We start from the raw sequence: 56,550 nt of genomic DNA on the forward strand, positions 1-56,550 counted from the left end.
GCTCATGACGCCGTACATGACATTTTCGAGTTCCAGGTGCACGCGGCCGAGGGCGGTCAACTTCTTGAACGGCAGCAGGATCAGGTCGCAGTCGGACAAGGCCACGGCTTCGGACGCGTAGTGGCGGGTGTGGATGCCGTCGACGCCCAGCATGTCGCCCTTCATTGGAAAGCTGAGCACCTGCTCGTTGCCGAATTCGTCGATGAGGACGGTTTTGAGGAAGCCGGAGTTGACGATGTACAGCGTGTCAAAGGCCTGGCCGATGGTGTGTACGCGCTGGCCGGTCTTGAATTGCACGTGCTGGAACAGCAACTCTTCGGTGTTGACGGTGCTGGCCGCCTGGATGTGCAACAGGTCGCACACTTCCTTCAGATTGGACCAGAGACGTCCCTGGCGTTGGCGGCCCGCTTCCATGGGTGAGGAATGCAGGGTATTGGTGGCGCGTGGGTCTGACGGTGGCTGGGACTGCATGCTCATTCTCCAGGTGAAAATGAAGGGTGTCGGTGCCCGAAGGGTTTCCCACAAGGGACAAGGAATTCAGGACTGGCTCAAACCGCAAGAGGGCAAGCTCACGTAGCGTGAATGTGAACCGCAAGCAAGTCGAAACGGTGAATTCAGTATGCCAACACGAGTCCGGCACGGATATCAGCAACGGCTGAATCTCCGCGTAGGACATAGGAGCGATCGTTAGGAATTGTCTTACCCGCAAGCTGCGGCTACAGAGGGGGGACGGCGACGCCGCAACAGCAAAACGCAAACTTGGGGTGCATGAAATCGCAGGCATCCTGATAACCTCTGGCGCACATTCGGCTGCTTGCGCTGTCTAAAAATTTGGTGCGCCGGCGGTGCGTCACGGTTCAAGCCTTCAGCGGCACCAGCAAACGATGCGCCACGGCATACTGAACCATTTCCGACAAAGAATTCATGCCCATCTTTTGCATGATGCGGGTTTTGTGGGTGCTGACCGTTTTCACCGACAAATGCAGGTTGTTGGCAATTTCCGTGATCGACTTGCCACCCACCAACAGCGAAAACACTTCAAATTCGCGGTCTGAGAGTTGCTTGTGCAGCAGTTGCTCATTCGGCGCCATGATGTTCAGCGCCAATTGCTCGGCCACTTCGGTGCTGATGTAGGGCCGGCCAGATGCCACCTTGCGGATTGCCCCCACCAACTGGGTACCCGCGCTTTCCTTGGTGAGATAGCCTTGCGCGCCGGCGCGGATCGCCCGCACTGCATATTGTTCTTCTTCATGCATGGTGAGAATCAGGATGGCCAGCTTGGCCGACTCGCTGCGCACCTGCCTGATCAGGTCGACGCCGCTGCGTCCGGGCATCGATAAATCGAGCAACAGCAGGTCAAAGCCGCCCTGGCGCACCAGGGCCAGCACTTCGAAACCATTGGTGGCTTCGCCAACGATCTCGATATCGAGCGCGCCGTCGAGGATGCGCTTGAGGCCTTCGCGCATGATGGTGTGGTCGTCTGCAATGGCTATTCGGATCATGATTGGCAATCGTGCCGCACCGCCCAGGTGCACGATTCAAGGTTAGCATACTGAATGGACAAATGGTGGCATATCGATGCGCCGTAATGGCCCCACGGCACGGCAGTTGCACCAATATGCAGCCAGCTTGATCTGGCTCAATAGTCCTTTATGCTGAGCGCTTATTGCGCCGGCTCATTGATCAATCGATGCACCAGCACCGGCTTTTGCGTCTGCGCCAGAACCTTGTTTGTGACGCTGCCAAGCAATAACTGCCCCCAGCCGCTGCGGCCATGCGAGCCCATGAAAATCAGGTCGCAGTGCTCATGTTCGGCGACCTCGGTGATGGTGTGGGCGGTGGAGTCGGAGAACACGGTCATGCAACTGTGCTGCAAGCCGGCGGCCTCGGCCGAGCGCATGATGCGCCCCATATAGTCCTCGCCGGTGCGGCGCATCTGCGCTTCGTATTCCTCACCGCTGGGATAGGTGGGTGGGATGATTTCGACATAAACAGGATATTGGTAAGCGGGCGCGACGAACAGCGCCAGCACCTCCGCACCCATCTGCTGGGCGAATTTGACGCCTGCGCACGCGGTGTGCTGGGACACCAGTGAGCCATCGGTCGTGATCATGATTTTGCTGAACATGGTATTTCTCCTCAGAAGACGTATCCCATCTTGATTGTAATGCGCGACGGCCCAATTGCCAGAAACATCATTGCTTGACCGGTCTCAAAACTCGTCGATGCAGCTTCAAGGCAGGGACTTGCTGGCCGTCATCGAAGCACGCAGCTAACAAAATACAACACTGTTGTTATCAAGAACTTCATAAACCAGGCATTTTGATTGTCGTGGATGAAAGTTTCTGTAGATAAACGCTCTTGGCCCGATCTAGGACATTTACCTACGGCAATGTCGCTGCTACACTCGTGTGAACATCTGGTCTGCATGCGAACACGCATCACAGATCGACAGCAAGCACACTTTCAAGATTGATATTATGGAGAAGCAGGTACTATGACCAACGCCGCTGACGATTTCGACGCCTTATTCGAGGAAGTAGCCGCGCAGCGCGACGGCGCGCCTGCTGCTCCTGTGGCGCATGCCCCGGCGCCCGCCGCCAATGCTGCCGTCGATGAAGATGACTTCGACGCCCTGTTCGACCAGATGTCCGGGGGCACCCCGGTCCCGGCTGCCGCCGCACCCGTTGCCGCGCCTGCCGTAGTGGCGCCAGCGCCAGTTGCTGCGCCAGCAACGGCCGCAGCCGCAGGCGAGGTCGAAGACAAGCCGATGTTCGAGCGCCTCGGCGGCATCGTGCGCCTGCTGCACGATTCGCTGCGCGAACTCGGTTACGACAAGGCGCTCAACGAGGCCTCGTCGCAGATTGTCGACGCCCAGGACCGCCTCGAATACGTCGCTACCCTGACCGAACAGGCCGCTAATAAGGTACTGAATACCCTCGACGACGGCATGCCGGCGCAGGACGTGCTGCAAAAGCAGGCGCGGGTGATGGAAACGCGCTGGAACGATCTGTTTGCCGGCAAGCTCGGCATCGAAGAATTTAAGGTCCTGGCTGGCGACTCGAAGTCGTTTGCCAGCGCCGTCTCGGAAGCGACCGAAGCGGAAAAAGCGCGCCTGCTCGACATCATGATGGCCCAGGATTTCCAGGACATCACCGGGCAGCTGATCAAGAAAGTCGTGGCCATCACCAAGACGGTCGAAAAAGAACTGGCCGACCTGCTGCGCGACAATGCGCCGCCGCCGCTGCGCGAAAAGCTGCTGGCCAAGGAGCCGCTGATGGTGGGTCCGTCTGTGCCGTCCGTGGCACTGGACCAGGACAATGTTGATGATCTCTTAGCCGATCTGGGATTCTGATGGACGACATGCTCAAGGATTTCGTCGTTGAAGCGATGGACCTGGCCGTCAACGTCGAGGAGCACCTGCTGCGGCTGGAGCGCGATCCTGACAACAAGGAAACGCTCAACGCGGTGTTCCGCTCATTTCACACGATCAAGGGCGGCGCCGGCTTCATGGGTTTGCCCGCGCTGGTTGCCGCCTGCCACCTGACTGAAAATCTGTTCGATGCACTGCGCACCGGCGCCGCCCCCGTCACGCCGATTGCGATCGAAGCGGCGCTACAGGCCTCCGGTTTCGTGGCCGACCAGTTGACCGATTTGAGCAACGGCGCGGCGCCTGAACAACTGGCTTCGATGCCGCAATCGCTCGAACGCATCCTGACCGATGCGATTGAGGGCAAAGTGAAATCGGCGCCGGCGCCCGCACCAGTCGTTGCTGCCGCACCCGCACCCGCACCAGCCGCAGCGGTGGCCGTGGCGGTCGCCACCGCCCCAGGCGCCGACGGTATTGACTGGGAAGGCATGTACATGGCGGTCACCCCGCCGGGCACCTACACGCCTGCGGCCCAGTCAGCGGCGCCGGTTTCCGCCGCCGCACCGGTGGCAGCAGCTGTGGCCACCGTCGTGCCGGCAACCGGCGTGGGCAGTCCGGGCTGGGACGGCGTCGACCGGCGCGAAGAAAAGGTCGAGGCATTCCGCGCGGCCTCGGCACCGGTCAAGGAAGACAGCATCCGGGTCGATGCGGTCAAGCTCGACGCGCTGCTGGAAGTGGCTGGCGAATCGGTACAGGCCGCCAATCAGGCCGCCGTGCTGCTCGAACGCCTGGCGCAGTTCAAGTTTGAAGGCCAGGCTGCCACCTTGATGGCGACGCTGACCGAAACGCTGGAACGTGCCTCGCGCTATTCGGCCGAACTGCAACGCGCCACGCTGGCCACCCGCATGCAGCCGGTGGGCCGCCTGTTCCAGAAGTTCCCGCGCCTGGTGCGCGAGCTGGCCAAGGACCTGGGCAAGGACGTCGAACTGAACATCGAAGGCGCCGAGACGGAAGTCGACCGCGTCGTGGTCGACTCCCTGTACGATCCGCTGGTGCACATGCTGCGCAATTCGCTCGACCACGGCGTCGAGTCGCCGGAAGACCGCCTCGCTGCCGGCAAGCCTGCCAAGGCCTTCATTTCGCTCAAAGCATGGCAGGAAGCGAACAGCGTCATGATCGTGCTGCAGGACGACGGCAAGGGAATGGATCCGATCGTGCTGCGCCGCAAAGCGATCCAGAAGGGATTGATCAGCGAGAGCGGCGCCCAGAGCGACGAAGAAGCGTACCAGCTGGTGTTCCTGCCGGGCTTCTCGACCAAGGAAGTGGCTTCCTCGGTATCGGGCCGCGGCGTCGGCATGGACGTGGTGAAAACTGCGGTGGAAAAAAACCGCGGGGCGATCCACATCGAGTCACGTCTGGGTCATGGCACCAAGTTCGCCATCCGCCTGCCGATCGAACTGTCGATCGTGCCGACCATGCTGGTGTCGACCTCGGGCGCATCGCTGGCCCTGCCGATGGCGGTGGTCCAGCGTGTCGTGGAACTGCCTGACACCTTCATGGAAGTCGGTGGCGCGCCGGTGCTGAAAGACCAGGGCCGTCCGCTGCCGGTCAAATCGCTGGCCCGCTCGCTGGGCTACGACGACTGCGTGGAAAAGGTCGGCATCGTCATCAATGCACCGCAACCGTACATCCTCGCGGTGTCGGCGGTTGATGGCACTGCCGACCTGGTGATCAAGCCGATGACGGCCATTTCCGTCGAAGGCATCACCGGCACGGCGCGCTCCGCCGAGGGCGAGCTGGTGCTGGTGGTCGGCCTGTCGTTCCTGATGGATGGCTGCCGTGGGGTTGCCAGGCTGGCCGCGTAAAAAAACGTTGTCTTGACGAAGGTCGCAATAAGCCTGTGCCTGAAACGCACAGGCTTTTTTTATTGGAAATTTGGATCTCGCCGCCGCACATAATTCACACAAAGTGCCTTTCCTGGCAATAAGTGTGCAAATAACGCGGTTAGTGATGCAGTGCACAACTATGGCATAATCGAAATCCCTTTCTCCAGGCACACGCCAAATTTGGGATCGAACATGTTAAAGACACTCTACGACAAACTCTGGGAGTCGCACGTCGTTCGTGCCGACGCCGATGGCACCACGGTCCTCTACATCGACCGCCACCTGGTCCATGAAGTGACCAGCCCGCAGGCCTTCGAAGGCTTGCGCGTGGCCGGGCGCCCGCTATGGCGCACGGCCGCCAACCTGGCCGTCGCCGACCACAACGTGCCGACCACTGATCGCCGCGAAGGCATCCTCGATCCCACCTCGCGCCTGCAGGTTGAAACGCTCGACGCCAACGCGAAAAGCTACGGCCTCACGTACTTCAACATGAACGACAAGCGCCAGGGCATCGTCCACGTGATCGGGCCGGAGCAGGGCGCGACCCTGCCGGGCATGACGGTGGTCTGCGGCGACTCGCACACCTCCACCCACGGCGCCTTCGGCTGCCTGGCGCATGGCATCGGCACGTCCGAAGTGGAACACGTGCTGGCCACCCAAACGCTGCTGGCCAAAAAATCGAAATCGATGCTGGTGCAGGTCGACGGCGCCATGCCGGCCGGTGTGACCGCGAAAGACATCGTGCTGGCCGTGATCGGCAAGATCGGCACCGCCGGCGGCAACGGCTACGCCATCGAATTCGGCGGTTCCACCATCCGCGCGCTGTCGATGGAAGGCCGCATGACGGTGTGTAATATGGCCATCGAAGCGGGCGCGCGTGCCGGCATGATCGGCGTCGACGACACCACCATCAACTACGTCAAGGGCCGGCCTTATTCGCCGGTTGGTCCGCACTGGGACCAGGCCGTGCATTACTGGCGCACGCTGCATTCCGACGCCGGTGCCCGGTTCGACCTGGTGGTGACCTTGAACGCGGCCGAGGTCAAGCCGCAGGTCACCTGGGGCACCTCGCCCGAGATGGTCGTGGCCATCGATGGCCGCGTGCCCGATCCCGATCTCGAGAAAGACGCCGTGCGCCGCGACGCCATGGAAAAGGCGCTGATCTACATGAACCTGAAGCCGAATACCCCGATGAGCGACATCCGCATCGACAAGGTCTTCATTGGCTCCTGTACCAATTCGCGCATCGAAGACTTGCGCGCCGCTGCCGCCGTGGTGCGCGGGCGCTATCGCGCGTCGAATGTGCGCCTGGCGATGGTGGTGCCAGGTTCGGGCCTGGTGAAAGAGCAGGCCGAGCGCGAAGGCCTCGACCAGATCTTCCGCGATGCCGGCTTCGAATGGCGCGAGCCGGGTTGTTCGATGTGCCTGGCAATGAACGCCGACCGCCTGGAACCGGGCGAGCGCTGTGCCTCCACCTCGAACCGCAATTTCGAGGGCCGCCAAGGGCAGGGCGGCCGCACCCACCTGGTCTCGCCGGCAATGGCCGCTGCGGCCGGCGTGGCCGGCCATTTCGTCGACGTTCGTGCACTTTGATCAGCTGAGACACTCATGGAAAAATTCACCATTTATGAAGGCCTGGTCGCGCCGCTCGACCGCGCCAACGTCGACACCGACGCCATCATCCCGAAGCAGTTTTTAAAGTCGATCCGGCGCACCGGCTTCGGCCCGAACCTGTTCGACGAGTGGCGCTATCTCGACCACGGCGAGCCGGGCCAGGACAATTCGGGCCGCCCGCTGAACCCCGATTTCGTACTGAACCAGCCGCGCTACCAGGGCGCCTCGATCCTGCTCGCGCGTAAAAACTTCGGCTGCGGCTCTTCGCGCGAACATGCGCCGTGGGCGTTGGAACAGTATGGTTTTCGCGCCATCGTCGCGCCCAGCTTTGCCGACATCTTTTTCAATAACTGCTACAAGAGCGGCCTGTTGCCGATCGTGCTCGCGGAGGCGAGCATCGATCGCCTGTTCGATGAGGTGAAAGCCTTCCCGGGTTTCAAGCTGGTGGTCGACCTCGAGCAGCAGCTGATCGCAACGAGCAGCGGCAGCCTGTCGTTCAAATTCGACATCGACCCGTTCCGCAAATTCTGCCTCATGAATGGCCTCGACGACATCGGTCTGACCTTGCGCCACGCCGACGAGATCCGCGCTTTTGAAGAGCGCCACCTGGCCACACAGCCATGGCTGGCCAACACCATTTAAGAGAACAAGTATGAAGATTGCAATCCTGCCGGGCGACGGCATCGGCCCTGAAATTACCGCGCAGGCGGTCAAGGTACTTAATGCGCTGGGCGAATCGTTCGAGATGGAGACCGCCGACGTCGGTGGCGCCGGTTACGCCGCCCACGGGCACCCGCTGCCGCCTGCCACGCTGGCGCTGGCGAAAGCCGCCGACGCCGTGCTGTTCGGCGCGGTCGGCGATTACCAGTACGACTCGCTCGAGCGTTCGCTGCGTCCGGAACAGGCCATCCTTGGTTTGCGCAAGGAGCTCGGGCTGTTCGCCAACCTGCGGCCCGCGATCCTGTATCCCGAGCTGGCCGGCGCCTCGACGCTGAAACCCGAAGTGGTGTCGGGCCTGGATATCCTGATCATCCGCGAACTGACTGGCGACATTTATTTTGGCAAGCCGCGCGGCGTGCGCGAGTGCCCGGACGGCCCCTTCAAAGGCCAGCGCGAAGGCTTCGACACGATGCGCTACGCGGAAGGCGAAATTCGCCGCATCGCGCACGTGGCATTCCAGGCGGCGCAAAAACGCTCCAAGCGCGTCACCAGTGTCGACAAGGCCAATGTGCTGGAAACGTTCCAGTTCTGGCGCGACATCGTCACCGATGTGCACAAGGAATACCCGGACATCGCACTCGAGCACATGTACGTCGATAACGCCGCCATGCAACTGGTACGCGCGCCGAAAAAATTCGACGTGCTCGTGACCGGCAATATGTTCGGCGATATCCTGTCCGATTGCGCGGCGATGCTGACCGGTTCAATCGGCATGCTGCCATCGGCCTCGTTAGACGCCAACAACAAGGGCCTGTACGAGCCATCGCATGGTTCGGCGCCGGACATCGCCGGCAAAGGTATCGCGAACCCGCTGGCGACAATTTTGTCAGCCGCGATGATGCTGCGCTTTTCATTGAAACGCAGCGAGCAGGCCGACCGCATCGAGAACGCGGTCAAGTCGGTGCTGGCGCAGGGCCTGCGCACGGTCGATATTTACGAGGCTGGCACGACCAAAGTCAGCACGGAACAGATGGGCGACGCGGTTCGCGCGGCGCTTCAATAAAACTTAAAAGAGGGATGAAGATGAAATTAGTTGGGCTGGTAGGCTGGCGTGGCATGGTGGGTTCGGTTCTGATGCAGCGCATGCAGGACGAGGGCGATTTCGCCGACATCGAACCGGTGTTTTTCACGACCTCGAACCCGGGCGGTGCGGCGCCATCGATGGCGAAGAACGAAACCACCCTGAAGAGCGCAAGCGACCTCGCCGAGCTGTCGAAGTGCGAGATCATCATCTCGTGCCAGGGCGGCGACTACACCAGCGAGGTGTATCCGAAACTGCGTGCAGCCGGCTGGAATGGTTACTGGATCGACGCTGCGTCGACCCTGCGCATGGAGGACGACGCCGTCATCGTGCTCGACCCGGTCAACCTGAACGTCATCAAGGACGCCATGCACCGCGGCGTGAAGAATTACGTCGGCGGCAACTGCACCGTATCGTGCATGCTGATGGGTCTCGGTGGGCTGTTCGAACAGGGCCTGGTCGAGTGGATGACGTCGATGACGTATCAAGCCGCATCGGGCGGCGGCGCGCAGCACATGCGCGAGCTGCTGACCCAGTTCGGCACCATCAACGCGGCCGTCAAGCCACTGCTCGACAATCCGGCCTCGGCGATCCTCGAGATCGACCGCACCGTGCTGGCCACGCAGCATGGCTATTCACCTGATGAGATCAAGCAGTTCGGCGCGCCACTGGCCGGCAACCTGATTCCGTGGATCGACAAGGACCTGGGCAACGGCCAGTCGAAGGAAGAGTGGAAAGCCGGCGCCGAGACCAACAAGATCCTCGGCCTGGGTGAAGCATTTGGTTCGAAAGCCATTCCTGTGGACGGCCTCTGCGTCCGCATCGGCGCCATGCGCTGCCACTCGCAGGCGCTGACCATCAAGCTGACGAAAGACGTGCCGCTCGATGAAATCAACGACATCATCGCCTCCCACAACGAGTGGGTCAAAGTGGTGCCGAACACGCGCGAAGCGTCGGTGCGCGACCTGTCGCCTGCCGCCGTCACGGGCAGCCTGACGATTCCGGTTGGCCGCATGCGCAAGCTGGCCATGGGCGGCGACTATCTGTCGGCGTTTACGGTCGGTGACCAGCTGCTGTGGGGCGCTGCCGAACCGTTGCGCCGCATGCTGCGCATCGTGCTGGAGAAGTAAGTCATTCCCCGCGCAGGCGGGGACCCATGGCACGCATGTATCGTGGCGAAATTGGCATCACCAATGCAGCAAAAGTGTTACGGGCCCCGCCTTCGCGCGGGACGTAGCACTCCATCAACTACGATAGCTGCATGTTAACTGTGATAACTTAGTGTTAGCAAAAGTACGCATAAACACGACGGTCCTGGCGCATATCCCCTTTGCGGTGCATCACGGCGGCGCTTGAGCTTGCATGCCTTGGAGCATGATGATATGTTGAGACGTCCGGGATATCCACTTTCCCCCCCAGCTAACTCACACGCCCCAACTATGCAATTGAATCAACGCCCCATGATCCTGTCGTACGCGCTGAAAACCCTTGTGGCGGCTGTTGCAAGCGCCGTGCTTTTCGCCTCCGCGGCGCATGCCGCCGGGCTCGGCAGGCTTACCGTTTTGTCCGCGCTGGGCCAGCCTTTGCGCGCTGAAATCGAGCTGACCGCCGTCTCGACCGAAGAAGCCAACGGCCTGGTGGCGAAGCTGGCCAACCCGGACGCGTTCCGCGCGGCGAATATCGACTTCAACCCGGCGCTGCTGTCGCTGCGCTTTGCCGTCGAGCAGCGCAGCGGGCGCCAGATCGTGCGCATCTCGTCCACCCAGCCGATCAACGAGCCTTTCGTCGACATGCTGCTGGAACTGAGCTGGAACAGCGGCCGCCTGGTACGCGAATACACCTTCCTGCTCGATCCGGCCGAACTGCGCACTACCCAGTCGGCTCAGGTGGCCGCGGGTGCCGCAGCGAATGCTGCGCGCCAGCGCGCCCAGCAGGCCGCACCACAACAGGGCGCGTCGCCAGCGCCAACGCCAGCGCCAGCCGCGGCCGCGCGTGCTGAACGTCCGGCCCGCCCGGCCGACGCCGGCGCGCCGGACGCAAAAACCCTGACCGAATACCGCGTCAAGCGCGGCGACACGCTGGGCCGTATCGCCGCCCAGGTCAAGCCGGTCGACGTTTCGCTCGACATGATGCTGGTGGCGCTGTATCGCGCCAATCCGGACGCCTTCCTCGGCAACAACATGAACCGCCTGAAGTCGGGCCAGATCCTGTCGGTGCCCGATTCCGACGCACTGCGCGGCGCCAGCAAAGGCGACGCGCACGGCGTCGTCGTGGCCCACGCGGCCGACTTCAATGCCTACCGCAACAAGCTCGCCGGCCAGGTCGCCAGCTCGGCCCCGGCCAAAGAGCCGGAAGCGACGCAGAGCGGCGCCGGCAAGGTCACCGCCAAGGTGCAGGAGAGTGCCACCGCCGCCAATGAAGCGGCCGACAAGCTGCGCCTGTCGAAAGCGGCGCCTGGTGCTACCGCCGGCAAGGCTGGCGGCGGCGCCGAAGACAAGATCGCCCGCGAGAAGGAAGTGGCCGAAGCCACGGCGCGCGTCAAGGAACTTGAACGCAACGTCAGTGAGCTGGAAAAGCTCACCGCCGTGAAGAACAAGGCGGCGGCAGACGCTGCCGCCGCAGCAGCAGCCACGCCAGCGCCCGTTACGCCAGCGGTCCCAGTCGCTGTAACGCCACTCGATGCACCAGCAGTTGCTCCAGCCCCGGTAGCGCTGCCAAAAGCGCCGATCGTCAAAAAGCCGGTGGCGCCAGTGGTGCCCGAGGCCGGCCTGGTCGAGACGATCATGGACAACATCCTGGCCATTGGTGCTGGCCTGCTGGTGCTCCTGCTGGCCGCGTTTGCGGTCATCCAGCGCAAGAAGAAAAACGCGGCGGCCGAACCGGGTCCATCGTCGCTGCTGGGCGCGGCGTCGCAGCCGGCCCACTCGATGTACGACGAAGCCGGTGGTCAGAGTGTCGACACCAACAACAGCGTGTTCAACTCGAGCTTCTCGCCATCGGCCAGCCAGCTCGATACCAATGAAGTCGATCCGGTCGCCGAAGCCGACGTGTATATCGCCTACGGCCGCGACGCCCAGGCCGAAGAAATCCTCCGGGAAGCGCTGCGCACCAATCCAGAGCGCTACCCGGTGCGCCTGAAACTGCTCGAAATTTACGCTGCCCGCAAGGACCTGCGTTCGTTCGAAACCCAGGCCGGCGAGTTGTACAGCATGACGCGCGGGCAGGGCGAGGAGTGGCAGCAGGCAGCCGCCATGGGCCTGCTGATCGATCCGGCCAACCCGCTGTACGGCGCCGGCGAACAGCCGCTGAACCTCGGCCTGGCCGCAGGTGCCGCCGTGGCCGGCGCTGCCGCGTCGCAAAGCGATCTGGCGCAGCAACTGGCGGCATCGTTCGCGTCCAGCGGCGCCCAGCCGGAGAGCGCCCATTTTGACCTGCACGCCCTTGAGTCGAGCGAGTTGACCGCGCTGCCGCAAGCTGCGCCACTGACCGACGACAACGCACTCGACTTCGACCTGGGCGGGCTCGATTTCGAGCCGGTCAGCGCGGCACCGGCGCCTGCCGAGGTAACGTATGCCACGCCAGCGACGGCTGCCGCGTTCGAAGCGACTGCGGTGCCGGACATGGCATTCCACAGTGCCGCCGACGACGTCCCGGCGCCAGAGCAGGCCGCAGTCGAAGCCGATCCGTTCGACATCGATTTCGATATGAACTTTGATGCACCTGCACCTGCACCTGCACCTGCAGCCGCGCCGTTAGCCGACTTCGACCTGCAAAGCCTGCCGGGTCAGCCGGCGGCCGCACCAGCGTTCGACCTCGGCGCGATGAACTTCGACCTGCCGGAAACGCCAGCCGCGGCGCCGGTCGCGCTGACCAAGCCGGCCGCACTCGATACCTCGTTCTTGCAGGACGATTTGCCGACGCTGGCGCCAGCCCCTGAGCGCAGCGCCGCCGCGCCGGCGTTCGACATGTCCAACATCGACCTCGATTTGCCAGCCAGCGCAGCGCCAACGGCTGGCCGCGACGACACCTTTGGCGTCGGCTTCCCGTTCGACGAGCCGGCCACCACTGCAGCGGAACCGGACAACAGCGGTAACAGCGTCATGTCGTCCGCGCTGATGGAAATGGAAACCAAACTGGACCTGGCCATTGCGTACCAGGAAATCGGCGACAAAGAGGGCGCGCGCGAGCTGCTCGACGAAGTCATCAAGGGCGGCAACAGCGAACAGGTCACGAAGGCCAACGCAATGCGCGCACAACTGGCGTGACGGTTGAAGTAAGCGGGCCTTTGACCCGGCGCATTGCCCTGGGTGTGCAGTACGACGGCACACCTTGGAACGGATACCAGAAGCAGCCCGACCGCAAGACCGTGCAGGACCAGCTGGAAATCGCCCTCGAGACGTTTGCCCGCACGCGCCTGGCCACCACCTGTGCCGGACGCACCGACACCGGCGTGCATGCGCTCGAGCAGGTGGTGCATTTCGATACCGAGCTCGATCGTCCGATGCAGTCGTGGGTACGCGGCGTGAATACCTTTCTGCCCGACTCGATCGCGGTGCGCTGGGCCCACGCGATTCCCGTCGATCCCGAGCGTGACCCGTTGCTCGACTTCCACGCGCGCTTCTCGGCGCGCGCGCGTACCTACCACTATGTTCTCTACAACACGCCGGTGCGCTCGCCGCTGCTGGCCGGGCGCGCGGGCTGGATGTTTCGTCCACTCGACGTCACCCTGATGCAGGAAGCGGCGCGCGTGCTGATCGGCACCCATGATTTCTCGGCGTTCCGCGCCGCCGGCTGCCAGGCCAAGTCGCCCGTCAAGCACATGCATTCGCTCGACATCGTGCGGCGCGGCGACCTGATCGTGTTCACCGTTTGCGCCAGCGCCTTTCTGCACCACATGGTGCGCAATCTGGTCGGCTCGCTCATCTACGTTGGCCTGGAACGCACCACGCCGGCATGGCTGGGCGAGGTGCTGGCAAGCCGCAACCGCGACCTTGCCGCGCCCACTTTCATGCCGGATGGCCTTTACCTGGCCAAAATCGATTACGATCCCAAGTGGGGGCTGCCGCAGGAGTCGGCGCCGCCACTCCCGTGGTTCTAAAAGGTTTTTGCATGCAGCGTACCCGTATCAAAATTTGCGGCATCACCCGCGCGGACGACCTGCGCGCCGCAGTCGACCTTGGCGCCGATGCGCTTGGCTTCGTGTTCTATCCACCCAGCCCGCGTTACGTGACCGTCGCGCAGGCCGCGCCGCTCGCGCTGGCGGTGCCCGCGTTCGTGTCGAATGTGGCGCTGTTCGTCAACCCGTCGCCAGACGAGGTGCGGGCGGTGGTCGAGGCCATGCCGATCGCGCAGTTGCAGTTTCATGGCGACGAGACGGCCGGGCAGTGCGCGGCCATCGCCGCAGCGGTTCAACGCCCGTTCATGCGCGCATACCGGGTCAGGCCCGACACGACGCGCGCCGATTTGCTAGAATGCGAAGAGCGATACCGCGCTGCCAGTCCCTGGTTCTCGAGCCTCCTGCTCGATACTTACGTGGATGCCTACGGCGGCGCAGGAAAGGTTTTCGATTGGTCTCTCATCCCAAAAGAGCTCGCGCCTCGGGTCGTTTTAAGTGGTGGCTTGAGCGTACAAAACGCGACTGACGCGGTGGTACGTGTTCGTCCCTGGGCGGTTGACATCAGCAGTGGTGTTGAAGCCGCCAAGGGGATCAAGGACGCCAGCAAGATCGCCGCGTTTATCGCGGCCGTTGCCAGCGCAGATACCATTATCCGAAGCGAGAACTCCCATGAGCCACTATTTCAAGGAAGCGCCTGAGCGCGCCCCCGCAGCCCCCCTGTTCAAAAGCCCGAACTACAATTTTCCCGACGCGCGCGGCCACTTCGGCCAGTACGGCGGCAGCTTCGCCGCCGAGACGCTGTCGCACGCGCTGACCGAACTGACCGAAGCGTATGCCCACTACAGCCAGGACCAGGCGTTTCTGGACGAATTCCGCTATGAGCTGGAACACTTCGTCGGTCGCCCGTCGCCGGTCTACCACGCGCGGCGCTGGTCGGAAATCGCCGGTGGCGCGCAGATCTACCTGAAGCGCGAAGACCTGAACCACACCGGCGCGCACAAGATCAACAACGTTATCGGCCAGGCCCTGCTGGCGCGCCGCATGGGCAAGCCGCGTATCATCGCCGAGACCGGCGCCGGCCAGCACGGCGTCGCCACCGCCACCATCTGCGCGCGCTTTGGCCTCGAATGCGTGGTCTACATGGGTTCCGAGGACGTCAAGCGCCAGGCCCAGAACGTGTATCGCATGAAACTGCTGGGCGCAACCGTGGTGCCGGTGGAATCGGGTTCGAAGACCTTGAAAGACGCCTTGAACGAAGCGATGCGTGACTGGGTCACGAATATCGAAAATACCTTTTATATCATTGGTACCGTGGCCGGCCCGGCGCCGTATCCGATGATGGTGCGCGATTTCCAGTCCGTGATTGGCGAAGAGTGCCTGGTGCAGATGCCGAAGATGACCGGGCGCCAGCCCGATTACGTGCTCGCCTGCATCGGCGGCGGCTCGAACGCGATGGGGATTTTTTATCCGTACATCGACGAGCCGGGTGTAAAACTGATCGGCGTCGAAGCCGGCGGCGAGGGCCTTGACTCCGGCAGGCATTCGGCGTCGCTGACGGCCGGTTTTCCGGGCGTTTTGCACGGCAACCGCACCTATCTGCTGCAGGACGAAAACGGCCAGATCATCGAGACCCATTCGGTGTCGGCGGGCCTCGATTACCCGGGCGTCGGACCCGAGCATGCTTGGCTGAAGGACAGCCTGCGTGCCGAATACGTTACCGTCGACGACGAGGAAGCGCTGAAGGCGTTCCACGACTGCTGCCAGATCGAAGGCATCATCCCGGCGCTGGAGTCGGCCCACGCGCTTGCGTACGCGGTGAAACTGGCGCCGACGCTGGCGAAGGACAAGATTATCCTGGTCAACCTGTCGGGCCGGGGCGACAAGGACATGCACACTGTGGCCGAGAGGATGGGGCTCGATTTCAGTTGAAGTGAAGTTGAACCTTCGCGCTGAACCGTTTCTTCCTCTACCACTCATAGAAAGCACCGCATGTCCAGAATTGCTACGACCTTTGCCGCCCTCAAGGCGCACCACAAAACCGGCCTCGTCACCTTCATCACTGCCGGCGACCCGCATCCCGACCTGACCGTGCCGTTGATGCACGCGATGGTTGCCGGGGGCGCCGACGTGCTCGAACTCGGCGTGCCGTTTTCGGACCCGATGGCCGAGGGCCCGGTTATCCAGCGCGCCTGTGAGCGCGCATTGAAATTCAATGTCGGCATGCGCGACGTGTTCGAGATGGTGCGCGTGTTCCGGGCGACCGATCCGTCCACGCCGGTCATCCTGATGGGTTACGCCAACCCGGTGGAGCGCATGGGTGCGGAAAATTTCATCGCACGCTGCAAGGACGTCGGCGTGGATGGGGCCATCGTGGTCGACTATCCGCCCGAAGAGTGCGAAGCGTTTGCCGAATCGATGCGTGCCAATGGCCTCGACCTGATCTTCCTGCTTGCGCCGACGTCCACCGAAGAGCGCATCAAGCAGGTGGCGCGTGTGGGCAGCGGCTTCTCGTACTACGTGTCGCTCAAGGGCGTGACGGGTGCGGGCAGCATCGACACGGACGACGTCGCCCGCCGCGTCGCCGCCATCCGCGAACATGTGCAATTACCGATCGGCGTGGGCTTCGGCATCCGCGACGGCGCGACGGCGAAGGCGGTGGCCGCGGTCGCAGACGCGGTGGTCATCGGCAGCCGCATCATCCAGGAAATCGAAAACTCCCCGCCCGAGGGCGCCGTCGCCGCCGTCGAAACGTTCGTGCGCAGCATCCGCACCGCCCTCGATAGCAATTAACCAAAAACCATTAACCAATAATTAGGGTCAGAGTCGATTTAATTGGAAATTTTGTGAATTTCCGAACAATTCGACTCTGACCCTATGTGTTTTTAGCGTCGAGTTTGCTTCTATAAAAATAGGGTCAGTGTCGAATTGATTGGCAATTTTGGACAATTGCTCAGTAATTCGACTCTGACCCTCATTGTTTTGTAACTTTGTGTTCGATGGCTATTTCCCCAGGCATTGCGGTGTGCATGGCGTTTCTGTATCTGATGGTTTAGATTGGTGCTAATCCAACAATCATTCCACTATGAACCCATGAGAAAACAAATTCATTGATTGGCGCCTGGGTCTACGACCTGGTGGCCGCGCGCCGGGGGGGCGTTTCGAGTACACCACCGTTGACGTGGCAGGTGCCGACCAGGCCGCCTGATTTAGCCGTTTAGCGCGCGCCGACCCATGCGGTGCCGTTCACGCGGGTGACATTGCTTCCCGCGGCAATCAACTGGCGCATGACGTCCACCTTAAATTCGATTGCCACACCGGTGGTCACCTCATCCGGCCGCGGGCAGGGCGCGGCGCCCGCGACCAGCGCGAAGATAAACAGGTTTTTACCGGACGCGTGCGGCGTCAGGCTGCCCTTCATGGCACAGGCGCCGGCGTTGCCCGTGAATGTGCCGTCCGCTGCCACGGTCAGCGCGACCGTGGCGCCACTCAGGTCGCGCAAGGTCCAGGCACCGGTGATGTTGGCGAGCTTCGCTGCGGTGTTGTAGACGTAATTCATATTGGCCAGCGCGGTGCCGGTGAGCGCAGTGCTGGTGCTTCCCATCGTCAGGATGCCAGTGAGGCTGGCCGCCGGAACATAGGTGCCGGCGAACGTGCCGACGACCGTCGACGGCGTCACGCCATATTCGCGCACATCGGTGGCGGTAAAGCTGCCATTGTTGCTGGCGCCAACGCCCTCCAGAAAGCGACTGATGCCAAACACGCCGCCCGTCGTTGCGCCGATCATGGAGTACAGGCGGTTGCTGTCGGTGACCAGCGATACATGCGACAGACCTCCCGACAGACTGCCTTCGTACACACCCTCGGCGCTTGCAGTCACGGTGGGCTGCGTGGGCACTGCCACCGGCAGGGTGGGCGCGTGGACAGCGGGCAGCGTGTTGCCGACGCCGGTGTTGCCACTCCCGCTATCGCCACCACCGCCGCCGCACGCGCTCAATACCAGTGCCGCTGTCAGCGCCGTTAATCCAGAATACTTCCTTGTCATTTGAGACCTGTCTTTGTCTGAGGAAACTTAGTATATTTACCTTATTTAAATTTAACAACTGTGGGTTTTGCAAAATATGTCACCGATAGTGGAAAATTGTCAGTATTCGACAAGCAGCCTGTGAGCGGCTACACTACGGCCAACTTAAGAATTGCCGTAAAGGAGAACAGATGAGTTGGTTAGAGAAACTGCTGCCCCCACGGATCCAGCGCTCCGATGCCGCTAACCGCAAGACGATGCCCGAAGGCCTGTGGGTAAAGTGCCCGTCGTGCGAAGCCGTTTTGTACCGTTCCGACCTGGAGTCGAACCTGCATGTCTGCCCGAAGTGCAGCCACCACATGCGCATCCGTGCGCGCGAACGGCTCGACTCGCTGATGGACGCCGGCGGCCGCTATGAAATTGGCCAGGAAACGCTGCCGGTCGATACGCTCAAGTTCAAGGACAGCAAAAAATACCCGGACCGCCTGAAAGCGGCCATGGAAGCCACCGGCGAAACCGATGCGATGATCGTCCTGGGCGGCTCCATCATGAGCCTGCCATGCGTCGTGGCCTGCTTCGAATTCGAATTCATGGGTGGCTCGATGGGCTCGGTGGTGGGCGAGCGCTTCACCCGTGGCGCGCAAAACGCGCTGGAGCAGAAAGTGCCGTTCATCTGCATCACCGCCACCGGTGGCGCGCGCATGCAGGAAGGCTTGCTGTCGCTGATGCAGATGGCAAAAACCACCGCCATGCTGACCAAGCTGTCCGAGAAAAAGCTGCCGTTCATCAGCGTGCTGACCGACCCGACCATGGGCGGCGTCTCGGCCTCGTTCGCCTTCATGGGCGACGTGGTGATTGCCGAGCCGCGCGCACTGATCGGCTTTGCCGGCCCGCGCGTGATCGAGAACACGGTCCGTGAAAAGCTGCCGGAAGGCTTCCAGCGCGCCGAGTTCCTGGTGCAAAAGGGCGCCGTCGACATGATCGTCGACCGCCGCAAGATGCGCGAAGAAATCGCTCGCCTGCTGGCCCTGCTGCAAAACCAGCCGGTCGAAGTGATCGCCTAAATAAGTTCAGCAAGCTCACAGAAAGCGGCGCGGCGCGGTTAAAATGCGCTGCGCCGCTTTTTTCATTTTCTGAGCCTCCTATGTCAACGTTGCCCACCACCTTGCCCGACTGGCTCGCACTGCTCGAGTCACGCCACGCCGAAACCCACATCGACATGGGCCTGGAGCGCGTGCGCGCCGTCAAGGACCGCATGGCGCTCGCCTTTTCCGTCCCGGTCATCATGGTAGCGGGCACCAACGGCAAGGGCTCCACCTGCGCCATGCTGGAAAGTATCCTGCTGCGCGCCGGTTACCGCGTCGGCCTGTATATCAAGCCGCACTTCCTCGACTTTAACGAGCGCGCCCGCATCAACGGTGAGATGGCCAGCGATGCAGCCCTGATCGCCAGCTTCAACGTGGTCGAAGAAAAACGCGGCGCCACCGACCTGACCTATTTCGAATTCACCACGCTGGCCATCATGCACCTGCTCTCCACCACGGAAATCGACGTGGCGATCCTGGAAGTGGGTCTGGGCGGGCGTCTCGACGCCGTCAACGTGATCGACGCCGACGTGGCCATCGTCACCTCGGTCGACATCGACCACACGGATTATCTGGGTGATACGCGCGAGAAAATCGGTTTTGAGAAGGCCGGCATTTTCCGCGCCGGCAAACCGGCCATCTGCAGCGACCCGGTACCGCCCCAGTCGCTGATCGACCACGCCGCCGCGATTGGCGCCGACCTGTGGCTGCTGGGCCGCGATTTCAACTACGCCGGCGACCAGCAGCAGTGGGGCTACGGCGGGCGCAGCCAGCGCCGCAATTCGCTGGCCTATCCGGCCCTGCGCGGCGCCAACCAGTTGCTTAACGCTTCGGCCGCACTGGCCGCGCTGGAAGTATTGCGCCTGACGCTGCCAGTTGGCGCCCAGGAAGTGCGCACCGGCCTCGCGCTGGTCGAATTGCCGGGCCGCTTTCAGGTCTTGCCAGGCCAGCCGACGGTGGTCCTCGACGTCGCGCACAATCCCCATGCGTCCGCGACGCTGGCGCAAAACCTCGGCAACATGGGCTTTCATCCGTTCACGTACGCGGTGTTTGGCATCATGGAAGACAAGGATATCGCCGGCGTCGTCACGCCGATGCTCGAACATATCGACCACTGGTGCCTCGCCGACCTGCCATCGCCGCGCAGCGCCGACGGTGCGCTACTGGCCGCGCGCATCGCCGACATGGCGCTGGGCGGCGCCAAATCCGACGCCAGGCCAGGCGAATTTACCGTCAACACGTTCCCCGATCCGGCTGCTGCATTTGCAAACGCGGTCAGTCGTGCCGGGGAGAATGATAGAATTGTGGTCTTTGGATCGTTCTATACCGTCGCCGGCGTGATGGCGGCTCGAAAATCCACTCTTCACTGAAAATACACCGCATGGGCTTGTTCTCTTCTTCCAAAAAAAACAAGCATGACAAAATGGCCCAGAATCTGGGCCAGGATGACGGCCACTTCTCCCGCGCTGAAGACGAAGCGATCGGCGAGAAGGCCCGTGCCAAGCGCGCCTCGAACGCGGGCGCGGCCGCCGGGCGTGGTCGCAAGGATGCGCCCGATCCAGTGCTGCCCGAGAAAAAGCGCGCGCGCCGTCGCCTGGTGGGCGCCATCGCGCTGGCGCTGGCCGCTGCCATCGGCATTCCGATGCTGCTCGATTCGGAGCCGAAGCCCTTGAACGGCGACATCGCCATCCAGATTCCGTCCAAAGAAACAGCCGCGCCGCTGCCAGTGCCGGCCGCGCCCGCGCCGGTCGATGCTGCCGATACCCTCGACAAGCGCGAAGAGATCGTCACGGCTCCGGCCAGGGTGGAGCCCCCGCGCAAGGTGTCCAAGTACGATACCGAACTGCGCGACGAGCCGGCGCCGGTCAAAGTGGAACCGAAACCCGAGCCGAAAGTGGCCAAGGTCGAGAAGGTAGAAAAGCTGGACAAGCCGGTCAAGCCGGACAAACCGAAGCCGCTCAAGCCGGATGAGAAACACGATGTCCATCCGCTGGCCGCGAAAAGCACCGACAGTTCGCGGGCCCTGGCCATCCTCGAAGACAAGCAAGACAAACCGGCCAGGGTGGCGCACGAGCCAGTCGACAGCGCTTCGCAGCGCTACGTGCTGCAGGTGGTTGCCCTAGCCAGCCAGGAAAAAGTCACGGAATTGCAGGCCAGGCTGGCCGGCGCCGGGCTGCGCTCGTACACCGAAAAAAGCACCGCTTCATCCGGCGCCTCCGTCATCCGCGTGCGGGTGGGGCCGTTCGGCAAGGATGAAGCGGAAAAAACCCGTGCCAAGCTCAGCGCGATGGGTCTGCCCGGCACCATGGTCCCGGCAAAATGACGCAAGCAGTATTGAAGTGAGCCGGCGTGACGATTTTCGATTATCTGCTGCTGTTCGTCCTCATTTCATCGGTCATCATCAGCACCTTGCGCGGACTGGTGAAAGAAATCCTGTCGCTGCTGGGCTGGATCGTCGCTTTCATCGTGGCCAATGCCTTCGGCGCGAAACTGGCGCCGCTGTTGCCCGACGCGATACCGGGCGACGCGGGCCGCCTGATGGTGGCGTATGTGGCGCTGTTTCTGGGCGTACGAATTTTGATGGGGCTGGCGTCGATGATGATCGGCGCGCTGGTCTCGGCCACCGGCCTGTCGCTGGCCGACCGCGGCCTCGGCGGTTTATTTGGATTGGCGCGCGGCATTGTAATTGTGCTCGCCGTCGTCATATTGTGTGGGATGACCGCGATCCCGAAACAGGCTTTCTGGAAAGACGCGCTGCTCTCGCCACTGGCCGAATCCGGTGCGCGCACCCTCAAACCCTTCCTGCCTGCTGCCCTGGCGCAGTACGTTCGTTATTAGATTTATTCGATTCGCTTTATTTTTTTGTCCGTCCCAGCTTTTAGGAGTGCACCATGTGTGGCATCGTCGGCGTCGTATCTCACCAACCCGTCAATCAACTGTTGTATGACGCATTGCTGCTGTTGCAGCACCGCGGCCAGGATGCAGCAGGTATTGCAACGAATCACAGCAGCATGTTTTCCATGCACAAGGCGAACGGCCTCGTGCGTGACGTGTTCCGCACGCGTAACATGCGCGCGCTGCAAGGCAATTCGGGCATCGGCCACTGCCGTTATCCGACCGCAGGCTCGTCCAGCGAAGAAGAAGCGCAGCCGTTCTACGTGAATGCGCCGTTCGGCATCACGCTGGCGCACAACGGCAATCTGACCAACCAGGAACAACTGAAACTCGAGATGTTCCGCAATGACCGCCGCCACATCAACACCGATTCGGATTCCGAAGTGTTGCTCAACGTGCTGGCCCACGAAATCCAGGAAGCCACCACCGGTTTGTCGCTCGATCCGGAATCGATTTTTAAAGCGATGAACGTGGTGCACCGCCGCATCAAGGGTGCCTACGCCGTGGTCGCGCAAATCGCCGGCCATGGCTTGTTGGCATTCCGCGACCCGTTCGGCATTCGTCCGCTGTGCATCGGCGTCAACGAAACCGACAGCGGCACCGAATACATGGTGGCCAGCGAATCGGTGGCCCTGGAAGGCATTGGTTTCCGTTTCCTGCGCGATGTCGCGCCGGGCGAAGCCGTGTTCATCGATAACGATGGCGTCATGCACGCACGCCAGTGCGCCGACAACCCGTCGCTCAATCCCTGCGCCTTCGAATATGTCTACCTGGCGCGCCCGGATTCGATTCTCGACGGCGCCTCGGTGTACGCCACCCGCCTGAAAATGGGCGAATACCTGGCCGATAAAATCCGCGCCGAATTTCGCACCGGCGAAATCGACGTGGTCATGCCGATTCCCGATTCGTCCCGTCCGGCCGCGATTCAACTGGCGCTGAAACTGGGCATCGAATACCGCGAAGGTTTTATCAAGAACCGCTACATCGGCCGCACCTTCCTGATGCCAGGGCAAGCCATCCGCAGCAAATCCGTGCGCCAGAAACTGAACGCCATCGGTTCCGAATTCAAGGGCAAAAACGTGCTGCTGGTGGATGACTCCATCGTGCGCGGCACCACCAGCCGCGAAATCGTGCAAATGGCCCGCGAAGCCGGCGCGCGCAATGTGTTTTTCGCATCCGCCGCGCCGCCGGTGCTGTTCCCGAACGTGTATGGCATCGATATGCCGACCCGCGACGAACTCATCGCCTACGGCCGCAGCACCGACGAAGTGTGCCGCGAAATTACTGCCGACCGCCTGGTGTATCAGGATATCGATGCCCTGAAACGCTCCATTTCGGACGTGAATCCGGTGCTGCAGAGTTTCGAAGCATCGTGTTTCGACGGCATTTATGTGACCGGCGACGTAACGCCGGAATACCTGGATCGCCTGGAAAATGCCCGTCATAATCCAAAGAAGGCGCTGCCGGAAGATACCGTGCGCACCCAGCTCAATCTGAATGCGGCGATTGCCACTGCGGAGTAAATGAGATGCCGGAAAAACTGCATTATGGTTTTACCACCACGATCCTGCACAACGACCGCCGCAAGGTGATCGAGCACGGCTCGCTGCACAAGCCGGTGCACACGTCGGTCGCGTTCGGTTACAACGATGCGCGCCAGCTGGCATCAGTGTTCCAGGGCAAGGAGCCGGGCTTCCGTTATGGTCGCCAGGGCAACCCGACCGTGTCGGCACTGGAAGACAAGATCAGCAAGATGGAAGACGGCGTGGCCAGCCTGTGCTTCGGCACTGGCATGGCAGCCATCGGCGCGCTGTTCCAGGCGCTGCTGCGCGCTGGGGACCAGGTCGTGTCGTCCGCCTTCCTGTTCGGTAACACCAACAGCCTGTGGCAGACGGTGGCGGGGCAGGGCGTCGATGTCGCCTTTGTCGATGCCACCGATGTGGCCAACGTGGCGGCCGCCATCACGCCGGCCACGCGCATGGTGTTTGTGGAAACCATCGCCAACCCGCGCACCCAGGTGGCCGACCTGGTCCGCATCGGCGAACTGTGCCGCGAGCGCGGCATCCTGTACGTGGTCGACAACACGATGACCACGCCCTGGTTGTTCCGCCCGAAAACGGTGGGCGCCGGCATCGTCATCAATTCGCTGACCAAGTCGATTGGCGGCCACGGCATGGCGCTGGGCGGCAGCCTGACCGACACCGGCCTGTTCGACTGGAGCGCTTACCCGAACATCGCGCCGAATTTCCGCAAGCAGCCGGCCAGCCAGCAAGGCATGGCGCAGCTGCGTGCCAAGGCCTTGCGCGATTTCGGCGCGTCGCTCAGCCCGGACGCGGCGCACCAGATTGCCGTGGGCGCCGAAACGCTGGCGCTGCGCATGGAGCGTACCTGTGCGAATGCGCTGGCGCTGGCGCAGATGCTGGAAGCGGACGACCGGGTCGCGGCGGTCCATTATCCCGGCCTGGCGTCGCACCCGCAGCATGATTTGACGCGCAAACTGTTCCGCGCCAGCGGATCCCTGTTCAGCTTTGAACTGAAAGACGGGATCAATTGCTTCGATTACCTGAACCGGCTGACGGTGGGTATTCCGGCCAGCAACCTGGGTGACACGCGCACGCTGGTCATTCCGGTGGCGCACACCATCTTCTTCGAGATGGGCGCCGAACGGCGCGCCAGCATGGGCATCGCTGAGTCGCTGATCCGGGTTTCGGTGGGCATTGAAGAGACGGCCGATTTGCTGGCCGATTTCGGCGCCGCGCTCGACGTTTAATTGCTGCGCCATTTCCCGACGGCGCGCAAGATCTTGCCGTGGCCGACCACACCCCGCGCTGCTTCAACGGCTCAGGTTAGCAAACGCAAGCGATACGCCCAGCCCCATTAAAAGCGCGCCGATCAATTTGTCGATCACCTTCTGGTGATTGACCATGCGGGATCGAAACGCGTGTTGCGAGAAAAATAGCGCGACCAGCGCGAACCAGAAAAAGTGGGTAGCCGACATGAACAAGCCATAGCCGAACTGGATCGGCAATGGCGTCGCCGCTTGCACGACCTGGGTGTAGGTGCTGACGACAAACAGCGTCGTCTTCGGATTCAATGCGTTGGTCAGAAAACCATTACTGAGCAATGTAATGGGCGATACCGTGCTGTCGGCGTGCAGGTCGATGGTCAGTTTCGATTGATTGGAAAACGTCTTCCATCCGATGACGATCAAATACAGGGCGCCGGCTATTTTAATCACGGTGAATAACCAGGGTGAATGCGCGCTGATCAAAGCAATGCCAAATATCGTGTAAAACACATGGACCTGCACACCGAGCGCGATGCCGAGCGCGGCAAGCAGCCCGGCATTGCGGCCATACAGATAGCTGTTTCGCGTCACCATCGCGAAATCCGGACCCGGACTGATGGTGGCCAGGATAGTAATCAGTGCAACAGCAACGAGCTCGGTCATGGTTCTTTCCTTCGTTAGTAGTGGCAATTGCGCGCGCCCCGCCGATACAATTTCGGGGAATCTTTCTGGCGACAAATTATGGATATAATGCCGGGGGCTGAATAGCGATGTATCGTCTCCATAACGCGTGAGAAAAACTGACGGATGGCCAGGCAAATACCGCTCAACACACTGCGTTTTTTTGAAGCCGCCGCCAGGCTTGGCAGTTTCGTCAAAGCCGCCCACGAGCTGAACCTGACGCATGGCGCGGTCAGTCGCCAGATCCGCCTGCTCGAACAGACCTTGGGCATTGCATTGTTCGAGCGCCGCAACCGGGGCGTGTTTTTGACGGCGCAGGGCGAGCGCTTGCGCGCCGTGACCGAGGACGCGTTCGAACGGATCGACGCGACCGTGCAGGCATTGCGTGAGCCTGCGCGGCAGGCGCCCTTGGTGGTGTCATGCGAACCGACGATTTCGATGAAATGGCTGATACCGCGGCTGGGTGATTTTGCGCGGCGCTATCCGGAGGTGCCGCTGCACATCTTTGCGTCGGGTGGCCCGGTGGCGTTTCAGCGCGACGGGGTCGACGTGGCCTTGCGCCGCAACGACTTTCATTGGAGCGCGGAGCTGCATGCGGAAAAGGTGTGCGATGAATGGGTGGGACCGGTCTGCGCGCCGACGCTGCTGAAACGGCGCCAGCTCGATCTGCCCGCGCAAAAAATCCTGCACACGGCGTCGCGCAAGAGCGCCTGGCCAAACTGGCGCAGCGTCAGCGCCACGAGCGCCAGCCATAGCGGCAGCCAGACCTACGAGCATTTCTATCTGTCGCTGCAAGCTGCCTGTGCCGGTCTGGGCGTGGCGATCGGCTCGGTCTTCATGACGCAGGAAGAGATTGGCAGCGCACGCCTGGTTGCGCCGTTCGGCTTCATGCGCGACGGGTCCGCGTACTTCCTGCTGTCGTCGCGACCGTTCGAGACCGATCCGCGCCGCGTCGCTTTCCTGGCATGGCTACGCCAGCAAATGCACTATTTGCCGGCCTGATGTGGCGCGTGATTCACTGGCCGACTTCGGTGATGCCTTCACGGACATCAAGCGTAGAAGCTGTCTGGATGGCGCCAGCCTGGCAGCTCGCTGATGCGCTGGATCCATCCGGCCACATGCAGCGGCAGCGCGACCTGTGCCTGGTCAGCCCAGAACAGGTAGGCGCTCATCGACAGGTCGACGATGGTCGGCGCGGCGCCGAGGATAAAATCCCGGCCATCCGCCAGTTCGATATCCATGCGTGAAATATCTGCATTGCAACGCTCGCGCAGCATCGCCATAACCGCCGCATCGACGCCGCCGCCGCGCACTGCGTGCCGCAGGTTCGGTAGGGAAAAGCCGATCCGGTTTGCTTCCCAGAACAGCCACTGGCTTACGCCATCCTGCAAGGCGGCAGTCTCGCCTTCCAGTACGCCGCTGTGCGCCGCCAGGTGCAGCAGGACCGCATTCGACTGGGCGTAAATGCGCCCGTTGTGCAACAACACCGGCACTTCGCCATGTGGCGATAAATTGCGAAACGCCTGGGGCCGCGCGGCGCGCGCCTGGCTCAGGTCGATCTCGTGAAATGTGTACGGCAACTGCGCCATTTCCAGCAACACGCGCACCTTGAAGGCATGGCCCGATGCGCGTGCGCCGTAGAGCGTGATGTCGTCACGCACGCCTCAGTTCCAGCTGCGCATTAGCCCTACAGCAAGCCCTTCCAGCGCGAACTCGTCTTCCGGGTCAACCCGGATGATTTTGAAGTCGGGGTTCTCCGGCAGCAGCTCGACCAGGGAACCCGTCTTGCGGTAACGCTTGACGGTGACGTCGTCACCGATGCGCGCCACGACGATCTGGCCGTTCTTGGCACTGTCGACTTTTTTGACCGCCAGCAAATCGCCGTCCATGATGCCGGCGTCGCGCATCGACCAGCCGCGTACCTTCAGCAGGAAGTCGGGTTTGGCCGCGAACATGGCTGGATCGACGTTGTAGGTCGCCTCCACATGTTCCTGGGCCAGGATGGGCGAACCGGCGGCCACGCGCCCGACCAGCGGCAGCGCCATCATGATGGCGGCAGGGACGATCGCGACCGTTTCCACGGAAGCGCCGATCAGGCGGATGCCGCGCGAGGTGCCGGGGGCGATTTCGATCGCGCCCTTGCGGGCCAGCGCTTGCAGGTGTTCTTCGGCCGCGTTGGCCGATTTGAAGCCCAGTTCACGGGCGATCTCGGCGCGGGTCGGGGGAAAGCCGGTGTTTTCGATGGCTTCGCGGATCAAATTCAGAATTTGTTCCTGCCGTGCAGTGAGCTTGATCATGGGGCTAAAGACTGGTTATATGGACAGACTGTATTTTTGTACAGTATTTCGGGCAATGCAAGGGAATTCGTGGCTTTTTTTCACACTCTGTGCAATAAACGGTTTCCACCGTCACCCCCGCGCAGGCGGGGTCCTATAACACGCTGCCGAAGTCACACAGTTGATGGCTTCCGGCGGCATGCTATGGGTCCTCGCCTGCGCGAGGATGACGTGCTGAGGCAGGTTGCCGAAGGATATTGTGCAACATCATCACTAGCCCAAAGTCCCCATCCGGGTTATAATCGCCGGCTTTCCCTTCCCACACTCGTCTTGACGCCGAGGTGGGCATTTGTTTAAACGTCCTCAAGGAGTACTGAATGCGTCACTATGAAATCGTTTTTATTGTCCACCCGGACCAAAGCGAGCAAGTCCCGGCGATGATCGAACGTTATAAGGCCAGCGTCACTGCACGCGGCGGTAACATTCACCGCGTCGAAGACTGGGGCCGTCGTCAGATGGCTTACTCGATCCAGAAGCTGCCTAAAGCGCACTACATCTGCCTGAACATCGAATGCGACAACGACACCCTGGTCGAGTTGGAAACCGCCTTCAAATTCAATGATGCCGTGCTGCGCCACCTGACCGTCAAACTGAAGAAAGCCGAAACGGCTCCTTCGCCGATGATGAAGTCGGTACAGCGTGAAGACGCAGCCAAGAGCCACCGCTCGGAATCGGCACCAGCCGCAGCAGCCCCGGCTCCTGTCGCAGCGCCGGCGCCAGCCGCAGCGTAATTCAAGCAGCAATCTCGTAGCAAGGCAGTGAACCAGCTTCAGTTTGTAGCCACCATTTTAGAGCGCGACGTATTGCGTTATACCCCGGCCGGCGTGCCCATCGTGTCCGCCACCCTGTCGCACAGTTCGCAACAGGTCGAAGCAGGGGTGGAACGACTGGTCGAGTTTGAAATGGCAGCGTTGGCCGCAGGGGAAATATCCGGGCGGTTTTCACGGGCTGAATTGGGCGCAGTGCATCAGTTCACGGGATTTGTAGCAAAGAAGAATCGCAGCAGCAAAGCCCTGGTGTTTCACATCATTGATTTCAGTGCCGCCGCCTGATTAAACTGGCGACGCATCATTTAGATACAGGAGCCTCAAATGGCATTCGGTAAAAAGTTCGACAAAAACAAGCTCAAGCTCAAAGAGAAGCGCAAACAACAGAACCCACTGTTCAAGCGTAAGAAATTCTGCCGCTTCACCGCAGCAAACGTGGAACAAGTTGACTACAAAGACGTCGACACCCTGAAAGACTTCGTCCAGGAAAATGGCAAGATCATGCCAGCCCGCCTGACCGGCACCAAGGCGCACTACCAGCGCCAGGTTGACACCGCCATCAAGCGCGCTCGCTACCTCGCGCTGCTGCCTTACACCGATCTGCACCACGCTTAATATCGGCAACGATATTTAGCCAAGTCAGATAATCCTGGAGAGAACTATGCAAATCATTCTGTTAGAAAAAGTAGTCAACGTCGGCAACCTGGGCGACGTCGTGAAAGTCAAGGACGGTTACGCACGTAACTTCCTGATCCCACAACGCATGGCCCGCCGCGCCACCGCATCGGCTGTTGCCGAATTCGAAGTCAAGCGCGCCGAGTTGGAAAAAGTCGCCGCTGCAAAACTGAGCGCGTCGCAAGCCGAAGGCGAAAAACTGAGCGGCATGACTGTCACCATCGGCCAAAAAGCCGGCGTTGATGGCCGTCTGTTCGGTTCGGTCACCAACTCCGACATCGCTGAAGCGTTGACGAAGCAAGGTTTCGCTGTCGAAAAAGCGCAAGTGCGTCTGCCAACCGGTCCGTTGAAGACCACTGGCGAGCACCCGGTTGCAGTTGCTCTGCACACCGACGTGGTTGTTGAAATCACCATCGCTGTCGTGGGCGAGCAAGCGTAAGCTTGTTTCACACGCAGTAGCGAAGAAGCCGGGCTTGCCCGGCTTTTTTTCGCTCTGCGATTCGCGGCCATTGCCAATTAGTTACCTTCTTCTCAGCAATTATCTCGCGATTGCGACTTCGGTCTACCCGGAGGCGGTATAATGCCGCCCATGAACGCCCCCGCAGATCCGCAAGTCGATTCCCTCCGCATTCCACCGCATTCGATTGAAGCCGAACAATCCGTTATAGGAGGTTTGCTTCGCGATAATGCAGCGTGGGACCGTATCGCCGACTTCATGCACGCCGATGATTTCTACCGTTACGACCACCGCATCATCTTCGAACAAGTCATTCGCCTGATCAACGGCGGCAAACCGGCCGACGTGATCACCGTGTACGAAGCGCTGACCCAACTCGGCAAGTCCGAAGAAGTGGGCGGGCTGCAATACCTGAACGCGATGGCGCAAAATACGCCGTCGGCGGCGAATATCCGCCGCTATGCCGAGATCGTGCGCGACCGCGGCATCCTGCGCAAACTGATCACGGTGGCCGACGAAATTTCCGGCAACGCGTTCAATCCGCAGGGCAAAGAGGTCAAGGAAATGCTGGACGAGGCGGAATCGAAGATCTTCGCCATCGCCGAGCAGGGCTCGCGCGGCGCCCAGGGCTGGATTCCGGTGCAGCCGCTGCTGACCCAAGTGGTCGAGCGTATCGACGAGCTCTACAGTCGCGACAACCAGAGTGAAATCACCGGTGTGCCGACCGGCTTCATCGACCTCGACCGCATGACCTCGGGCCTGCAGCCGGGCGACCTGGTCATCGTCGCGGGCCGTCCATCGATGGGTAAAACCGCTTTCTCGCTCAATATCGGCGAAAACGTCGCCATCGAAGCCGGCTTGCCGGTGGCCGTGTTCTCGATGGAGATGGGCGGCACCCAGCTGGCCATGCGTATGCTCGGCTCGGTCGGCCAGCTCGACCAGCACCGCCTGCGTACCGGCCGCCTGAACGACGAGGATTGGCCGCGCCTGACGCACGCCATCCAGAAAATGAACGATGCGCAGCTCTACATCGACGAAACGGCCGGCCTGAACCCGATCGAGCTGCGCGCGCGGGCGCGCCGCCTGTCGCGCCAGTGCGGCAAGCTCGGCCTGATTATTATCGATTACCTGCAACTGATGACAGGCTCGAAAGCCGGGGACAACCGCACTGCCGAGATTTCCGAAATTTCGCGTAGTTTAAAAGGTCTGGCCAAGGAATTGCATTGCCCGGTGATTGCACTGTCGCAGCTGAACCGCTCGCTTGAGCAGCGTCCCAACAAACGGCCGGTGATGTCCGACTTGCGCGAATCGGGCGCAATTGAGCAGGATGCCGACGTGATTATTTTCCTGTATCGCGACGAGGTCTACAACCCGGACTCGCCCGATAAAGGCACTGCCGAAATCATCATCGGCAAGCAGCGTAACGGCCCGATCGGCGCGATTCGCCTGACCTGGATCGGTCAGTACACCAAATTCGGCAATTACAGCGGCGGCCTGGCTGTTTATCAGGGCGATTAACGCTGGCGCGATCGATCGCGCCGTCACAGGCGCTGACAACACAAGTTTTCACTCACTGATCTATTCTGCTGCGCTGCAGCGGTCATACAGTATTCATTGGAATAACGGAGAAATTATGTTCGGACGCCTCATGCCCACCGAAGGCAAGTTTTTTGACCTGTTCAACCAGCACGCTGCTTTGTGCGTGAAGGGCGCGCAGGAAATGGTCGGATTGATGACCAACTTCGATGACCTGGAAAATCGCACCCATGCCATCGAAACCATCGAGAAACAGGCGGACAAGATCACCTACGCCACGGTGGACCTGCTGCATAAAACCTTCATCACGCCGATCGACCGCGACGATATCCACAAGCTCATTACCCGCATGGACGATATCCTCGACATGCTGGAAGACGCTGCGCAAACCATTTCGCTGTACGACCTGCAGGCGGTGACGCCGGAAGCGAAACGCCTGGCCGAACTGTGCCTGGCCTGCTGCGAGAAGGTCCAGCAGGCGGTCGGTTTGCTGCACAATATGGATAACTCGCGCAAGATCGTCGCCCTGTGCGAAGAGATCGACCGCCTTGAATCGGACGCCGACCATGTCATGCGCGCCGCCATGTCGAAGCTGTTCCGCGACGAGCCGGACGTGCGCACGCTGATCAAACTGAAAGCGATCTACGAGATTCTCGAGACCGTCACCGACCGCTGCGAGGATGTTGCCAACATCATCGAAGGCATCATCGTCGAAAACGCGTAAGTCGAGAGCTCCTGAATGCACACTATTCAAATGAGCATATGGGTGCTCGTGGCGCTGGTCGGCCTGGCGCTTGTTTTCGACTTCATGAACGGCTTCCACGATGCCGCCAATGCGATTGCCACGGTGGTCTCGACCGGCGTGCTGAAACCGCAAACGGCGGTCGCGATGGCGGCAGTCTTCAACTTCATCGCCATTTTCGTCGTGGGCGTGCACGTTGCTGCCACGGTGGGGAAGGACACGATCGACCCGAATGTGGTCGACCAGTACGTGATTTTCGGGGCGCTGGTGGGCGCCATCATCTGGAACATCATCACCTGGGTCGGTGGCATTCCTTCGTCGTCGTCGCACGCGCTGATCGGCGGCCTGGTCGGCGCCGCGGTGGCCAAGTCCGGCACCGGTGCGCTGGTCGGTGGCGGCTTGCTCAAGACTGTCCTCTTCATCGTGATTTCGCCGGTGGCAGGTTTTATTCTCGGCTCGATCATGATGTTGATCGTCTCGTGGCTGTTCGTGCGCTCTACGCCGCGCAAGGTCGATACCTGGTTCCGCCGCCTGCAACTGGTGTCCGCTGCCGCCTACAGCCTGGGCCACGGCGGCAATGACGCGCAGAAGACCATCGGCATTATCTGGATGCTGCTGATCGTCGCCGGCGTCTCGAGCACCGCCGATGCGACGCCGCCGCTGTGGGTGATCGTGTCGTGCTACACCGCGATCAGCCTGGGCACGCTATTCGGCGGCTGGCGCATCGTGAAAACCATGGGCCAGAAGATCACCAAGCTCAAACCGGTGGGCGGCTTTTGCGCCGAGACGGGTGGCGCAATCACCGTGTTCATCGCCACCTTCATGGGCATTCCCGTGTCGACCACGCACACCATCACGGGCGCGATTGTCGGCGTCGGTTCGGCGCAAAAGATGTCGGCGGTGCGCTGGGGCGTGGCCGGTAATATCGTCTGGGCGTGGATCTTTACCATTCCTGCGTCGGCCTTCATGGCGGCGATTGCGTGGTGGGTCGGCACGCATATTATGTAAGCGGTTCGCTGTACTGAGGAGCCCGCGCGATGCGGGCTTTTTTTCGCCCCGCGGCGCGGCGCCACAGGCGTCGCCTTGCGCCGCGCCGCCGCGCATAAATGAGCGTTCAGTGCATTGCCACCTGATGTGCGATACCAAAGCGATCGGCAAGGTCGGCGAGGCGCTTGTCCAGCGTCCATAGTGCCGCGCCCGTCGTCATCAATGTCGATGTCAGCAGGATGATATCGACCAAGCCACACCCGACCCCGTACACGGCTTCGCGCTCGATGAACGCCATGGCCTCTTCCATGGAGACGAGCTCAACCTTTGGAAGCAGGCGAAGGTCACGCAACGTTTGTGTTCTGGGTGCAGGGGGCGTGCCGCAAGCGAGTTCGCCCACCACCATCGGGTGCACGAGTACGCGATCCTGGTGGAGCAGGGTAATGAGTGTCTCGTTGCGATGCCTGAAATGGTCGATCCATACGGACGTATCGACCAGTACGCGCGTCATCGGGTCGGCTCTGGCCGGAAGCGCGGAACATCTGCCATCTCCGGCGCGACCCCTCCGAGTGCAGCCAGCCGCCTTGCGGCGCGTACCTGCACAAAGGCTTTGATCGCCTCGCGGAAGAGGTCAGCCTTATCCATGGCGGGGTCAGCAACCTCCAAGGCCGTGTTGTACAGCGCGTCGTCGATGGTTACTGTGGTCCTCATGATACCTCCTGAATCTAATTTGATGTCATGATGCATCAATCAGCGCACCATTACAAGCATTTCGGTATCGGGGGGCGATCAGCAGTAGGCATTGACGAAAAAAAACCTGCAAGCCTTGCGGCCTGCAGGTTTTTTGCCAAGCGAAGCAGCTTTACAGCACTTCGCTCGCGTGATCGGCCAGACGCGAACGCTCGCCCCGCGCCAGGGTAACGTGGCCGCTGTGCGCCCAGCCCTTGAAGCGGTCGACCACATACGTCAGGCCACTCGAGCCCTCGGTGAGATACGGCGTATCGATTTGCGCGATATTCCCGAGGCACAGGATCTTGGTGCCAGGGCCGGCACGCGTGACCAGCGTCTTGATCTGCTTCGGCGTCAGGTTCTGCGCCTCATCGATGATCAGGAACTTGTTCACGAAGGTGCGGCCGCGCATGAAGTTGAGCGACTTGATCTTGATGCGTGAACGGATCAGGTCCTGCGTCGCCGCACGACCCCATTCGCCGCCGGCGCTGTCGGACTTGTTAAGTACTTCCAGGTTATCGTCGAATGCGCCCATCCATGGCGACATCTTCTCTTCCTCGGTACCTGGCAGGAAGCCGATGTCTTCACCGACCGGGACCGTCACGCGGGTGACGATGATCTCGTTGTACAGCTTGGTTTCCAGCACCTGCGCCAGGCCAGCAGCCAGGGCCAGCAGCGTTTTGCCGGTACCGGCCTGGCCCAGCAGCGTGACGAAGTCGCACTCTGGGTTCATCAAGAGGTTCAATGCAAAATTCTGCTCGCGGTTGCGCGCAGTGACGCCCCACACGTTGTTCTTGTTGTGGCTGAAATCACGCAGGGTTTGCAGCACGGCGGTTTTGCCGGTGATCGATTTCACCTGGCCGTAGAAGGCAGCTTCGCCATTCTTTGGCTCGATGAAGACGAACTGGTTCGCCATCAAGGTTGGAATCACGGGGCCGGTGACGCGGTAGTAGGTGGCCGAGACGCCATTCTTGTTCTCTTGCCACGACTCCATGTCCTTGCCGTGCTTGGTCCAGAAATCGTCCGGCAGCTGGACGATGCCCGAGTACAGCAAATCGGTGTCTTCCAGCACATGGTCGTTGAAGTAATCTTCGGCCGGCAGACCCAGCGCGCGCGCCTTGATGCGCATGTTGATGTCTTTCGACACCAGCACGATGGCGCGGCCAGGTTGCTCGGTTTCCAGGTTACGCACGACGCCCAGGATCTGGTTGTCGGCTTTGCCAACCGGCAGGCCTTCCGGCAGCGTCGGGCCGTTTTGCAGGCGGGTCTGGAAGAACAGGCGGCCCTTGGCGTCCTTGTTGCCCAATTTTGCCAGCGGAATGCCCGCTTCGATGGCATCGTCGTCGATGTCGGCGATCAGGGCGTCCAGCGTGCGCGACACCTGGCGCGCATTGCGCGCAACTTCGGACATGCCTTTCTTGTGGTCGTCGAGCTCTTCCAGCGTCATCATCGGCAGGTAGACGTCGTGCTCTTCGAAGCGGAACAGCGAGCTTGGGTCGTGCATCAGCACGTTGGTGTCGAGCACGAACAGCTTGCGCAGGCCGGCAGTGTCGGCCTTGCGGCTGGTCGACGACTTGACCACCGGCTCGACCGGCTTGTGCTTGGCAGGGTGAACTTCACCGATGCCGTTTTCAATCTTGGCGCGGACCGGCGCGCTGGCTGCTTTCGGGCGCACAGGGGCCGCCACGACGGCCACAGGTGCCGGAACAGGCGCAACAGGCGCAATATCAGGCACGGCAGCGAGCAGCGCCGTCTTCGAGCGGGTAGGGCGTTTTGGTGCAGGTGCAGCTTTGCCGCTGATCAGGTCTTGCACAGGTTCGGCAGCGGCGACAGTGGTAACAGGCGGGGCGACGGCGTACACAGGCGTGACGCCGCGTTCGGCTTTCGGGTAATCGGCAGCCGGCAGCAGGGTGCCTGGCTTGGTTGGAATTTTTGGCAGCGGCATCAGGTTCTCAATCTAGAAAAATGTCAGAGGGTGCAGCGCAACACAGCGCGCCGGCAGGGTCGATGCGACTTGGACTTACAGGGGAGGAAACCGGCCAGAGGGTGGCCGGAAGCGGGGACGTACGAATATGGCGTTGAATAAAGCGAAGACTCAAAATGGACGGACGGTTGACTACGGTTGGTGCAGCGGGAGCCGGCCAGGGCCCGGTGGCGCTTACGGCCGGTTTTGGACAAATTCCAGCACTTCCTTGACGTGATCAGGGACCTTCACGCCCCGCCATTCTTTCACTATTTTCCCATCAGCGTCAATGATAAACGTACTGCGCTCGATCCCCCGTACCTGTTTGCCATACATCATTTTGTTCTTCATGACGCCGAACTGCAGGCACAGCGCTTCTTCAGGGTCGGAGATCAGGTCGAACGGCAGGCCCAGCTTCGCTTTGAAACCTTCGTGCGAGCGCATCGAATCGCGGCTCACGCCCACGATGGTGGTGTTGGCGGACGTGAACGCATCGTGCGCATCGCGGAACGCCAGGCTTTCGGTGGTGCAGCCGGGCGTGTTGTCCTTGGGGTAGAAGTACAGCACCGTGTAACCCGGCGCGCGCGCGCCGAAATCGTAGGCCTGGCCGCCGGTCATGGCGGCCGTGAAATCGGCGACGGATGCAGACTTTACTGCGGATGGGCTCTCGACCACGGGGTGCTCCTCTACGTTGGCACAAGGGGCCACGGGCCCCTGCTAGATGACCGCGCCCGGCACGATCAGTTCACCTGAGCGGCCCGGCACTTCTCCCCACGCGAGCCGGCGTTGCGGCAGCGGGAGATCCTTGATTTTCTCGTAATAATCTGCCATCGACGCCAGATCGTAACCCTGCAAGCGCCAGCCGGCCAATAACTGTTCGAAGATGGGGGCGAGTTTTTGTCCTTCAAGCTCGGCATGCAAGGTATACACGTGGTCGCGCACGGGTAGCGCGGTCAGCGCCAGGATGTGGGCAGCGATGTTGTCCGTGGTGAGCGTGACGCCGTCGATCTCGCGGCCCAGCAGCTCATCCAGGGTCGGCAAGGTGGTCGGCATCTGGATGGCGCCGCCCGGCGCCATGCGGTATGGGCCCATGGCGGGATCGGCCAGGGCGCCGTTCTCGAGCAAGGCGGCACGGCCATCCGACACGTAGCGGTAGCCGGCCGTATCGTTCTCGGCAAACGCGGCGGCGTTCATCTGCCAGCCGGCGGCGCCGTGGGTACGGGCGGGGACGCCGAATACCCGCTTGAAACGGGTCGCGCTGGCGCGCATCATACGCGCGGTCCAGTCCGCGTCTTTGCTGCGAACCTGGTCTTGCCAGGCGACGTGGTCCCAGGTGTGGATGCCGCATTCAAAACCGGCGTCCTGGGCCGCGCGCATTTCGATCGCCGCTTCCTGGCCGATGTCGGGGCCCGGCAGCAGCACGCCGTACAGCAAGGTCTTGATGCCGTAATGCTCGACCACGGAGGTGCGCGAGACCTTGCTGAAAAAGCCCGGGCGCAGCGCACGCTTCATGGCGCGCCCGGTGTGGTCCGGCCCCAGCGCGAACAAAAAGGTCGCATGGGCCTGGTGCGCGGACAACATGCGCACCAGGTTCGGCACGCCTTCGCGGGTGCCGCGAAAGGTGTCGACGTCGATTTTCAGGACCAGTTGCGGACGCGTCGTTGTCGAGCCCTGCATCAGTTGATCAGCGCCTTAGCCTCGGCCACCTGGCCGCGGTACGCGTCAAAGATATTGCGCAGCGCATCGGCCATGGACACTTCCGGCTTCCAGCCCAGTTCGCTCATGGTGTTGTCGATCTTCGGCACGCGGTTCTGCACGTCCTGGTAGCCGGTGCCATAGTAGGCGCCCGAGGTCGTGTCGACGATCTGCACCTTGGCCGCGCCTTCAGCGTATTCCGGGTACTCGGTGGCCAGCGTCAACATCATGTTCGCCAGTTCGCGGATCGAGTAATTGTTGACCGGGTTGCCGACGTTGTAGATCTTGCCGGTGGCGGCGCCATCCTTGTTTTCGATGATTTTCATCAGCGCCGAGATGCCATCGTCGACGTAGGTGAACGCGCGCTTCTGCGCGCCGCCGTCGACCAGCGAGATGTTCTCGCCACGGACGATGTGGCCCAGGAACTGGGTCAGCACGCGCGAGGAACCTTCTTTCGCGGTGTGGATGGAGTCCAGGCCCGAACCGATCCAGTTGAATGGACGGAACAGCGTGAAGTTCAGGCCTTCCATGCCGTAGCCCCAGATCACGCGGTCCATCAATTGCTTGGCGCAAGCGTAGATCCAGCGCGGCTTGTTGATCGGGCCGTAGACCAGGTTCGACGCTTCCGGGTCGAACTGCGTGTCTTCGCTCATGCCATACACTTCGGAGGTCGACGGGAAGATCAGGTGCTTGCCGTATTTGGCGGCCGAGCGGACGATCGGAAGGTTGGCCTCGAAGTCCAGTTCGAACACGCGCAGCGGCTCTTTCACGTAGGTGGCCGGGGTCGCGATGGCAACCAGCGGCAGGATCACGTCGCACTTCTTGACGTGGTACTCCACCCACTCTTTATTGATGGTGATGTCGCCTTCGAAGAAGTGCATCTGCGGATGGGCCAGCAGGTCGGTGATGCGGTCGGACTGCATGTCCATGCCGTACACGTGCCAGTCGGTGGTCTCCAGGATACGCTTGGAGAGGTGGTGGCCAATAAAACCGTTGACGCCGAGGATGAGGACTTTTTTCATGGGGGAGATCTCGATCAGGTATTTGTTATGTGCTGGCCGTCGGGAAGACGGTCCGTTGGGTCGGCAAGCGCAGCTTGTGACTGCAAACTCGCCTGCAATTGCGCCGGTGCGACGGCAATGCCGTCCGCATCCAGCAAGCTCATGATTGCCAGCGCGCGGCCATCGCCGCAGACACCAAGAATCATATTATCCACCACGCTTAGTCCGGGTGGCAAACCGGCGAGCGCCGCCGGCGTTGTACGGGGCAGCCGTGCGCGTTCAATGATATACCTTGTGCCCGCCACATCGGTGAACGCGCCCGGATACGGCGGCGCCACGGCGCGGTGCAGGTTGTACACCTGCTGCGCCGGTTGCGACCAGTCGATGCGGCCATCTTCCGGCTTGCGCCCGCCAAAGTAGCCGCCTTGCGTCAGGTCATTGTGGATGCGTGGCGCGCTGCCTGCCAGCAGGGCCGGGAGCACCTGCCACAGCGTCTGCTCGGCCGCCACGGTAACCTTGCCAAATACTTCGAAGGCGGTGTCGTCGGGCAGGATGGGCACGGCGGTCTGGGCCACGATGGCGCCGGCGTCCGGCTTGATGGTCATTTCGTGTAGCGTGGCGCCGATTTCGGTGGCGCCGTGCAGCACCGCCCAATTGACCGGTGCGCGGCCGCGGTAAGCGGGCAGCAGCGAGCCATGCATATTGAAGGCGGGCGCGACCGCCAGGAGACTGGCCGGGAGCATATTGCGGTAATAAAAGCTGAACAGCATGTCGGGTGCGATGGCCGTCACGCGCGCCAGCAGGTCCGGGTCAGTCGCACTGGCCGGCGTAATGTACGGGATGCCTTCCGTACGGCACAGGCTGACCATCGATTCGAACCAGATATTTTCTGCCGCATTGTCTTCGTGGGTGACCACCAGCGCCACCTCGACGCCGGCCGCCAGCAGTACTTTCAGGCAGCGCACGCCGACGTTGTGGTAGCCGAACACCACCACGCGTGGCGGCGCTTTCAACGGATCACCTGGCGTTTCTCGACGGCGTCGGCGAGCAGATTGTCATCCTTGCCCGCTTCGTGCTGGAGAATGGTCTGCACCACGTAGCGCGGGCGCGCGCGCACCTGCTGCAGGATGCGGCCGACGTACTCGCCGACCAGGCCGATGCCGAACAGGATCACGCCCATCAGGAAAAAGTTGATGGCGAACAGGGTGAACAAACCTTCGGCCTCTGCGCCCAGGAACAGGCGGCGCAGCAGCAGGAATATCACCAGCGCAGCCGAGCCGAGCGCCAGCACCATGCCGGCCATCGAAAACGCCTGCAGCGGCACCAGCGAGAAGCCGGTCACCAGGTCGAAGTTCAGGCGGATCAGGCTGTAGAGCGAATACTTCGATTCCCCGGCCGAACGCTCTTCGTGTTCGACCACGATCTCGGTGGGGCTGCGCGCAAATTTGTAGGCCAGCGCCGGCACGAAGGTGTTCACTTCACCGCACTGGTTGACCAGATCGATGACGTTGCGACCATAGGCGCGCAGCATATTGCCCTGGTCGGTGATGCTGATGTTGGTGATGCGCTCGCGTAGCCGGTTCATCAGTTTCGAGGCGATGGTGCGCCAGGCCGAATCCTGGCGCACGCGCCGGATCGAGCCGACGTAATCGTAGCCTTCGCGCATCTTGGTAATCAGCTTGTGGATTTCTTCGGGCGGATTTTGCAGGTCGGCGTCGAGCGTGACGGTGATCTCGCCGCGGGTCGCTTCAAAGCCGGCCAGGATGGCCATGTGCTGACCGTAGTTACCATTGAACAGCACCACGCGCGTGACGTCGGGCCGGTGGCGGAACTGCTCGGCCAGGATCGATACCGACTTGTCGCGGCTGCCGTCGTTGACGAAAATGATTTCGTAGGACATGTCCAGGGCGTCAAGCGCCGGGTACAGGCGCGCGAACAGTTTGGCGAGGCCGGCTTCCTCGTTGTAAATCGGAATGACGACCGATAGCTCACGTTTCAGGGGAATGACGTTCATGCTGCCAGCACTTTCCGGGTGGCGGCGACGACGCGCTCGACGTCCTGCGTCGTCATCGTATAAAACATTGGCAAGGTCACGGTCAGGCGGCCGATTTTTTCGGCGATCGGGAACATGCCTTCCTTGAAGCCCAACTCACGGTAAAGCGTGAACAGGTGAATTGCCGCGTAATGGTAGCCGGTGCCGATATTGTGCTCTTTTTGCATCCGCGTCATGAAGTCGGCGCGGGTGCCGGGGCCCCTGTCCGGCAAAATAATCTGGAACAAATGCCAGTTCGAGGTGTCGAACGCCTGCACCGGCAGCTGCGCGCCGGTGGCGCTTTCGAAATCGGTGCCGAACGCGGCAAAGTAGTGCTCTGCCAGTTTCCTGCGCTGCGCGGTCACGGCGGCGATGGTCTTCATCTGGCCCAGGCCAATGACCGCCATGATGTCGCTCATGTTGTATTTGCCGCCCAGCACGTCCACGTCGATGCCGTCGACGCCGCTGCGGGTCACGCCCTGCAGCCGGTATTTTTCGGCCAGGCGCGCTTCTTCCGGGGTGTTCATGACCAGGCAGCCGCCTTCGCCGGTGGTCAGGTTCTTGTTCACCTGGAAGCTGAACGACGAAAAATCGCCGAACGCGCCGATGCGCTTGCCCTGCCACAGCGAACCGAAGGCCTGGGCGGCGTCTTCCACCACGCGCAGATTGTGCTTGCGCGCAATCGCATACAGGCGGTCCATGTCGACCGGCAGGCCGGACAGGAACACCGGCAGCAAGGCTTTGGTGCGCGGCGTGATGGCGGCTTCCAGCTTGTCCAGATCGATGTTGCGCGTGACCGGGTCGATGTCGGCGAACACCGGTGTCGCGCCTACTTCCAGGATCACGGCAGACGTGGCCGGCCAGGAGATGGGGGTGGTGATCACCTCGTCCCCCTTGCCGATCCCGGCGATGCGCAGGGCAATTTCCATGGTGCAGGTGCCGGAATTGAAGGTGCGCACCGGGCGACCGCCGAAGTACTCGGACAGTTGTGACTCAAACGCGGCATTCTTCGGGCCGGTGGTGATCCAGCCGGAGCGCAGTACGTCGCCCACGCTGGCGATGGTTGCTTCATCGATGGTAGGACGGGAAAACGGCAGAAAGGTTTCGGCTGTCATGGGAATATTTCCGGCAAGGTTTTTAATTATTAGATGTGAAGTGTCAATACTGCCATTGGCGGCATTCTATCAGCGCCCATTTAACTGAATCTTAATTTATGTTCTCGCCAGCAAGATTACGCCGACGATGATGACGGCCAGTGCCAGCATGCGCTGCGGCGAAACGATCTCGCCGAGAAACATCCACGCGCCGATCGCGCTGATGACGTAACCGATCGACAGCATCGGATAGGCAATCGTGACGTCGGTGCGCGACAGGCTGATGATCCAGACAATCACCGACACGCCGTAGCAGCCCAGCCCGGCAATGATGGGCGGCTGGCTGAACACTTTGATGAACACCGCAAACCAGTTCTGCCAGTTCAGTGTAATTGTGCCGAGGCCGTTGGTGCCGGCCTTGAGCAGCAACTGAGCGCAGGCATTGAGGATCACGCCGGTCAGGATGAGGGCGAAGGTAACCAGGTTCATGAGGAAATCTGCACGTTAAAAGTTGGCGATCACGATGCGGCGCGCGTCGGCAGCGACGATACGCACCGGCACGCCATCTTTTTTGAGTTGCGCCACGATGTCGTCGCGCGTGATTGCGATATCGCGCACGCCGGCCGCGGCGTGGGCGCGCCACTGCACCACAAACGCGTCGACGGTGGGAATGGCGAGCGCCGGTTGCTGCTGCAGGCCGAACGAAAACTCGTCCAGGTAATCGACCAGCACCACTGGACGGCCGAGATAAAACGTCAGCGACTGCTCGTACAGGCCGACCGCATAGATGGTGCTCGTCGGCATGATTTCGGCGCGGATTGCAGGCACCATGCCCACCCCGGCCCTGGCCTGGCCGATCGGCTCGAAGCCGGCCAGGATCAGGTGCGTGGCGAAAAAGCCCCCGAGGGCCAGCGCGATCACGGCGCGGTCGCGCTGCAGCCGGCGATCGAACACCAGTGCGAGCACGCCGCCGGCCAGCGCGACGATCCCGGCCGCCAGCACCCACGGCTGGTATTGCTGATACAGCAGGTCTTCGCCGGCGCGTTTGGCCAGGCGCAGCATGAACGGGACGAAGCCCAGGAAGGCGGCGCCCAGCAAGACCAGCAGCGCCGCGTTGACACTGCGGCTGCGCCGGCTGGCGGTTTCAAGATAGTGCGCAATCATCAGCGCCACCGCAGGGAACACCGGCAGGATGTAGCCGGGCAGCTTGGAACTCGACTTGGTAAAGAACGCAATGATGAACACCACCCAGACCAGCAGTAGCAGTCCGGGACGGAACCGTTCCTGTGCGGCGCCGGGCGTGCGGCGCAGCGATTGCAGCAGGCTCTGCACCAGCACGCCCAGCCAGGGCACGCAGCCGGCCGCCAGCAGCGCCAGGAAGATCCACCACGCCGCTTCGCGTTTGTGCTCCTTGAGCAGGAAACGGTCGAAGTGTTCGTGGATGAAGAAAAAATGCGGCTGTTCCGGGTTCTGCAGGCCGACCAGCACGAACCACGGTGCGGCAATTGCGAAAAACAGCAGCAGGCCTTTGCCCAGGTGCAGGCGGGTCCAGATCTGCCAGTCGCGCGCTGCGAGCGTGTAAAACACCAGCACGCCACCTGGCAGGACCAGGCCGATCAGCCCTTTCGACAGCACCGCCAGCGCCATCCCCGCCCAGCACAGCAGCATCCAGTTGCGTTGCTCAGTGGGCGTGGCGCTGTCGCGCTGGGCCACCAGCAAGGCGCACAGGGCAATCGTCATCATGCCGGACAGGCCCATGTCGAGGGAATTGATCTGGCTGCAGGCGACCCAATAGAAGCTTGAGCCCAACACCAGCGCGGCGTACAGGCCGACGCGCGGGCCGTACACGCGGGCGCCGGCGTAACCGGTCAGCAGCACGCCGATGATGCCGCACAGGCCGGTCCACAGGCGCGCCTGCCAGTCGCCCACGCCGAACAGGGTGAATGACAAGGCATTCATCCAGGTTTGCAGCGGGGGTTTTTCGAAGTATTTGATGCCGTTCAGGCGCGTGGTGATCCAGTCGCCGCTGGCGAACATTTCGCGCGCCATTTCGGCGTAACGGCCTTCATCGGGCGGTACCAGCGTGCGCACGCCGAGCACGAACAGCGACACGACGATGAAACCGATCAGAAGACTGAGGAGGAGGACGCGGTTGCTGTGCGCGTCTTTCATGCAGCTGGCTCGTTGCGCTCGATAATCAGTGCCAGGGTCACTTTGCGCCCTTCGCCCATCAGGATGTTGTAGGTGCGGCAGGCCGCGTGGCTGTCCATGCATTCGACGCCGATGCGCAGGTTCATCAGGCTGGCCACCAGGCGCGGGTGCACGAAGCGCTGACGCTCGCCGGTACCGAGGATGACCAGGTCAGGGACGTCGAGGGCGATCTGTTCGAAGTGTGCCGCCGTGAGCTGGTCGAAGTGCGCCACCGGCCAGGCGCGCGGCGCTGTTTCGGGCAGCACGATCAGGCTGTAGTCGAAATGCTGAAGATTGATCTCGACGCCGGTGGCGTCGTAGCCGGTCACGGTCTGGTACTTCTGGTTCGGTTCAGTGGAGTGAAGCTTCATGGTTTTGTCGGCGCTGAGTGGGGCGGGCAGGACGAAATCGCGGGCCGCCAAAGGGATATATTGTAACGTCCAAGCATGAAAAATAAATTAAGAAATGGTGGTTAATCGCGTCGACAATTCAAACCTTTCCTACGGGCACCTCCTGTCTGGCGGGGGCGGTGTTGCTTAAATGCTCCGCATTCGGCAGAATGGGGGACTCTTTCTTGCACTGCAACATGGTGCCTCTCCGCCAAGGTGATCAATTGCGACCGATACTGAAATCCAACAAGCTCGACGACGTCCTGTATGAAATCCGTGGCCCGGCCATGGACCTGGCGCGCCAGATGGAGGAAGACGGTCAGAAGATCATCAAGTTGAATATCGGCAACCTGGCCGTGTTTGGCTTCGATGCACCGGACGAGATCGTGCAGGACATGATCCGGAATATGCACGGCGCGGCCGGCTACACCGATTCGAAGGGCATGTTCGCGCCGCGCCGCGCGGTGGTCCATTACACCCAGTCGAAACACATTCAGGGCGTGACGATCGACGACGTCTACCTGGGCAATGGCGCCTCCGAACTGATCGTGATGGCCATGCAGGGTTTGCTGAACAATGGCGACGAAGTGCTGGTGCCGGCGCCCGACTATCCGCTGTGGACCGCTGCGGTCAGCCTGGCCGGCGGCAAGCCGGTGCACTATATTTGCGATGAGCAGGCCGGCTGGTTTCCGGACATCGACGACATGCGTAAGAAAATCACGCCGAACACGCGCGCGCTGGTCGTCATCAACCCGAACAACCCCACCGGCGCGCTGTATCCGCGCGAAGTGCTGGAGGGCATCATCGAACTGGCGCGCCAGCACCAGCTGATCATCTACGCCGACGAAATTTACGACAAGACGTTATACGACATGGCCGAACATGTGTCGATGGCGTCGCTGGCCGACGACGTGCTGTTCGTCACCTTCAACGGCCTGTCGAAAAACTACCGCGCCTGCGGCTACCGCGCCGGCTGGATGGTGCTGTCGGGCGACAAGCGCCATGCCAAAGGTTATATCGAGGGCCTGAACATGCTGGCCTCGATGCGCCTGTGCGCCAATGCCCCGGGCCAGTTCGCGATCCAGACCGCGCTCGGCGGCTACCAGTCGATTAACGAACTGGTAGGGCCGGGCGGACGCCTGCTGCGCCAGCGTGACCTCGCTTACCAATTACTGACCGATATACCGGGCGTGACCTGCGTGAAGCCAAAAGCCGCGCTGTACATGTTCCCGAAGCTGGACCCGGCGATGTACCCGATTGCCGACGACCGCCAATTCATCTGCGAACTGCTGGCCGAGGAAAAAGTGTTGCTGGTGCAGGGCACCGGTTTCAACTGGATTGCCCCCGACCATTTCCGGCTGGTGTTCTTGCCCAATACGGACGACCTGACCGACGCCTGCGCGCGTATTGCGCGCTTCCTCGACGGTTACCGGCGCCGTCACGGTCGCGCCTAATCTTTTTTAGTCCAAATATGAATCCCATACAAGTAGGCCTGCTCGGCATCGGTACCGTCGGCGCCGGCACCTTTAACGTCCTCAAGCGCAATCAGCAGGAAATCCGTCGTCGCGCCGGTCGCGGCATCGAGATCGCCGTCGTCGGCGCGCGCAATGCTGCGCGCGCCCAGACCATCACGGAAGGGGCGTGCCGCATCGTCGACGACCTGTTTGCCGTGGTCGACGACCCGGCGGTGGAAATTGTCGTGGAACTGATCGGCGGCACCGACCTGGCACGCGAACTGGTGCTGCGCGCCATCGCCAACGGCAAGCACGTGGTGACCGCCAACAAGGCGCTGATCGCGCACCACGGCAATGAAATTTTCGCGGCAGCCCAGGCGGCCGGCGTGATGGTGGCGTTTGAAGCGGCCGTCGCCGGCGGCATCCCGATCATCAAGGCGCTGCGCGAAGGCCTGTCGGCCAACCGCATCGAATCGGTGGCCGGCATCATCAACGGCACCACCAATTTCATTTTGTCCGAGATGCGCGACAAGGGCCTCGATTTTGCCACCGCGCTGGCCCAGGCCCAGAAGCTCGGTTACGCCGAAGCCGACCCGACCTTCGACATCGAAGGCGTCGACGCCGCGCACAAATTGTCGATCATGGCGGCGATTGCGTTCGGCATCCCGATGCAGTTCGACAAAGCCCACGTGGAAGGCATCAGCAAGCTGGAAGCGAAGGATATTCGCTACGCCGAGCAGCTGGGCTACCGCATCAAGCTGCTGGGCATCACCCGGCGCACCGTGGCCGATGGCGTCGAAGGCATCGAGTTGCGCGTACACCCGACCCTGATTCCCGCCAGGCGCCTGATCGCCAACGTCGAAGGCGCGATGAATGCGGTGCTGGTGCAGGCCGATGCGGTCGGCGCCACGCTGTACTACGGTAAAGGTGCGGGCGCCGAGCCGACCGCTTCGGCCGTGATTGCCGACCTGGTCGACGTGACGCGCCTGGCCACGGCCGACCCGTACTCGCGCGTGCCGCACCTGGCGTTCCAGCCGAACCAGTTGACCGACGTGGCGATTTTGCCGATGTCCGAGATTTCAAGCTGCTACTACCTGCGCGTGTATGTCGTCGACCAGCTGGGCGTGATGGCCGATTTGACGCGCATCCTGGCCGACGCCGGCATTTCGATCGACGCCGTGCTGCAGAAGGAACCGGGGGAGGGCGAGACGCACACCGATATCATCATGCTGACGCACCAGACGCAGGAAAAGAAAATCGATGCGGCGATCCGGGAGATTGAAGATTTGCCGGCGGTGGTGGGGAGCTTGACCAGGATCCGGCTGGAGAATTTGAGCTGATTTTTGGTGTGCAGTATTGCGGCGCGGCGAGTACCACCGGCCCGTAAACGTCATCCCCGCGCAGGCGGGGACCCATAACCCGTAAAAAGCATACGCGATGACTGCTCATTGTTGCTATGGGTTCCCGCCTGCGCGGGAATGACGGTTTTTTGTGTGCTGCTTAGAGGTGGCGTCAATGGTCCGACCACTGCGTCGCGCTGCGCCAGCTCCGCCGTTGTCAACCTGACCAGCGCGCGCTCGATCTCGTCGAGCAGGTCCATCTCTTCATGCGCAGTGAGTGGGATCGGTGCAGTCATGGGCCGATTTTACGCGCATGCCGCATTTGACAACAATCCCCGCGCCGCCCTGCGCATTTGAGGGAGCGCAACGTTCACGCCCCTTCAGGCCGCGTGGACAAACGGAAACACCACCCGCACCGTCAGGCCCGTGCCGCCGAGCCCCGCATCAAGCGTGATGCTGGCCCCGTGCACCGCCACGATATCGCGCACGATCGTCAGCCCCAGCCCGGTGCCGGACGGATTCTCCTCCATCGTCGCTGCGGCGCGGTAAAACGGCGTGAATACCTTGTCGTGCTCCGCCGCCGCAATGCCGGGGCCGCTGTCCTGCACCTCCAGCATCACGCCGGTTTCGCGCTCGCGCACCCGCAGCAGCACCACGCCACCAGCCGGCGTGTAGCGGATCGCGTTGTCGACCAGGTTCGCCACCAGCTCGTGCAGCATCAAGGCCTGGCCGCGCACCTTGACGTCGTCGGGCGCCTCCAGCGCCAGGTCGATGCGCTTTTCCACCGCCGGCAGCGCCAGTTCCAGCGCCACCTCGCGCACCAGGTCGGGCAAGGACAGCGCGGCAAACGCGGCCGCGTCACTGCCATGCTCGATACGCGCCAGCGACAGCAGGCGGTTGGCCAGGTGCACGGTCGAATCGGTGGTGCGCGCAATCGATTCCACGATAGCGCGCATCGCGGCCGGATCGTTGGCGCGAAGGGCCAGCTCGGCCTGGGTTTTCAGCACTGTCAGCGGCGTGCGCAGCTGGTGCGAGGCGTCAGCAATGAACCTGCGCTGGCTGGCGATCAGGTTTTGCATGCGCGCCATCGTGCCATTCATGGCGCGCACCAGCGGGCGCACCTCGCGGTGCACCAGCGTCTGGTCGATCTCCGACAAATCGTGCACCGAGCGCTCGTCCACCACGGTCTTCAAATGCATCAGCGGGCGCAACACCAGTTTCACGGAAATCCAGACCAGGAACACCACCGCCAGCACCAGCATGGCCTGGCGCGACAGGGTGCTGATCAAAATGCTGCGCGACAGGCCACGGCGGGCGTCCAGCGTTTCGCCCACCTGGATCAGCGCGATACCGCGCATCGAGTCGTCATACACCGGCTGCAGCAGCGCGGCGATGCGGACTGGTTCGCCGTTGTAGTCGGCGTGATAGAAGCGCACCAACGCAGGGTAGGCTTCCGAGCGCTTGACAGACTTCGGTACCGGCGGCAGGTCGTCGAAGCCGGAGATGGTCTCGCCATTGAGTCCGCTGACCTTGTAAAAGATGCGGCCCAGCGTATCGGTCTCGAAGCTGTCGAGCGCAACGTAAGGCACGTCGACCACCACGTGGCCATCCCGGATCGAGACGCGCTCGGCCAGCGCGCGCGTGGAGGCCAGCAGCGAGCGGTCGTAGGCCACGTCGGCGGCATCGAGCGCGTCGCGGTATAGCGAGACGGCGTTGATGGCGACCAGCGCCACCAGCGGCCCGATCAGCCAGCGCAGCAACTGGTTGCGCAGGCTGCCCAGCGGCCAGCGTCCGAATGCGCGCAAGCTCATCTCAGCTCATCTCATGCGGCCGGACGCGGCTGCAGCAGGTAGCCGATGCCGCGCAGGGTGGTGATCGCGGCGCCGTTCTCCTGCACCCGCTCGAGCTTTTTGCGCACCCTGTGAATGTACAGCTCGATGGCGTCGAGGTTGGCGTCGTCGTCCAGCGCGAACACTTCGGCAAACAGCTTTTCCTTTGATACCGGCCGCCCCTGGCGCCCGATCAGCGCCTCGAGTACCGCATGTTCGCGCGGCGTGAGCGCCAGCGGGGCGTCACCGTAACGGAACATGCGCGTGACGGTGTCGAAGCTGAGCGCGCCGCACTGGTGTACCAGCGCTTCGTTGCCGGAACTGCGGCGCAGCAACGCTTTGACGCGCGCTTCCAGTTCGGCCAGCTCGAACGGCTTGGCCATGTAGTCGTCGGCGCCCAGATTCAGGCCCTGCACGCGCTCTTCCAGGCCGCCGCGCGCCGTCAAAATCAGCACCGGCGTCCTGGCGCGCGCGCCGCCGCGGGCGCGCAGGCGGCGCAACACTTCCAGCCCGTCCATGCGCGGCAGGGTCAGGTCGAGGATGACGAGGGCGTAATCCTGGGTGTGGAGCAGGGCATCGGCATCGGCGCCGGTGGCCGCACACTCGACAGTCAGGTTGGCGTCGCGCAGCGCCTTGGCCAGCCAGTGCGACAGTTCGACATGGTCTTCAACTAACAGGATTCTCATGTGGCGCAGTGTAAGCGCAAAGTTGCACATCAAGCCAGCCGACGTCATCAAAAATTCTTGCACCGTCTGAAAGCAAAATGAAAGGCACGCACTCCTATAGTGCAATCTGATTGACGCATTTCATAAGCGGCAACGAAAACAATCCTCTCGGAGACAGCATGAAACATTCCACACTGGCGTTTGCCCTGGCCGCCGCATTTCTTTCCTCTTCCGCAATCGCCCAATCGAACGTCCAGGTGTATGGCCTGATCGACGCCGGCGTCGAGTACGTGAACCATGCCAGCGCCAACGGCGACAGCCTGACCCGTGTCGTTTCCGGCGGCAAGAACACCTCGCGCTGGGGTTTTCGTGGCACCGAAGACCTGGGCGGTGGCCTGAAAGCGGTCTGGAACCTGGAAGGCGGCATCCTGATGGACACCGGCGCCATCGACGGCCAGCTGTTCCGGCGCCAGGCCTATGTCGGCCTGGAAGGCGGCTTCGGCCGTGTCGTCATCGGCCGTTCGTTCACCACCGTGTACGATTTCGTCATCAAATACGACCCGCTCGGCTTTGCACCGAACTACTCGTGGGCCACCACGGCCAGCGCCACCGGCCCGTCGAAATACGGCATGACGACCGGTTTCGACAACCTCGTCAAATATGCCGGCAGCAGCGGCGGCTTCACCTACGGCGCCACGGTTGCCATGGGTGAGGTGGCAGGCAACAGCAACGACGGCCGCAAATATGCCGCCGCCGGCGCCTACAACACCGGTGGCCTGGGCCTGATGCTGGCCTGGGAGCAGATCAATGGCACCACGGTCGTTGCCACCGGCAACCGCGACAAAACCACGGCCTTCCACGCCGCGGCCGACTACAAGTTCGACGACTGGCGCTTCCAGGCCGGCATGCGCGGCTACAAACTGCGCGCCGGCCGCGCGAATGCCGCCGAACTGCAGGGCGATACCTACTGGGGTGGCATCACCTACCTGGTCAAGCCGGCCATCACCCTGACCGCTGCCGTGTACCACGTCAACACGAAAAACCTCGCCAGTGCGGTCGACGCCGATCCGACGCTGTACGTCCTGCGCGGCATGTACGCACTGTCGAAACGCACCGACCTGTACCTGACCGGCGGCTACGCCAAGGCCGACCACAACCAGCTCGTTGGCCTGTCGCGCGACGACCCGGGCTTCCGCAGCACCCAGGCCGGCATCACGGCAGGAATGCAGCACCGGTTCTAAGCACGCGACTATCATGGCTGCCATGACACCGCCCCGCACCCTGCTGGCCTTCGCGCTGGCCACGAGCTTCACCCTGGCGCACGCCAGCGGTGTTTGCCTGATTCCGTCGAAACCGGGCGGGGCGATGGACATGGCTTGCAAGCTGGTGCAGACCGGCCTGAAGGATGCGCCGGGTGCGCCGCCTTTGACGCTGGCGTACCTGCCGGGCGGCATTGGCGCGGTGGCCTGGCACACCATGGTGTCGCAGCGCCGCGCCGAGCCGGACACGCTGGTGACGTTCTCCGGTGGCTCCTTGCTGAACCTGGCCCAGGGCAAGTTCGGCAAGGCGACGCCAGCCGACGTGCGCTGGGTGGCGGCATTGGGCGCCGACTACGGCATGATCGCCGTGCGCGCCGATTCGCCGTATAAAACGCTGGCCGATCTGCTCAAAGCCCTGAAGCGCGACCCGTCAGGCGTGCTGATTGGCGTGTCCGGTACGGTCGGCAGCCAGGACTGGCTGAAAATGGCGCTGGTCGCGCGCCATGCCGGCATCGACCCGAAAGCGCTGCGCTTCGTGGCGTTAGAGGGCGGCGGCGAATCGTTCACGGCGATGCACGCAAACTATGTGCAGGTGGTCTCGGGCGATGTGTCCGAAGCCCACATCTACGCAGGGCCGGGCAAGGTGCGGGTGCTGGCAGTGCTGGCCGAACAGCGATTGCCAGGCAAGCTGGCCACTGTCCCGACCGCGCGCGAGCAGGGCATCGACGTGGTCTGGCCGCTGATTCGCGGCGTCTGGATGGGGCCGGGCGTAGCGGACGCCGACTACCAGCGCTGGGTGGCTGCCTTTGCCCGCATGGAAGCGACGCCGGAATATGCGCGGCTGCGCGCAGAAGCAGGGATGTATCCGTTTTCCATGACTGGTGCGGCCTTGACTGCCTACGTCAATCAGGCCGTGGCCGACTACAAGAAGCAGGCGCAGCAGTTTAATTTGCTGCGTTAATAACAACGATTATTCAGGAGACACACTATGAAAACCATTATCGCCGCCGCAGTCTTTGCCGCCACCAGCAGCATGGCCTTCGCCCAGCTGCCACCCGGCTATCCGGCCACCTACCAAAAGATCGTCGACGGGGCTAAAAAAGAGGGCAAGCTGGTCATCTACGGCGCCACCGACAGCAAGGCCACGCAGCCGCTGATCAACGATTTCAAGGCGCTGTATCCAGGCATCTCGGTCGAGTACAACGACATGAATTCGACCGAAGTGTATAACCGCTTCATCTCCGAACAGGCGGCCGGCGGCGCCACCGCCGACGCGGTCTGGTCGTCGGCCATGGACCTGCAACTGAAACTGGTGCAGGACGGTTTCGGCCTGGCCTACAAATCGGTGGAAGCGTCGAAAATCCCGGGCTGGGCCATCTACAACGACACCGCCTACGGCACCACGTTCGAGCCGGCCGCCATCGTCTACAACAAGCGCCTGGTGACCGCCGCCGAAGTGCCGCGCACGCACGCCGAATTCGCCAAACTGATCGCCACGCCGAAGTTCAAGGACAAGGTCACCACCTACGACATCGAAAAATCCGGCATCGGCTTCATGTTCATGACGCAGGATGCGATCGACTATCCGGAATTCGCCGCGCTGGCGCAGGCCTTCGGCACGGCCAAGGTGCGCGTGCAGTCGTCCACCGGCACCATGCTCGAACGTATCTCGTCGGGCGAAAACCTGATTGGCTACAATGTTCTCGGATCGTATGCGCTGGTGCGCGCCAAGACCGACCCGTCGCTGGGCGTGGTGCTGCCGAAGGATTACACGCTGATCATGTCGCGCGTGCTGTTCATCAACAAGGGCGCAAAAAGCCCGAACGCGGCCAAGCTGTGGCTCGACTACATGCTGTCGCAGCGCGGCCAGACGGTGGTTGCCAACGGCTCCAAGCTGTATGCGATCCGTGCCGACGTGAAGGGTGAAACCACGGCGACCGACCTGATCGCCGAGATCGGCGAGAAGAACATCCGGCCGATTGCGGTGGGGGCGTCCACGGTGGCCTACCTGGCACCGGCCAAGCGCATGGCTTTCCTGAAGCAGTGGAAAGAAACCGGCGGGAAGAAGTAAGCAGTCATTACTACCACCGCCCGAAGCACGTCATCCCCGCGAAGGCGGGGACCCATAACACGTCAACTGCATACCTAATGTTTGCTCATAGGTGCTATCGGACCCCGCCTGCGCGGGGGTGACGGTTTTTAAGTGCAGCGGCAACATCACGTTCTAAAACTCTCACCGGAACCGCCCATGACAACCTTCTCCTTGCCACGTGCCCGCCTGAACTGGCCGCGCGGGCTGGTCGTCACCTTGACCTGCCTGGCCGTGTTCGTGCCACTGCTGCTGATTTTTTACCAGAGCTTCCTGTCGGCCCCGTTCTTCATGCCCGACAAGACCCTCAGCTTCGATTCCTTCCGCTTCATTTTCGATGACCCGGATTTCTGGTCCGCCTTTAAAAACGGCATGATCCTCGCCTCGGGCCTGGCGCTCATCGCCGTCCCGCTGGGCGGCATGCTGGCCTTCCTGATGATCCGCACCGACCTGCCTGGCCGCAGCTGGATCGCGCCGCTGCTGCTGGTGCCGATTTTTGTCTCGCCGATGGTGATGGGCTTCGGCTACGTCGTCTCGATGGGCCCGGTCGGCTTTTACTCCATCTGGGCCAAGCAGCTGCTCGGCTTCATTCCGTGGAATATCTATTCGTTCACCAGCATCGTCGTCATCGCCGGTTTGACGCACGTGCCGCACGTCTACCTGTACGCCTCGTCGGCCTTGAAAAGCCTCGGTTCCGACGTCGAGGAAGCCGCGCGCGTGGCCGGTGCTTCGCCGCTGCAGGTGATGATGAATGTGTCGCTGCCGATGATCATGCCGGCGCTGGCGTATGCCGGCGTGCTGGTGTTTTTCCTCGGCTTCGAGGTGTTCGGCCTGGTGCTGGTGCTGGGCGACCCGGAAGGCCACCTTGTGCTGGCAACTTACCTGTACAAGCTGACCAATAAACTCGGCACGCCGTCGTATCACCTGATGGCCGCAGTGGCCGTCTGCCTGGTGATGGTGACCATGCCGCTGGTGATGATGCAGCGCTGGCTGCTGAAATCGGCCAACAAATACGTGTCGATCAAGGGCAAGGGCGCGCGCCAGAAGGTCATGCCGCTGGGTAAATGGAAATGGGTGGCGTTTGCCGTGCTGTTCGGCTGGCTGGTGTTTACCATCGTGCTGCCGCTGACCGGCATCGTGCTGCGCAGTTTCGTGCAGTACTGGGGCGAGGGCGTGAACCTGGCTGACGTGCTCACCCTGCAGCATTTCCGCGATATCGCTGAGCAGCCGTCGCTGGTGCGCGGTATTTTGAACACGGTGCTGATCGGCGTCGTCGGCGGCGCGCTGGCGGTGGTCTGCTATACCGCCATCGCGCTGGCCATGCATCGCAAGAATGACGGCATCACGCGACTGCTCGATTATTCGGTACTGGTGCCGCGTGCCGTGCCGGGCCTGCTGGCCGGCCTGTCGTTCCTGTGGGTGTTTTTGTTCGTGCCGAGCTGGCTCGACGGTTTCCTGAAAATGAGCGACAGCGGCATCGCGCTGTGGCTGAGCGAACATATCATTCCCGCGCTGCGCGAAGTGCGTTCGACCATCTTCGCGCTGTGGCTGGCCTATTCGGTGGTGTGGCTGGCCTACGGCATGCGCCTCATTTCCACCGCCTTGCTGCAGGTGGGGCCGGAGCTGGAAGAAGCGGCGCGGGCGGTGGGCGCCTCGCGCGGCCAGGTCACGCGCGACGTCACCATACCGCTCATCAAATACGGCATGCTGGGCGCCTGGCTGATGGTGTTCCTCATTTTTGAGCGCGAATATTCGACCGGCGTGTACCTGCTCTCGCCCGGCACCGAAGTGATCGGCGCCATGCTGGTGTCGCTGTGGGCCGGCGGCTCGACCGACCTGGTGGCGGCGCTGTCGTTCATCAACATCACGCTGGTGGCCATCGGCCTTGGCATTGCGCTGCGCTTCGGCGTGAAGTTACATAATTAAAAAGGGGACACCCATGAAACAGGACCTGAACATGAACGAACTGAGCGTCAACGAACTGCACCTCGACTACGGCACCGGCGCCTCCGCCAATCCCATTTTGAAGGGCGTCTCGATGCACCTGCAAAAGGGCGAAGTGGTCGCGCTGCTCGGCCCTTCCGGTTCCGGTAAGACCACGCTGCTGCGCGCCGTGGCCGGCCTGGAAAGTCCGAAAGCGGGCACCATCCACATCGGCACGCGCCAGGTATTCGACGGCGCGGCGAAACTGGACATGCCGGCCGAAGCGCGCAATTTAGGGCTGGTCTTTCAATCTTATGCGCTGTGGCCGCATAAAACCGTGTTCGACAACGTCGCCTACGGCCTCACCTTGCGCAAGATGGGCAAGAGCGAGATCGCGTCGAAGGTCAACGATGTACTCAAACAGCTGGGCCTGGGTCAGCTGGGCGAACGTTTCCCGCACCAGCTCTCCGGCGGCCAGCAGCAGCGCGTGGCAATTGCCCGCGCGCTGGTCTACAACCCGCCCGTGATCCTGCTCGATGAGCCGCTGTCGAACCTGGACGCCAAGCTGCGCGAAGAAGCGCGCGCCTTCCTGCGCGAGCTGATCGTGCGCCTCGGTTTGTCGGCGCTGATGGTGACACACGACCAGGCCGAAGCGATGGCCATTTCCGACCGCATCCTGTTACTCAACAACGGCAAGATCGAACAGCAGGGCAGTCCGCAAAGCATGTACGAAACGCCGGACACCTTGTTTACGGCCGAGTTCATGGGCAGCAACAACCGCGTGCCGGCAACCGTGGTCAGCCGCAATGGCAACGCGGTGACCTTGACCAGCGATGGCACGACCTTGCTGGGCACCGCGCGCGGCGCCGGCCTGGCCGACCCGGTCGCGCTGATCCGCGTCGAGGAAGTGCGCGTCAGCGCCGAGCGGGTCGAGAACGCGATCGAATTGCCGCTGCTCACCTGCATGTACCTGGGCGACCGATGGGAGTGCCTGTTCACGCAGGGCGACACGAGCTTGCGCGCCTATTCGAAGTTCAAACTGGCGCCCGGCAGTTACTGGCTGCAGATGCCGCGCGAAAAACTCTGGGTGTTTTAAGCGCAGTCTGATGCTGCGCCAGTTCGTCCCCGCGCTGGCGCTGGCGTACTGCGCGGCGCAGTTATGCATCTGGTTTGATACGCCCCTGCCCTGGATGATCGGCCCCCTGTTCGCCACGGCCGCCGCCTGCATGCTGGGCGCGCCCTTGCGCGCACCCGTGCAGGCGCGCGAAGCGGGGCAGTGGGCCATCGGTACCACGCTGGGCCTGTATTTCACGCCGCCCGTGCTGGCGGTGCTGGCGACGTACTTTGGCTGGATCGCGCTGGCGGTGCTGTTTGCGCTGGCCTCCGGCTGGATCGGTGGTATCGCCTTGCAGCGCCTCGCCAAGGTCGACCGCGCTACCGCGTTCTTTGCCATGGCGGTCGGCAGCGCTGCCGAGATGGCCGTGCAGGCCGAACGCCACGGCGCCCGGGTCGACCGGGTCGCCGCCGCCCACAGCCTGCGCATCATGCTAGTGGTCGGCACCATCCCGTTTGCCTTGCGGGCGTGGAGCGAACATGGACTGGCGCGCGGGCTGGATCTGTTCGCACCAAGCGTGACCACCGTCGACATCCCCGGCCTGGTATTGCTCATCGCCCTGACCGGGTCCTTCGCGCTGCTGCTCAAACGCCTGCGCGTACCCAACGCATGGGTGATCGGTGCGTTGCTGATGGCCATGGCCTTGAGCGCCGCTGGCATCCACCTGTCGCGCGTGCCCGAATGGATGGTGCGCACCGGCCAGTTGTTGATCGGTGTCTCGCTCGGCACCAGGTTCACGCCCGATTTCGCCCGCACCGCGCCGCGCTACCTCGCCAGCGTGGCCGCCTGCGCGGTGGCCATGCTGGGCTTGTGCGCCGGCTTCGGCATGGCCGTGGCGGCGCTGGCGGGGGTGCACACCGGGACCATGATCCTGGCGACTTCGCCCGGTGGCATCGCCGAAATGGCCTTGACGGCGCGCGTGCTGCATCTTGGCGTGCCGATCGTCACCGCCTTCCACGTGGCGCGCATGCTGGTGGTGGTATTGACGATCGGCCCGCTATACCGCTGGACGACGCGCCTGCGACCTGCGCCACGCCGACCTGAGTGACGCGCTGATCGCCGCGGCCACACCGCCAATCAGCGATGT

Annotated in this window: 55 protein-coding genes (1 of these 55 only partly in view); 33 read left to right on the forward strand and 22 right to left on the reverse strand. The window is 62.2% G+C overall.

All coding sequences use genetic code 11. The annotated features are described in order from the left end of the window. The 3 genes from V6M87_RS02705 to V6M87_RS02715 form a co-directional block, all read right to left on the reverse strand. Positions 1-414 carry the 5' portion of a Crp/Fnr family transcriptional regulator gene (locus V6M87_RS02705; RefSeq protein ID WP_332848322.1) on the reverse strand. It extends 372 nt beyond the left edge of the window, so the window shows 414 of its 786 coding nt (coding positions 1-414); its start codon is at positions 412-414; the stop codon falls past the left edge of the window. A gap of 443 nt (positions 415-857) precedes the next feature. After that, positions 858-1,502, reverse strand: a complete 645-nt coding sequence (locus V6M87_RS02710) for a response regulator transcription factor (RefSeq protein WP_332848187.1) — start codon at positions 1,500-1,502, stop codon at positions 858-860. Between the two features lie 161 nt (positions 1,503-1,663). Beyond that, positions 1,664-2,128: a universal stress protein gene (locus V6M87_RS02715; RefSeq protein WP_332848188.1), complete on the reverse strand. Its 465-nt coding sequence runs from the start codon at positions 2,126-2,128 to the stop codon at positions 1,664-1,666. A 369-nt stretch (positions 2,129-2,497) separates the two neighbouring features. Between V6M87_RS02715 and V6M87_RS02720 the strand changes: the two genes are divergently transcribed. From V6M87_RS02720 to trpA, 11 genes are all read left to right on the forward strand, one after another. Then, positions 2,498-3,355: a protein phosphatase CheZ gene (locus V6M87_RS02720; RefSeq protein ID WP_332848189.1), complete on the forward strand. Its 858-nt coding sequence runs from the start codon at positions 2,498-2,500 to the stop codon at positions 3,353-3,355. Next, on the forward strand, positions 3,355-5,235 hold the full coding sequence (locus V6M87_RS02725; protein ID WP_332848190.1) for a chemotaxis protein CheA: 1,881 nt from the start codon (positions 3,355-3,357) through the stop codon (positions 5,233-5,235). The genes V6M87_RS02720 and V6M87_RS02725 overlap by 1 nt, the downstream gene beginning before the upstream one ends. 213 nt (positions 5,236-5,448) lie before the next feature. Beyond that, on the forward strand, positions 5,449-6,849 hold the full coding sequence (gene leuC, locus V6M87_RS02730) for a 3-isopropylmalate dehydratase large subunit (RefSeq protein WP_332848191.1): 1,401 nt from the start codon (positions 5,449-5,451) through the stop codon (positions 6,847-6,849). Between the two features lie 15 nt (positions 6,850-6,864). Continuing rightward, positions 6,865-7,512 carry a 3-isopropylmalate dehydratase small subunit gene (leuD, locus tag V6M87_RS02735; protein ID WP_332848192.1) on the forward strand — a complete coding sequence of 216 codons (648 nt, stop codon included), beginning with the start codon at positions 6,865-6,867 and terminating at the stop codon, positions 7,510-7,512. 10 nt (positions 7,513-7,522) lie between these two features. Continuing rightward, complete coding sequence (gene leuB / locus V6M87_RS02740; RefSeq protein ID WP_332848193.1) at positions 7,523-8,593, forward strand: 3-isopropylmalate dehydrogenase; 1,071 nt, start codon at positions 7,523-7,525, stop codon at positions 8,591-8,593. 20 nt (positions 8,594-8,613) lie between these two features. After that, positions 8,614-9,741 (forward strand): aspartate-semialdehyde dehydrogenase, encoded by a 1,128-nt coding sequence (asd, locus tag V6M87_RS02745; RefSeq protein ID WP_332848194.1) that lies wholly within the window; start codon positions 8,614-8,616, stop codon positions 9,739-9,741. A gap of 381 nt (positions 9,742-10,122) precedes the next feature. Next, a complete protein-coding gene (locus V6M87_RS02750; RefSeq protein ID WP_332848195.1) occupies positions 10,123-12,876 on the forward strand; it encodes a FimV/HubP family polar landmark protein in 2,754 nt (917 codons plus the stop codon). Beyond that, complete coding sequence (gene truA / locus V6M87_RS02755) at positions 12,873-13,709, forward strand: tRNA pseudouridine(38-40) synthase TruA (protein ID WP_332848196.1); 837 nt, start codon at positions 12,873-12,875, stop codon at positions 13,707-13,709. The genes V6M87_RS02750 and truA overlap by 4 nt, the downstream gene beginning before the upstream one ends. An 11-nt stretch (positions 13,710-13,720) precedes the next feature. Further along, positions 13,721-14,425 carry a phosphoribosylanthranilate isomerase gene (locus V6M87_RS02760; RefSeq protein WP_332848197.1) on the forward strand — a complete coding sequence of 235 codons (705 nt, stop codon included), beginning with the start codon at positions 13,721-13,723 and terminating at the stop codon, positions 14,423-14,425. Continuing rightward, positions 14,397-15,656, forward strand: coding sequence for a tryptophan synthase subunit beta (gene trpB / locus V6M87_RS02765; RefSeq protein WP_332848198.1), 1,260 nt, complete (start codon positions 14,397-14,399; stop codon positions 15,654-15,656). Before V6M87_RS02760 ends, trpB begins: the two co-directional genes overlap by 29 nt. Before the next feature lie 60 nt (positions 15,657-15,716). Then, positions 15,717-16,517: a tryptophan synthase subunit alpha gene (gene trpA, locus V6M87_RS02770; protein ID WP_332848199.1), complete on the forward strand. Its 801-nt coding sequence runs from the start codon at positions 15,717-15,719 to the stop codon at positions 16,515-16,517. A 424-nt stretch (positions 16,518-16,941) separates the two neighbouring features. On the opposite strand, the gene V6M87_RS02775 is transcribed toward trpA, so the two are convergent. Next, a complete protein-coding gene (locus V6M87_RS02775) occupies positions 16,942-17,769 on the reverse strand; it encodes a hypothetical protein (RefSeq protein ID WP_332848200.1) in 828 nt (275 codons plus the stop codon). Between the two features lie 170 nt (positions 17,770-17,939). Between V6M87_RS02775 and accD the strand changes: the two genes are divergently transcribed. The 6 genes from accD (at position 17,940) to V6M87_RS02805 (ending at position 24,498) form a co-directional block, all read left to right on the forward strand. After that, positions 17,940-18,812: an acetyl-CoA carboxylase, carboxyltransferase subunit beta gene (gene accD, locus V6M87_RS02780; protein ID WP_332848201.1), complete on the forward strand. Its 873-nt coding sequence runs from the start codon at positions 17,940-17,942 to the stop codon at positions 18,810-18,812. Positions 18,813-18,892: 80 nt separating this feature from the next. Next, positions 18,893-20,203, forward strand: a complete 1,311-nt coding sequence (gene folC, locus V6M87_RS02785) for a bifunctional tetrahydrofolate synthase/dihydrofolate synthase (protein ID WP_332848202.1) — start codon at positions 18,893-18,895, stop codon at positions 20,201-20,203. 53 nt (positions 20,204-20,256) lie between these two features. Further along, the gene (locus tag V6M87_RS02790; RefSeq protein WP_332848203.1) at positions 20,257-21,156 is read left to right on the forward strand and encodes an SPOR domain-containing protein; all 900 of its coding nucleotides are present in this window, start codon (positions 20,257-20,259) and stop codon (positions 21,154-21,156) included. A gap of 26 nt (positions 21,157-21,182) precedes the next feature. After that, positions 21,183-21,671, forward strand: a complete 489-nt coding sequence (locus tag V6M87_RS02795; protein WP_332848204.1) for a CvpA family protein — start codon at positions 21,183-21,185, stop codon at positions 21,669-21,671. A gap of 53 nt (positions 21,672-21,724) precedes the next feature. Beyond that, positions 21,725-23,251: an amidophosphoribosyltransferase gene (gene purF, locus V6M87_RS02800; protein ID WP_332848205.1), complete on the forward strand. Its 1,527-nt coding sequence runs from the start codon at positions 21,725-21,727 to the stop codon at positions 23,249-23,251. Between the two features lie 5 nt (positions 23,252-23,256). Next, the gene (locus tag V6M87_RS02805; protein WP_332848206.1) at positions 23,257-24,498 is read left to right on the forward strand and encodes a cystathionine gamma-synthase family protein; all 1,242 of its coding nucleotides are present in this window, start codon (positions 23,257-23,259) and stop codon (positions 24,496-24,498) included. A 63-nt stretch (positions 24,499-24,561) separates the two neighbouring features. Here V6M87_RS02805 and V6M87_RS02810 read toward each other — a convergent pair whose 3' ends face one another. After that, on the reverse strand, positions 24,562-25,179 hold the full coding sequence (locus V6M87_RS02810) for a LysE family translocator (protein WP_332848207.1): 618 nt from the start codon (positions 25,177-25,179) through the stop codon (positions 24,562-24,564). Positions 25,180-25,323: 144 nt separating this feature from the next. Here V6M87_RS02810 and V6M87_RS02815 point away from each other — a divergent pair, with 144 nt between their 5' ends. Next, the gene (locus tag V6M87_RS02815) at positions 25,324-26,199 is read left to right on the forward strand and encodes a LysR substrate-binding domain-containing protein (protein ID WP_332848208.1); all 876 of its coding nucleotides are present in this window, start codon (positions 25,324-25,326) and stop codon (positions 26,197-26,199) included. A gap of 47 nt (positions 26,200-26,246) precedes the next feature. On the opposite strand, the gene V6M87_RS02820 is transcribed toward V6M87_RS02815, so the two are convergent. Together V6M87_RS02820 and lexA are read right to left on the reverse strand one after the other, a co-directional pair. Next, entirely contained in the window at positions 26,247-26,858 is a 612-nt protein-coding gene (locus V6M87_RS02820; protein ID WP_332848209.1) for a glutathione S-transferase family protein, read from the reverse strand. 3 nt (positions 26,859-26,861) lie between these two features. After that, positions 26,862-27,494 (reverse strand): transcriptional repressor LexA, encoded by a 633-nt coding sequence (gene lexA, locus V6M87_RS02825; RefSeq protein WP_332848210.1) that lies wholly within the window; start codon positions 27,492-27,494, stop codon positions 26,862-26,864. Between the two features lie 356 nt (positions 27,495-27,850). On the opposite strand from lexA, the gene rpsF reads away from it, so the two are divergent. The 7 genes from rpsF to V6M87_RS02860 all read left to right on the forward strand — a co-directional run bounded on the left by rpsF (position 27,851) and on the right by V6M87_RS02860 (position 32,718). Beyond that, positions 27,851-28,264, forward strand: a complete 414-nt coding sequence (gene rpsF, locus V6M87_RS02830; RefSeq protein WP_332848211.1) for a 30S ribosomal protein S6 — start codon at positions 27,851-27,853, stop codon at positions 28,262-28,264. A 27-nt stretch (positions 28,265-28,291) separates the two neighbouring features. Next, positions 28,292-28,585, forward strand: a complete 294-nt coding sequence (gene priB, locus V6M87_RS02835; protein ID WP_332848212.1) for a primosomal replication protein N — start codon at positions 28,292-28,294, stop codon at positions 28,583-28,585. 39 nt (positions 28,586-28,624) lie between these two features. Then, positions 28,625-28,915: a 30S ribosomal protein S18 gene (gene rpsR / locus V6M87_RS02840; RefSeq protein ID WP_008450941.1), complete on the forward strand. Its 291-nt coding sequence runs from the start codon at positions 28,625-28,627 to the stop codon at positions 28,913-28,915. A gap of 46 nt (positions 28,916-28,961) precedes the next feature. Next, a complete protein-coding gene (rplI, locus tag V6M87_RS02845; protein ID WP_332848213.1) occupies positions 28,962-29,414 on the forward strand; it encodes a 50S ribosomal protein L9 in 453 nt (150 codons plus the stop codon). 150 nt (positions 29,415-29,564) lie between these two features. Further along, positions 29,565-30,950 (forward strand): replicative DNA helicase, encoded by a 1,386-nt coding sequence (locus V6M87_RS02850; RefSeq protein ID WP_332848214.1) that lies wholly within the window; start codon positions 29,565-29,567, stop codon positions 30,948-30,950. Between the two features lie 115 nt (positions 30,951-31,065). Next, positions 31,066-31,692: a DUF47 domain-containing protein gene (locus V6M87_RS02855; protein WP_332848215.1), complete on the forward strand. Its 627-nt coding sequence runs from the start codon at positions 31,066-31,068 to the stop codon at positions 31,690-31,692. A gap of 15 nt (positions 31,693-31,707) precedes the next feature. Beyond that, entirely contained in the window at positions 31,708-32,718 is a 1,011-nt protein-coding gene (locus V6M87_RS02860; protein WP_332848216.1) for an inorganic phosphate transporter, read from the forward strand. A gap of 106 nt (positions 32,719-32,824) precedes the next feature. Here V6M87_RS02860 and V6M87_RS02865 read toward each other — a convergent pair whose 3' ends face one another. The 12 genes from V6M87_RS02865 to V6M87_RS02920 all read right to left on the reverse strand — a co-directional run bounded on the left by V6M87_RS02865 (position 32,825) and on the right by V6M87_RS02920 (position 43,772). Further along, a complete protein-coding gene (locus tag V6M87_RS02865; protein ID WP_332848217.1) occupies positions 32,825-33,208 on the reverse strand; it encodes a type II toxin-antitoxin system VapC family toxin in 384 nt (127 codons plus the stop codon). Then, entirely contained in the window at positions 33,205-33,408 is a 204-nt protein-coding gene (locus V6M87_RS02870) for a type II toxin-antitoxin system VapB family antitoxin (RefSeq protein WP_332848218.1), read from the reverse strand. Before V6M87_RS02870 ends, V6M87_RS02865 begins: the two co-directional genes overlap by 4 nt. A 151-nt stretch (positions 33,409-33,559) precedes the next feature. After that, positions 33,560-35,371 (reverse strand): PhoH family protein, encoded by a 1,812-nt coding sequence (locus tag V6M87_RS02875; protein ID WP_332848219.1) that lies wholly within the window; start codon positions 35,369-35,371, stop codon positions 33,560-33,562. 213 nt (positions 35,372-35,584) lie between these two features. Continuing rightward, entirely contained in the window at positions 35,585-36,064 is a 480-nt protein-coding gene (locus tag V6M87_RS02880) for a peroxiredoxin (protein WP_332848220.1), read from the reverse strand. Positions 36,065-36,106: 42 nt separating this feature from the next. Then, positions 36,107-37,066 (reverse strand): polysaccharide deacetylase family protein, encoded by a 960-nt coding sequence (locus V6M87_RS02885; RefSeq protein WP_332848221.1) that lies wholly within the window; start codon positions 37,064-37,066, stop codon positions 36,107-36,109. Further along, positions 37,066-38,106 (reverse strand): bifunctional UDP-4-keto-pentose/UDP-xylose synthase, encoded by a 1,041-nt coding sequence (locus V6M87_RS02890; protein ID WP_332848222.1) that lies wholly within the window; start codon positions 38,104-38,106, stop codon positions 37,066-37,068. Before V6M87_RS02890 ends, V6M87_RS02885 begins: the two co-directional genes overlap by 1 nt. 14 nt (positions 38,107-38,120) lie before the next feature. After that, positions 38,121-39,098 carry a formyltransferase gene (locus tag V6M87_RS02895; RefSeq protein WP_332848223.1) on the reverse strand — a complete coding sequence of 326 codons (978 nt, stop codon included), beginning with the start codon at positions 39,096-39,098 and terminating at the stop codon, positions 38,121-38,123. Then, a complete protein-coding gene (locus V6M87_RS02900; RefSeq protein ID WP_332848323.1) occupies positions 39,095-40,084 on the reverse strand; it encodes a glycosyltransferase in 990 nt (329 codons plus the stop codon). The genes V6M87_RS02895 and V6M87_RS02900 overlap by 4 nt, the downstream gene beginning before the upstream one ends. A gap of 11 nt (positions 40,085-40,095) precedes the next feature. After that, positions 40,096-41,232 carry a DegT/DnrJ/EryC1/StrS family aminotransferase gene (locus tag V6M87_RS02905; RefSeq protein ID WP_332848224.1) on the reverse strand — a complete coding sequence of 379 codons (1,137 nt, stop codon included), beginning with the start codon at positions 41,230-41,232 and terminating at the stop codon, positions 40,096-40,098. A 96-nt stretch (positions 41,233-41,328) separates the two neighbouring features. Then, positions 41,329-41,700 (reverse strand): 4-amino-4-deoxy-L-arabinose transferase, encoded by a 372-nt coding sequence (locus tag V6M87_RS02910; protein ID WP_332848225.1) that lies wholly within the window; start codon positions 41,698-41,700, stop codon positions 41,329-41,331. Positions 41,701-41,715: 15 nt separating this feature from the next. Next, a complete protein-coding gene (locus V6M87_RS02915; RefSeq protein ID WP_332848226.1) occupies positions 41,716-43,383 on the reverse strand; it encodes a glycosyltransferase family 39 protein in 1,668 nt (555 codons plus the stop codon). After that, entirely contained in the window at positions 43,380-43,772 is a 393-nt protein-coding gene (locus V6M87_RS02920) for an Mth938-like domain-containing protein (RefSeq protein WP_332848227.1), read from the reverse strand. The genes V6M87_RS02915 and V6M87_RS02920 overlap by 4 nt, the downstream gene beginning before the upstream one ends. A gap of 242 nt (positions 43,773-44,014) precedes the next feature. On the opposite strand from V6M87_RS02920, the gene V6M87_RS02925 reads away from it, so the two are divergent. Beyond that, on the forward strand, positions 44,015-45,244 hold the full coding sequence (locus V6M87_RS02925; RefSeq protein ID WP_332848228.1) for a pyridoxal phosphate-dependent aminotransferase: 1,230 nt from the start codon (positions 44,015-44,017) through the stop codon (positions 45,242-45,244). 17 nt (positions 45,245-45,261) lie between these two features. Continuing rightward, positions 45,262-46,584, forward strand: a complete 1,323-nt coding sequence (locus V6M87_RS02930; protein WP_332848229.1) for a homoserine dehydrogenase — start codon at positions 45,262-45,264, stop codon at positions 46,582-46,584. Between the two features lie 50 nt (positions 46,585-46,634). On the opposite strand, the gene V6M87_RS02935 is transcribed toward V6M87_RS02930, so the two are convergent. The 3 genes from V6M87_RS02935 to V6M87_RS02945 form a co-directional block, all read right to left on the reverse strand. Beyond that, the gene (locus tag V6M87_RS02935; protein ID WP_332848230.1) at positions 46,635-46,880 is read right to left on the reverse strand and encodes a hypothetical protein; all 246 of its coding nucleotides are present in this window, start codon (positions 46,878-46,880) and stop codon (positions 46,635-46,637) included. An 84-nt stretch (positions 46,881-46,964) separates the two neighbouring features. Next, complete coding sequence (locus tag V6M87_RS02940) at positions 46,965-48,395, reverse strand: sensor histidine kinase (RefSeq protein WP_332848231.1); 1,431 nt, start codon at positions 48,393-48,395, stop codon at positions 46,965-46,967. A gap of 11 nt (positions 48,396-48,406) precedes the next feature. Next, positions 48,407-49,099, reverse strand: coding sequence for a response regulator (locus V6M87_RS02945; protein ID WP_332848232.1), 693 nt, complete (start codon positions 49,097-49,099; stop codon positions 48,407-48,409). 158 nt (positions 49,100-49,257) lie between these two features. Between V6M87_RS02945 and V6M87_RS02950 the strand changes: the two genes are divergently transcribed. The 6 genes from V6M87_RS02950 (at position 49,258) to V6M87_RS02975 (ending at position 56,511) form a co-directional block, all read left to right on the forward strand. Further along, entirely contained in the window at positions 49,258-50,319 is a 1,062-nt protein-coding gene (locus V6M87_RS02950) for a porin (protein ID WP_332848233.1), read from the forward strand. A gap of 22 nt (positions 50,320-50,341) precedes the next feature. Continuing rightward, the gene (locus V6M87_RS02955; RefSeq protein ID WP_332848324.1) at positions 50,342-51,298 is read left to right on the forward strand and encodes a Bug family tripartite tricarboxylate transporter substrate binding protein; all 957 of its coding nucleotides are present in this window, start codon (positions 50,342-50,344) and stop codon (positions 51,296-51,298) included. A gap of 27 nt (positions 51,299-51,325) precedes the next feature. Beyond that, positions 51,326-52,408 (forward strand): ABC transporter substrate-binding protein, encoded by a 1,083-nt coding sequence (locus V6M87_RS02960; RefSeq protein WP_332848234.1) that lies wholly within the window; start codon positions 51,326-51,328, stop codon positions 52,406-52,408. A gap of 177 nt (positions 52,409-52,585) precedes the next feature. Next, positions 52,586-54,352, forward strand: coding sequence for an ABC transporter permease (locus V6M87_RS02965; RefSeq protein WP_332848235.1), 1,767 nt, complete (start codon positions 52,586-52,588; stop codon positions 54,350-54,352). A 31-nt stretch (positions 54,353-54,383) separates the two neighbouring features. After that, positions 54,384-55,445 carry an ABC transporter ATP-binding protein gene (locus V6M87_RS02970; protein ID WP_332848325.1) on the forward strand — a complete coding sequence of 354 codons (1,062 nt, stop codon included), beginning with the start codon at positions 54,384-54,386 and terminating at the stop codon, positions 55,443-55,445. 10 nt (positions 55,446-55,455) lie between these two features. Continuing rightward, the gene (locus tag V6M87_RS02975; RefSeq protein ID WP_332848236.1) at positions 55,456-56,511 is read left to right on the forward strand and encodes an AbrB family transcriptional regulator; all 1,056 of its coding nucleotides are present in this window, start codon (positions 55,456-55,458) and stop codon (positions 56,509-56,511) included. Positions 56,512-56,550 lie beyond the last annotated feature (39 nt).

Origin of the sequence: Massilia sp. S19_KUP03_FR1 (genome assembly GCF_036688685.1) — a bacterium.
Classification (GTDB): Bacteria; Pseudomonadota; Gammaproteobacteria; order Burkholderiales; family Burkholderiaceae_D; genus JALYUM01.

What these genes read in the sequence shown, in the direction of transcription:
- V6M87_RS02710 (WP_332848187.1), bottom strand. Translation starts at nt 1,502, where the DNA reads ATGATCCGAATAGCCATTGCAGACGACCACACCATCATGCGCGAAGGC.
- V6M87_RS02715 (WP_332848188.1), bottom strand. Translation starts at nt 2,128, where the DNA reads ATGTTCAGCAAAATCATGATCACGACCGATGGCTCACTGGTGTCCCAG.
- V6M87_RS02720 (WP_332848189.1), top strand. Translation starts at nt 2,498, where the DNA reads ATGACCAACGCCGCTGACGATTTCGACGCCTTATTCGAGGAAGTAGCC.
- V6M87_RS02725 (WP_332848190.1), top strand. Translation starts at nt 3,355, where the DNA reads ATGGACGACATGCTCAAGGATTTCGTCGTTGAAGCGATGGACCTGGCC.
- leuC (WP_332848191.1), top strand. Translation starts at nt 5,449, where the DNA reads ATGTTAAAGACACTCTACGACAAACTCTGGGAGTCGCACGTCGTTCGT.
- leuD (WP_332848192.1), top strand. Translation starts at nt 6,865, where the DNA reads ATGGAAAAATTCACCATTTATGAAGGCCTGGTCGCGCCGCTCGACCGC.
- leuB (WP_332848193.1), top strand. Translation starts at nt 7,523, where the DNA reads ATGAAGATTGCAATCCTGCCGGGCGACGGCATCGGCCCTGAAATTACC.
- asd (WP_332848194.1), top strand. Translation starts at nt 8,614, where the DNA reads ATGAAATTAGTTGGGCTGGTAGGCTGGCGTGGCATGGTGGGTTCGGTT.
- V6M87_RS02760 (WP_332848197.1), top strand. Translation starts at nt 13,721, where the DNA reads ATGCAGCGTACCCGTATCAAAATTTGCGGCATCACCCGCGCGGACGAC.
- trpB (WP_332848198.1), top strand. Translation starts at nt 14,397, where the DNA reads ATGAGCCACTATTTCAAGGAAGCGCCTGAGCGCGCCCCCGCAGCCCCC.
- trpA (WP_332848199.1), top strand. Translation starts at nt 15,717, where the DNA reads ATGTCCAGAATTGCTACGACCTTTGCCGCCCTCAAGGCGCACCACAAA.
- V6M87_RS02775 (WP_332848200.1), bottom strand. Translation starts at nt 17,769, where the DNA reads ATGACAAGGAAGTATTCTGGATTAACGGCGCTGACAGCGGCACTGGTA.
- accD (WP_332848201.1), top strand. Translation starts at nt 17,940, where the DNA reads ATGAGTTGGTTAGAGAAACTGCTGCCCCCACGGATCCAGCGCTCCGAT.
- folC (WP_332848202.1), top strand. Translation starts at nt 18,893, where the DNA reads ATGTCAACGTTGCCCACCACCTTGCCCGACTGGCTCGCACTGCTCGAG.
- V6M87_RS02790 (WP_332848203.1), top strand. Translation starts at nt 20,257, where the DNA reads ATGGCCCAGAATCTGGGCCAGGATGACGGCCACTTCTCCCGCGCTGAA.
- purF (WP_332848205.1), top strand. Translation starts at nt 21,725, where the DNA reads ATGTGTGGCATCGTCGGCGTCGTATCTCACCAACCCGTCAATCAACTG.
- V6M87_RS02805 (WP_332848206.1), top strand. Translation starts at nt 23,257, where the DNA reads ATGCCGGAAAAACTGCATTATGGTTTTACCACCACGATCCTGCACAAC.
- V6M87_RS02810 (WP_332848207.1), bottom strand. Translation starts at nt 25,179, where the DNA reads ATGACCGAGCTCGTTGCTGTTGCACTGATTACTATCCTGGCCACCATC.
- V6M87_RS02815 (WP_332848208.1), top strand. Translation starts at nt 25,324, where the DNA reads ATGGCCAGGCAAATACCGCTCAACACACTGCGTTTTTTTGAAGCCGCC.
- lexA (WP_332848210.1), bottom strand. Translation starts at nt 27,494, where the DNA reads ATGATCAAGCTCACTGCACGGCAGGAACAAATTCTGAATTTGATCCGC.
- rpsF (WP_332848211.1), top strand. Translation starts at nt 27,851, where the DNA reads ATGCGTCACTATGAAATCGTTTTTATTGTCCACCCGGACCAAAGCGAG.
- rpsR (WP_008450941.1), top strand. Translation starts at nt 28,625, where the DNA reads ATGGCATTCGGTAAAAAGTTCGACAAAAACAAGCTCAAGCTCAAAGAG.
- rplI (WP_332848213.1), top strand. Translation starts at nt 28,962, where the DNA reads ATGCAAATCATTCTGTTAGAAAAAGTAGTCAACGTCGGCAACCTGGGC.
- V6M87_RS02850 (WP_332848214.1), top strand. Translation starts at nt 29,565, where the DNA reads ATGAACGCCCCCGCAGATCCGCAAGTCGATTCCCTCCGCATTCCACCG.
- V6M87_RS02855 (WP_332848215.1), top strand. Translation starts at nt 31,066, where the DNA reads ATGTTCGGACGCCTCATGCCCACCGAAGGCAAGTTTTTTGACCTGTTC.
- V6M87_RS02860 (WP_332848216.1), top strand. Translation starts at nt 31,708, where the DNA reads ATGCACACTATTCAAATGAGCATATGGGTGCTCGTGGCGCTGGTCGGC.
- V6M87_RS02865 (WP_332848217.1), bottom strand. Translation starts at nt 33,208, where the DNA reads ATGACGCGCGTACTGGTCGATACGTCCGTATGGATCGACCATTTCAGG.
- V6M87_RS02870 (WP_332848218.1), bottom strand. Translation starts at nt 33,408, where the DNA reads ATGAGGACCACAGTAACCATCGACGACGCGCTGTACAACACGGCCTTG.
- V6M87_RS02875 (WP_332848219.1), bottom strand. Translation starts at nt 35,371, where the DNA reads ATGCCGCTGCCAAAAATTCCAACCAAGCCAGGCACCCTGCTGCCGGCT.
- V6M87_RS02885 (WP_332848221.1), bottom strand. Translation starts at nt 37,066, where the DNA reads ATGCAGGGCTCGACAACGACGCGTCCGCAACTGGTCCTGAAAATCGAC.
- V6M87_RS02890 (WP_332848222.1), bottom strand. Translation starts at nt 38,106, where the DNA reads ATGAAAAAAGTCCTCATCCTCGGCGTCAACGGTTTTATTGGCCACCAC.
- V6M87_RS02905 (WP_332848224.1), bottom strand. Translation starts at nt 41,232, where the DNA reads ATGACAGCCGAAACCTTTCTGCCGTTTTCCCGTCCTACCATCGATGAA.
- V6M87_RS02910 (WP_332848225.1), bottom strand. Translation starts at nt 41,700, where the DNA reads ATGAACCTGGTTACCTTCGCCCTCATCCTGACCGGCGTGATCCTCAAT.
- V6M87_RS02915 (WP_332848226.1), bottom strand. Translation starts at nt 43,383, where the DNA reads ATGAAAGACGCGCACAGCAACCGCGTCCTCCTCCTCAGTCTTCTGATC.
- V6M87_RS02920 (WP_332848227.1), bottom strand. Translation starts at nt 43,772, where the DNA reads ATGAAGCTTCACTCCACTGAACCGAACCAGAAGTACCAGACCGTGACC.
- V6M87_RS02930 (WP_332848229.1), top strand. Translation starts at nt 45,262, where the DNA reads ATGAATCCCATACAAGTAGGCCTGCTCGGCATCGGTACCGTCGGCGCC.
- V6M87_RS02935 (WP_332848230.1), bottom strand. Translation starts at nt 46,880, where the DNA reads ATGACTGCACCGATCCCACTCACTGCGCATGAAGAGATGGACCTGCTC.
- V6M87_RS02940 (WP_332848231.1), bottom strand. Translation starts at nt 48,395, where the DNA reads ATGAGCTTGCGCGCATTCGGACGCTGGCCGCTGGGCAGCCTGCGCAAC.
- V6M87_RS02945 (WP_332848232.1), bottom strand. Translation starts at nt 49,099, where the DNA reads ATGAGAATCCTGTTAGTTGAAGACCATGTCGAACTGTCGCACTGGCTG.
- V6M87_RS02950 (WP_332848233.1), top strand. Translation starts at nt 49,258, where the DNA reads ATGAAACATTCCACACTGGCGTTTGCCCTGGCCGCCGCATTTCTTTCC.
- V6M87_RS02955 (WP_332848324.1), top strand. Translation starts at nt 50,342, where the DNA reads ATGACACCGCCCCGCACCCTGCTGGCCTTCGCGCTGGCCACGAGCTTC.
- V6M87_RS02960 (WP_332848234.1), top strand. Translation starts at nt 51,326, where the DNA reads ATGAAAACCATTATCGCCGCCGCAGTCTTTGCCGCCACCAGCAGCATG.
- V6M87_RS02965 (WP_332848235.1), top strand. Translation starts at nt 52,586, where the DNA reads ATGACAACCTTCTCCTTGCCACGTGCCCGCCTGAACTGGCCGCGCGGG.
- V6M87_RS02970 (WP_332848325.1), top strand. Translation starts at nt 54,384, where the DNA reads ATGAACGAACTGAGCGTCAACGAACTGCACCTCGACTACGGCACCGGC.
- V6M87_RS02975 (WP_332848236.1), top strand. Translation starts at nt 55,456, where the DNA reads ATGCTGCGCCAGTTCGTCCCCGCGCTGGCGCTGGCGTACTGCGCGGCG.